This window comes from Treponema sp. TIM-1, from assembly GCF_046533115.1.
In the GTDB taxonomy this organism is placed as follows: Bacteria; Spirochaetota; Spirochaetia; order Treponematales; family Breznakiellaceae; genus JAIRMO01.
This window is the reverse complement of sequence record NZ_JAJQRC010000006.1, coordinates 1-57,671: the sequence shown is the minus strand read 5'-3', so window position 1 is coordinate 57,671 and position 57,671 is coordinate 1. Positions and strand designations below refer to the sequence as shown.

The window sequence follows — 57,671 nt, the reverse complement described above, 5'->3', positions numbered from 1 at the left end:
CGCCGGTGACATGACGTTGGAATACGAATATTACACCCTGGACGAGGACAACATCAAATTTGCCGAACAGGATTGTAAACAGAAGGGACTTACCTATGCAATGCCCCTGAAAGCGCGGATCAACCTGATCTTCCAGCAAACCGGGGAGATCCGGCAGAAGGATATTTATATGGGGGATATCCCCATTATGAGCGAACGGGGCACCTTTATTATAAACGGGGCCGAACGGGTGGTGGTCTCCCAGATCCACCGTTCGCCGGGGGTTATCTTCAGTCACGAAAAGGGGATTTATTCTTCCCGGATTATCCCCTACCGGGGATCCTGGCTGGAATTTGAAATCGACCAAAAACGGGAACTGATCTATGCCAAGATCGACCGGAAAAAACGTATCCTGGGGACCATATTCCTCCGGGCCCTGGGCTATGAAAGCCGGGAGGCCATTATTCAGGCCTTTTATGCGGTGGAAACCCTGGAGGTAAAGGACGATAGGGAGACCAGGGAGCAATTTTCCGGCAAGGTCCTTGCCGCGGCGGTGTGGGTTAATGAAAACGCCGATGACGCCGGTAAAAACGCCCCGGCCGGGGAGCGGAAAAAACTCTACCGGGTCGGCGAGAAACTGCACCCCCACAATGTGGACGAACTCCTGGCAAACGGGGTGAGCTCCGTGGAGGTTATCAACTTTGAAGCCCCGGAATCCCTCAATTCCCCCATGCTCCTCAACTGTTTCGAGCGGGAGGAGATCAAATTCCTCAAGGAGGATCCCAGCCGGGATGAGCCATCTAAGGAAGACGCCCTTTCCGCGGTTTATTCGGTCCTGATGCCCGGGGAATCCATCACCGTGGATGCCGCGGAAAAAGACCTGTTGGGGATGTTTTTCACCCCCCGGCGTTACGATCTGGGCAAGGTGGGCCGGTATAAACTCAACAAAAAATTCGACTTTAAACCCCCCCTGGATGAATTTACCCTGACCAAACAGGATATCATCGCCACCATGAAATTCCTTATCAAGGTGTATGTGGGGGATGAAAATATCGACGACATCGATCACCTGGGGAACCGGCGGGTCCGGTCCGTGGGGGAATTAATGGCCAATGCCCTTAAAACCGCCTTTAGCCGGATGGAACGGATCGCCAAGGAACGGATGAGCCTTAAAGAGACCGATACCATTAAGCCCCAGGACCTTATTTCCATTAAACCGGTGGTGGCGGCGATTAAGGAATTTTTCGGATCCAGCCAGCTTTCCCAGTTCATGGACCAGGTAAACCCCCTGGCGGAGCTGACCCACAAGCGCCGGCTCAACGCCCTGGGCCCCGGGGGACTTTCCCGGGACCGGGCGGGTTTTGAGGTCCGGGATGTGCATTACACCCATTACGGCCGGATGTGCCCCATTGAGACCCCGGAAGGTCCCAATATCGGCCTTATCGTGTCCCTGGCAAACTACACCAGGGTAAACGAATACGGCTTCCTGGAAACTCCCTACCGCAAGGTAGCCAAGGGGATGGCCACCAAGGAAATTGAGTACCTCTCCGCCATGGACGAGGACCGCTATTACATAGCCCAGGCATCGGCGAAGCTGAAGAACAACGGTTCCTTTGCGGACGACCAGATCTCCTGCCGCCGTCAGGGGGATTATACCACCCGCGCGCCTGAGGATATTCAGTACATGGATGTTTCCCCCAAGCAGATCATTTCGGTTTCCGCTTCCCTCATCCCCTTTCTGGAACACGACGACGCCAACCGGGCCCTGATGGGCTCCAATATGCAGCGCCAGGCGGTTCCCCTGGTGTTCCCCGAGGCCCCCCGGGTCGGGACCGGTATGGAGGGGAAATGCGCCTATGATTCGGGGGTGCTGGTCAAGGCCCGCCGGAACGGTACGGTGCTCCGGGTGACTTCCCAGGAGATCGTGCTCAAACCCGCCGAAGGGGGAAAGGCCAATGCCGCCACCAATGCCGAGGGGCTGGATGTGTATCCCCTGATCAAATATCAGCGGACCAACCAGGATACCTGTTACAACCAGCGGCCCCTGGTAAAGATCGGGGAAAAGGTCCTGGCCGGCCAGGTTATTGCCGACGGACCGGCCACCCGGAACGGGGAATTGGCCCTGGGCCGGAATATCCTGGTGGGCTTTATGCCCTGGAACGGGTACAACTATGAAGATTCCATCCTCATCTCCCAGCGGGTGGTGAAGGATGATATGTTCACCTCTATCCATATAAAAGAGTTCATCACCGAGGTCCGGGAGACCAAATTGGGGCCGGAAAAGATAACCCGGGATATTCCCAATACCTCTGAAAAGAGTCTGGATAACCTGGACGCCGAGGGGATCATCCGGGTGGGGGCCAAGGTCCGATCCGGGGACATCCTGGTCGGAAAGGTAACCCCCAAAAGTGAAACCGAAACCACCCCGGAATTTAAGCTCCTCAACTCCATTTTCGGGGAAAAGGCCAAGGAGGTTCGGGATTCCAGCCTCCGGGTGCCCCACGGCATTGACGGGACCATCATCGACATCCAGCGGCTTAAGCGGACCGAAGGGGACGACCTTAACCCCGGGGTAGACGAGGTGGTAAAGGTCCTGATCGCCACCAAACGGAAGCTGCGGGAAGGGGATAAGATGGCGGGCCGCCATGGCAACAAGGGGGTGGTGGCCCGGATCCTCCCGGAGGAGGATATGCCCTATATGACCGACGGTACCCCCCTGGATATTTGCCTGACCCCCTTGGGGGTTCCCTCCCGGATGAACATCGGCCAGCTTTTGGAAACGGAATTGGGCTGGGCGGCCAGTACCCTGGACCAGTGGTTCTCCGCCCCGGTGTTCCAGTCCCCCTCCACGGAACAGATCGAGGAAAAGCTCAAGGAAGCGGGACTCCCGGTGACCAGCAAAACCGTACTCCGGGACGGCCGGACCGGTGAAGCCTTTGTAAACCCCATCTTCTGCGGGATAATTTACTTCCTCAAACTCCACCACCTGGTGGACGATAAGATGCATGCCCGGTCCACCGGCCCCTACTCCCTGGTAACCCAGCAGCCCCTGGGGGGCAAGGCCCAGTTCGGCGGTCAGCGTTTGGGCGAAATGGAGGTCTGGGCCCTGGAGGCCTATGGGGCGGCCAATACCCTGCAGGAACTTTTGACCATCAAGTCTGATGATATGACGGGCCGGTCCAAAATATACGAAGCCATTGTAAAGGGGGAGCCTTCCACCACCGCGGGGATCCCCGAATCCTTCAACGTGCTGGTCCAGGAACTGCGGGGCTTGGCCCTGGACATGACCATCTATGATGCCAAGGGCAAACAAATTCCCCTAACCGAGCGGGACGAGGAATTGATAACCAAGAGCGGGAGTAACTTTTAGGGGGATATGACGATGCGGGACATACAGGATTTTGATTCCATCATGATACGGTTGGCCTCGCCGGAGATGATCCGGGCGTGGTCCTACGGCGAGGTTAAAAAGCCGGAAACCATCAATTACCGGACGCTGCGGCCGGAGAAGGACGGGCTCTTCTGTGAGCGGATCTTCGGCACCACCAAGGAGTGGGAATGTTACTGCGGTAAATTTAAGTCCATCCGGTACAAGGGGGTCATCTGTGACCGCTGCGGGGTGGAGGTAACCCACTTTAAGGTGCGCCGGGAGCGGATGGGCCATATTGAGCTGGCAGCCCCGGTATCCCACATCTGGTATTACCGTTCGGTGCCGAGCAGGATGGGACTGCTCCTGGATCTTCCCATGGCAAGCCTCCGTTCCATCCTCTACTATGAAAAATACGTGGTTATTGACGCCGGGGATACGGATTTAAAACGGATGCAGCTCCTGACCGAGGAAGAATATATGGAAGCCCAGGAACGGTACGGCGGGGCCTTCAGCGCCGGCATGGGGGCGGAGGCGATCCGGACCCTCCTGGAGAATATCAACCTGGACCAGATCGCCACGGAACTCCGGGCCAAGATGATCGAAAAGGGCGCTAAAAGTGATAAGCGGCTCCTTAAACGGATCGAAATCGTGGAGAATTTCCGCAATTCCGACAATAAGCCCGAATGGATGATCCTGGACGTCATCCCGGTGATACCTCCGGAATTACGGCCCATGGTACAGCTTGACGGCGGCCGCTTTGCCACCAGCGACCTCAACGACCTCTACCGCCGGGTGATCAACCGGAATAACCGGCTGAAACGGCTCCAGGGCCTGAACGCCCCGGATATCATCATCCGCAATGAAAAACGGATGCTCCAGGAAGCGGTGGACGCCCTTTTCGACAACTCCAAGAAAAAGCGGGTGGTCAAGGGCGCCAGCAACCGGCCCCTGAAGTCGATCAGCGATATGCTCAAGGGAAAACAGGGCCGGTTCCGGCAGAACCTGTTGGGGAAACGGGTGGATTATTCGGGCCGTTCGGTGATCACCGTGGGGCCGGACCTTAAGATGTGGCAGTGCGGGCTGCCCACCAAGATGGCCCTGGAACTTTTCAAACCCTTTATCATGAAAAAACTCGTGGATAAGGACGTGGTATACAATATCAAAAAGGCCAAGATGCTGGTGGAGGCGGAGACCCCCGAGGTTTTCGCCATTCTGGACGAGGTGGTAAAGGAACACCCGGTCCTCTTGAACCGGGCCCCCACCCTGCACCGTCTGGGGATCCAGGCTTTTGAGCCGGTTCTGGTGGAGGGAAAGGCCATTAAGCTGCACCCCCTGGTGTGCCACGCCTTTAACGCGGACTTTGACGGGGACCAAATGGCGGTCCATGTGCCCCTGACCCAGGCGGCCCAGATGGAATGCTGGACCCTGATGCTTTCCGCCCGGAACCTCCTCAACCCCGCCAACGGGAAAACCATCGTGTTCCCCTCCCAGGACATGGTTTTGGGGATCAACTTTTTAACCCGGATCAAGCCAAACGCCAAGGGCCATGGCCGCCGCTATACCGGCACCAACGAAATTCGTATGGCGGTGGAGTCCAAGGCCCTGGATTGGGAGGCGGTTATTCGGGTAAAGTCCACCAAGTTCCCGGTCTGGGAAAAGGTGGGGGTCGAAACCAAGTTGGCGCGGGACAAGATTATTGAAACCACCGCGGGACGGCTGATCTTCAACGAGGAGCTGCCCCCGGAGATTCCCTTTATCAACTATGAACTGAAGGACAAGGAACTGCGGGCCCTTATCGAAAATATTTTTTCCGAAAAGGGATCCTGGACCACCGTACAGATGTTGGATGCCATAAAGAACACGGGGTATAAATACGCCACGGTTTTCGGCGCCACCATCGGGGTGGACGACATTGTGGTGCCCAAGGAAAAAACCGAGATGATCGACAAGGCCAACAAGGAGGTCGATTCCATCCAGAAACAGTACCGCCAGGGCCATATCACCCAGGAAGAACGGTACAACCGGGTCGTAGAGGTTTGGTCCAAGACCAACGAGGATCTGACCAATATCATGATGAAGACCCTGGAGGCGGACCGGGACGGCTTTAATTCGGTGTATATGATGGCCAATTCCGGGGCCCGGGGAAGCCGCAACCAGATCCGCCAGCTGGCGGGGATGCGGGGCCTTATGGCCAAGCCCTCCGGGGATATTATTGAGCTGCCCATCCGGTCCAACTTTAAGGAAGGGCTTTCGGTGATCGAGTTTTTCATCTCCACCAACGGCGCCCGAAAGGGGCTGGCGGATACGGCCCTCAAGACCGCCGAGGCCGGCTATTTGACCCGGCGTCTGGTGGATATCGCCCAGGACGTGGTGGTGAACGAGGATGACTGCGGGACCATCAACGGTATCTCCTATTCCGCCATCAAGGAAGGGGAGGATATCGTTGAACCCTTAAGCGAGCGTATTGTGGGCCGCTATACCCTGGAACGGGTGAAACACCCCATTACCGGGGAGCTTATCATCGACGTAAACGAGGAAATTACCGAGGAAATCGCCGCCACCATTGAGGCTGCGGGGGTTGAGTCCGTGCGGATCCGGACGGTCCTTACCTGCGAGGCAAAACACGGGGTCTGCCGCCGCTGTTACGGCCGGAACCTCGCCACCAACCGCACCGTGGATATCGGCGAGGCGGTGGGGACCATCGCCGCCCAGTCCATCGGTCAGCCCGGTACCCAGCTTACCATGCGGACCTTCCATATCGGCGGGGCCGCCACCAAGATCAGCGAGGAGAACCGGACCTTCCTCAAGTATCCGGTGTATATCCGGGATATAGTGGGCGCCCATGTGCCGATGCCCGACGGCCGGCGGCTTTTTACCCGCAAGGGCTATGCCATAATCAACAAGGTGATGAAGGAATATAAGCTTGACGCCAAGGATGAACTCCTGGTGGAAGACGGCAAACGTATTATCCGGGGGGAACCGATTATCCGCCGGGGGACCAAGGAGATCCTCTCCTCTGAAATCGCCTATGCCATGGTTCAGAAGAAAAGCCTCTATCTTATCGGTCAGGATCAGAAGATCGATATACGAAACGGCTCGGATTTTGTGGTGAAAAAGGGCGATGTGGTGGGGGCGGAAAAGACCATTGCCACCTTTGACCCCTTCTCGGACCCCATCATTGCCGAAGCCTCGGGGATCATCAAGTATGATGAAATTATCCCGGGCACGACCTTGAAAGAAGAACTGGACGAAGAAACCGGTAACACGGAAAAACGGATTACCGAATATCAGCTGGAGAGCAAGCAGCCCCGGATCCTCATTTTGGATGACGAGGGGACAGAGCTGGCTTCGTATTTCCTCCCCGGCGGGGCCTATATCCAGGTTGACGAGGGGGAACGGATCAACGCGGGGCGGACCATCGCCAAAACCCTCAAGGAATCGGCCAAGGCCATGGATATTACCAGCGGTCTGCCCCGGGTCAGCGAGCTTTTTGAGGCCCGTAAACCCAAGAGCCCCGCGGTACTGGCCCAGGTTTCGGGGGTGGTCCGTTTTAACAAGGGCATTGTCAAGGCCAAACGGGTGGTGATCATCCAGGATGCCTTTGGTAAGGAGTACAAACATCTTATTCCCATGACCAAGCGGCTGCAGGTCCGGGACGGCGATACCGTCGAGGCCGGGGAAGCGCTCTGCGTGGGGTCCATCAATCCCCATGACATCCTGCACATCCTGGGGGAAAGCACCCTGCAGCGTTACCTGATGGACGAGATCCAGCAGGTATACCGCCTGCAGGGGGTATCCATCAACGACAAACACATCGGGGTTATCGTCCGCCAGATGATGCGGAAGGTGGAGATCGTGGCGGTGGGGGATACCAAATTCATCTTCGGCCAGATGGTGGACAAGTACCGCTTCCACGAGGAAAACAACCGGGTCATCGGCGAAGGGGGGCAGCCCGCGGTGGCCCGGCCCATGTTCCAGGGCATCACCAAGGCCAGCCTCAATATCGATTCTTTCCTGTCCGCGGCCAGCTTCCAGGAGACCACCCGGGTACTGACCAACGCCGCCATTGCCGGGTCCACGGACTACCTGCGGGGGCTTAAGGAGAACATTATCATCGGCCATCCCATCCCCGCGGGTACCGGCATGAAGCGTTACCGGGCGGTGAAGCTCTTTGACGAGGAGCAGCAGGACCTGGACCTTTATATGCAGGAGATCCTGGAGAAACGGAAACTCGAAGTGGTTGCCGAACCGGAGGAAGAGGATTTTTCCACGGAGGAAGTCGAAGAACAACCGTAGGCTATGCTAGATAGATCCTACCAGTTCCAGGCTGGGTTTTAGGGTTTTGTCGCCGGGGGTCCACTTGGCCGGACAGACCAGGTCTCCGTGTTCGGCCACGAATTGGCAGGCCTGGACCCGGCGCAGAAGTTCATGGGCGTTACGCCCCACATTCCCCGCAAGTACCTCGAAGGCAATGATTTTGCCCTGGGGATTGATGATAAAGCTGCCCCGTTCCGCGATCCCCTCCGTCAGGTTGAATACATCAAAAGCCCGGGCCATCTTGCCGGTGGGGTCCGCCAGCATGGGGAATTTGATTTTTTGGATGGCCTTGGAAACATCATGCCACGCCTTATGGATAAAATGGGTGTCACAGGAAACAGAATAAATTTCACAGTTCAGGGCCTTAAACTGGTCATACAGTTCGGCCAGATCCTCCAATTCCGTAGGGCATACAAAGGTAAAATCCGCGGGGTAAAAGAAAAATAGGGTCCAGGCGCCTAACACATCTTTTTTGGTGACTATTTTAAAGGTATTAATGTGGAAGGCATGTACGGAAAAATCAGCTATCTCTCTATGTAATAAAGACATACAATCTCCTGTTTTTTAAAGCAAATACAAAACTTCAGGGGTATTCTCAGCAGCAACCGTGTTTTGAAATCAGCTAACAATAAAATTCTAGTGCGTTACCAATGCCGTTGTCAAGAAAATATCGGGCGGAACCGGTAATAAAATAACCACGAACCACTTATGCAGGAAGAATAGGATAACCACGAACCACTTACACAGGAAGAATAGGATAACCACGAACCACACAAACCACACGAACTTCTGTTTAGAATTCCTAGAATTATTATATGAATTCTATATTTTCTTTGTGAAGTTTGTGTGGTTCGTGGTAAATTTCTCAGCTTAAATTAACCTACCCGAAACCCCCCGAACTTTTGCTTCGAATTCTAGAATTTATACCTGAATTCTCTCCTTTGTTCGTGAGGTTTGTGTGGTTCGTGGTAAATTTCTTATATCGTTTGCAAGATACTATCCCCCCAGGTACGCCTTTTTTACATCGGCGTTGTCTGCCAGTTCCTGGGAGGTACCGCTGGCAAAGATCTCGCCGGTTTTCAGCACGTAACCCCGGCCGGCGAATTCCAGGGCGACCTTGGCATTTTGTTCCACCACCAGGATGGTAATATGTTTGACAAAATTAAGCTGCCGGAGAGCGCGGAACATTTCGTACATCAGTTTCGGCGCCAGGCCCATGGAGGGTTCGTCCAGCATGATGAAGTTGCTGCCGGTCATCAGGGCCCGGCCCACCGCCAGCATCTGCTGTTCGCCGCCGCTGAGCAGTTCCCCCCGCTGCTTGCGCCGTTCATAGAGCCGGGGGAAGAGGCTGTAGACCAGGTCCAGGTTTTCCCCGATAATGTTCGCCCGGTTGATGTCCCGGCGGTGGGGAAAGGACGCGATTTGGAGGTTTTCCGCCACCGTCAGGTTGCCGAAAATATGCCGGCCTTCGGGGACCAGGACCATCATCTTTTTCTGAATCAGCGTATGGGGTTCGGTTTTGAGGATGCTCTCCCCGGCATAGAGGATGTCCCCCCCGGAGACCACCGGCGCTTCCGGCCGGGGCAGCCGGGCCAGGCTGAGGAGGGTTGAGGTTTTTCCCGCGCCGTTAGCCCCGATAAGGGTAACGATCTCCCCCGTATCAATGCTGAAGGAAATACCGTGGAGGGCTTCGATGTTTCCGTAGGAGACCTTGAGATCCTTTACTTCCAGCAGCATTATATTTCTCCGTCCCCAAGGTAGGCTTTAATAACCTCGGGATTAGATCTGATCTGTTCGGGGGTACCGGAGGCTATCTCCTTCCCAAAATCGATTACCGAAATATTATGACAGAGGGTCATGATAACTTCCATTTGATGTTCGATCATCCAGATGGTTAGTTTGAAGGTATCGTGGATCCAGTGGATGTAATCAATGAGGCTGGAGATATCCGCGGTGCTTAAGCCCGCGGCGGGTTCATCCAGCAAAAGCAGATCCGGCTGCAGGGAAAGGGCCCGGGCGATTTCCACCCGGCGCTGGATCCCGTAGGGCAGGTTTTTGGGGTACTCGTCGGCCAGATCCTCCAGGTTGAATATCTCCAGCAGGTCCCGGGCGGAACGGGTAATCTTCGCCTCCTGCTCCCGGTAACGCCGGGTGTTGAAAAAAGCGTCCGCCACATTGTACCCCAACTGGTAGTGCTGGGAGATACGGATATTGTCCAGGACCGTCAGCTCGTTCCAGAGCCGTATGTTCTGAAAGGTTCTGCCTATTTTCAGCGCCGCGATTTGGTGGGGTTTCATGGCGTTGATCCGGATCCCGGCCACGATAATGTCCCCCTCGGAGGGGATATAAAAGCCGCTCACCAGGTTAAAAACCGTGGTTTTTCCCGCCCCATTGGGGCCAATCAAGCCGGCGATCTCCCCTTTTTTAAGGGAGACGTTGATATCGGTCAGGGCCTGGAGCCCGCCGAAACGGTGGGTCAGGCTTTTAATTTCAAGATGCTGTTCCATGGTTAGGGCCTCCTTTACCGGTGTTTTTAGGTACGCCGTTACGGGACATTTTTTTTATTCCCGGAAGAAAATCGATCAATTCCCGGTTCCCCAGTAAGCCTTCGGGGCGGAATTGCATGAGCAAAATGAGCAGCAGGGGGATAAACACCCATTTGAGGATCTGCAGGGGCCTGAGTAATTCCAAAAGGAGGGTAAAAAACACCGCCGAAAGGACCGACCCCGAAAGGGAACCCATGCCCCCCAGGTACACCATGACCATACCCTCGGTGGATTTCATAATGTTGAAAGAGCTGGGGTTGATAAAGCCCAGCATGTGGGCAAAAAGCCCGCCGCCCACCCCCGCAAGCCCCGAGGAAAACATAAAGGCCAGGAGCTTCATCCGGTTGGTATTTACGCTCATAATTTCCGCGGAGATTTCGTCGTAGCGGATGGCGGAAATTCCCTTGCCCAAAACCGAGCCCATCAAGCGTTTGATGGCGATCACGCAGATAACCACAAACAACATGATCCAGATGAGCATCCAGGGCAGGGGGATAAGGTCCGACATGGCAAAAAGGGTGCTTTTCATCCCCATTAAGCCCCGGCTTGCCCCGACCACTTCCAGGTTATTGATGGCGGTCATAATGATGTAGTTTGCCGCGATGGTGATGATCGCCAGGTAGTCATCCCGGGTTTTGAAGGAGGGGATGGCCACCAGGAGCCCGGCCACCGCCGCCGCCGCCCCGCCGATGAGGATCACCAGGGGAAAGAGGAACACAGCGCTCTGGGGGGGCAAAACCGCGGCCCCGGTGAATTTGTTTTCGGTAAACAAAATCAGGGAAAGCACCGAGGATACATAGGCGCCCACGGCCATAAAGCCCGCATGGCCGCAGGAAAATTCCCCCATATAGCCGTTGACGATATTGAGGCTGCTGGCAAAGATGATATTGATCCCGATGGACATCAACACGCTCTGGATATATTGGTTGATTACGCCAAAGGCCGCGAGCAGGGTGATAAGAATCATCGTACCGGCGACAAGTCCAATGGTCAGGGCCTGGTATTTTCTTTTTATGCTTGCATCTAACGGCTGCGCCATAGGGCAGACCCTCCTATATTTTTGTACTCCGGGGCACCCCGAAAAAGCCCGTCGGTTTCAGCACCAAAATGATGAGCAGAATCACAAAGGAAATAAGGTCCTTAAAGCTGGAGGGGAAAAAGGCGGCGAAAAAGATCTCGATAAAGCCCAGGATAAAGCCGCCGATAAAAGCCCCCTTGATGTCGCCGATGCCGCCGACCACCGCGGCGATAAAGGCCTTCCAGCCGATGATGGTTCCCATATAGGGGTCCAATACCGGGTAGGACATGCCGAAGAGGATCCCCGCCACCGCCGCCAGGCTCGACCCCAGGGCAAAGGTAAAGGTGATAACCTGATTTACCGGGATGCCCATGAGGGGGATGGCGAATTTGTCGTATGAAATAGCCCGCATGGACATACCAAACAGGGTTTTTTGCACGATAAACTGAAGGATACCGAACACCGCAAAGGCCGCGATAATCACCATCAACTTGAGGTTGGTAACTACCACCGGCCCTATTTGCCACAACTGTTTGTCGATAATGTCCGGAAAACTCCGGGAACTGGCGCCCAGGACCGCCAGATTGCCGTTTTCAAGAATAAAACCTACCATGAGGGCGGTGATTACCACATAGAGACGGTTAACGCCCTTTCTCCGCAGGGGCCGGTAGGCGATCCGCTCGATGGTGATCCCCAGGAGGGCCGTACCGATCATGGTGAAGATCAGGGTAAGGCAAAAAACCGCCCCGCCGTTCCCGGCCAGTTTCCCCAGGAGGGCCGTGGCAACAAAAAAAGCGATATAACAGGCGGTCATAAAAATATCGCCGTGGGCAAAGTTAATAAGCCGTAAAACCCCGTAAACCAGGCAGTACCCCAGGGCTATCATCGAATAAAAACTGCCCCACTGGAGAGCGTTAAGAACATTCTGTAACAAGGTTGTCAGCACCAAACACCTCCGTGTAATAAAGTTAGGAGTTAGGAGAGAGAAGTTCACTCCTATCTCCTCACTCCTATCTTTTCTCTGTTACGGTTTCAAGCTCGTCACGTATACAAATTCTCCGGCGTTACTGACCTGCACCACCACCGCGTCTTTCTCCGGATCTCCTTCGGCGTTGAAGTTCATCTTTCCGGTGATTCCATCGTAGTTCTTCAGGGCCGCAATGGCATTTTTGATGGCATCCCGGTTCTGCTGAAGGTTATTCGTAAGCCCCGTGTTTTTAATGGCTTCCAGGACTATCATCACGGCGTCATGGGTAAGAGCCGCCACATCATCGGGAATATAGCCATAGGCGGTGCTATATTCGTCGATGAATTCCTTGGTTTTCCCCACGGCCCCCGCGGCGGCGTAGTGGGTGGTAAAATAATACCCCGCCACCGAGCCTTTGCTCAAGGCCCACAGGTCCGCGGAACCCCAGGAATCACTGCCCATGATGGGTTTATTCCAGCCCAGATCCTTGGCCTGGGGTACGACCAGTCCCACAAAGTTGTAATACACCGGCAGGTAGAGCATTTCCGCGCTGGAATTGACGATCCGGGTTAACTGGACGGAAAAATCCTGATCCCGCTGACCAAAACTCTCAAAGGCCACCACCGAGCCGGGACCGTTCAGTTTTTCCCAGTTATCCCGGTACAGTTCCGCCAGGGTCTTGGAATAATCGTCTTCCAGGTTATAGAGGATCGCGGTCCGGGTAACCTTAAACTGATCCTTGGCAAATTTGGCCGCCACCGGGGCCTGGAAGGGGTCCAGGAAGCAGGCCCGGAACACATAGGGCCGGTTTTTCGTGGTATCCGGGTTGGTGGACCAGGCAGACACCATGGGGGTGCGGTTGTCGTTGTTGATCTGGCCCGCGGGAATGGCCCGGCCCGAGCCCTGGGGGCCTATCACCGCCAGAACCTGGTCCTGTTCAATCAATTTGATGGCTGCCTGCACCGCGGATTCCGCTTTGAGCTCATTATCCACATAAATAAAGTCCAAAAGGTATTTTTTCCCTTTGACTTCAAGGCCGCCCTGGGCGTTGATTTTATTTTTGATGAGTTCCCCGGCATATTTGCTGCCTTCGCCAACCATGGGAGAATCACCGGTTAACGGAATGTTAAAACCGATTTTGATGGTGTTTTCCCCGCCGCCCCCGGCCGATACCATGGACAGGGTCAGCAGAAAAAAGATCCCTAGAAAAACAGTAACCTTTTTCATTCTGTTTCTCCTCCTCTTGTGAGGGGTCAAAGCCCCTTTCTTAAACTAAGTCCGGACTAGATCCGGTTTTGCAACAACTCAAGTTGCGTCTCTACTGTAGGGAAAAATAGAAAAACGATCAAGTATTTTTATGCAAAAAAAGCCCTTTTTTTACCGTTTTTTTGAAAAAAATGAATATTTATGCAGATCAGAGGTGCCGGACGGCGGGATGCAACCCATGGATTTGACAGGTATCATGCGGGATAGTATACTAAAGCCATGGAAACCCTGAGTGGCGCTTATCGGGATCTCATTAAAGAGATAATGGCTGTTTCAAAGCTGGCCCGGGTCGTGACAGAGCATAATGTCTATCAGGAGGGGGATAAAGACGCATTGCGTCTGGTGGACAGGCTGGTTGAAGATTTGATCCTGCCCGGGTCCGGTATTTCGGGAATGGATCATCTGAATGAGCTTTTCCGTAAGGCATCCGAAGGAAAGTCCTGCCTCCTGCTTTTGGAACATTACAGCAACATGGACCTGCCGAATTTTTCTTATCTCCTGCGAAAAGAGCCGGATCATGGTGCGGAAATCGCCCAGGCCCTGGTGGCCATTGCCGGGATGAAGCTGAATGAGGAAAATCCCGCGGTGGCGGCCTTTACCGGGGCCTATACCCGGCTGGTGATATATCCCAGCCGCTCCCTTTTGTCCCTGGACACGGAGAAAAACAAAGAGGAGATTGTCCGCAGTAACGGGATCAACCGGGCGGCGATGAAGACCCTCTTGAAGATAAAGGTTGAGGGGAAATTGATCCTGGTTTTCCCTTCCGGCACCCGGTACCGGCCCTGGGACCCAACCACTAAAAAGGGGGTCCGGGAAATAGATTCCTATATTAAATCCTTTGATTATATGTGTATGGTGGCAATCAACGGGAATTTACTGCTCATCCGGCAGGGGGATATGATGGACGATTACGTCAACCGGGATGTGGTACGGTACACCGCGGGACCGGTGGTTTCCTGCGCCGAATTCAGAAACCGGACTAGGGAACAGGCCCAGGCCGCGGGGATCGAGGACAAAAAACAGGCAACGGTGGACGCAATTATGGAAAACCTTGAAAAGATGCATCTGGAGGCGGAAAAACACCGGGAAACGCTGCTCGAAAAGCAGGGAATCGTCAAAAAAGACCCGGAAACGTGATGCGTACGTGACACGTAAGTTGGTCACGCCCCCGGGTAAAGAATGGAGAGCGACAGTTTTTTAAATCACCCAACTACCATTGAGGTGTTTGGTTGAAAAACAAGGTTTTTCAACACTATTTCAAGGTGGTTACCGAGAGAGGTAAGCAGTAACCACCCTAAAGTACTAAATTGTTTTGCCGGCAGCGGTTTCCGGTTCATTCCGCCAGCCGCTTGCCCAGTTCGTAACATAACGTGAGGGCTTCTTCGTTCGGTTCAAGCTGGGCTATGATCCCGTCTCCGTCAACCGAGGCCCCAAGTTTCTTCATCCGTTCCACCCAGTCCCGCATCCACTGCCCGTCGCCCCAGTCATAGGAGCCAAAAAGGCCGAGTTTTTTCCCCTGTACATCCGCGGCATGCAGGGAGGCGATAAAGGGTTCCATTTCCCCTTCCTCCAGGACCTCAGCGCCCATGGCGGGACTGCCGAAAGCCAGGGCATCCGCCCCCTTAACCAGGTCTGCCGAAGCGGCATCCACCGGTTTTATGACCACTTCTCCGCCATTTTCACCGGCGCCCTTGGCCACGGAATTTGCCATGGTTTCGGTATTCCCGGTTCCGCTCCAATAGATGATAACTATCTTTTTCATCGGGATCTCCTGTCAGTTAGCTTTAACTAACATAGCATAGGTGAAAAAAAATGTAAAGGGAGAATAACAAAATTTTTCAAAAAAATCATCTTTTTTTTCGCTTTTTTTTAAATTTCGGTAAAAATTCACGGTGATCCACCGGGGGCGCCCCTGAGGACCAGCTTGAGGGGGAGGTGGTCGCTGAGTCCCAGGCCGGTACGGGGGTTATAGGCGTTGGGATACCCCTGGGCATTGAGGAAGGGTTCCTGGGCCATCACCTGACAGGAATCAAAATCCCAGCCCAACTGGTCAAATAGGGCCTCGGACAAGAGCAGATGATCGATGGTTTCCCAGTCATCCTGGTAATGATAGGACCCTTGGGATAATTCAATGCCCCAGGGAGAATAAAACGCCCGGGAACCGGAGGGGAAATGTTCCGCCCGGGGCGGTTTTTCCCCGCTGATAATAAGAAAATCATCGTAAACCCGGGCCCCGGCGGGAATTTGGCTGGCGGATTCGGCTGCCGTGGGATCGTCCGGGAGCAGGGCGCTGAGGTAGGAGCCCCTTTGGCGGTAAAATTCATCATGATTTTCATTGAGATCCCCCAGGATTATCACCGGTACCCCGGGATTTTCTTGCTGTATCTCCTCCATCCTGCGGTTAATAATCCAGGCCGAAGCCCGGCGGAGGGATTCGGTGTTTTTATCCCCCCCGAGTTTTGATTTCCAATGGCAGATAAAAAGAACCAGGGGCTGGCCGTCGGGCAGCAGCCAGAGCTCCAAAATAGGCCGGGGGGTGGCTTCCGTCCCGTAAACCGCGGAATGGGTTTTGGTCTTGGTAAAGGGGAAGCGGCTGAGAACGCCGATCCCCAGGGAAGCCTCCGGGTTATTGGCGAAAAAAGTCCAGGAATATGTTTGTTTCCCCCCGGTTTCCGAAGCAAGGGTTTCCAGAATTTGGGGGTTTTCCACCTCCAGCAGCGCCAGGATATCCGCTGCCAGTTGGTCCACCCCCTGGGAGAGGAAGCTTAACCGGGCCCGGTATTTTTCTTCCGACCACCCCGACGAAGGGGTGTATTCCCCATATTCGTTCCCGGTCTCAATTCCGTCAAATAGGGCCTGTACATTCCAGGCGGCGACGCTTACGGTCCCCGGTACATCCGGGGCCGAAGCCACCGAACAACTGTTGAGCCCCAAAAATAGCAGTATGAACCCCAGGCGGTGTTTGCTTATCCGCTTTATCATTCCAAAGCCTCCTGTACTATATATGGCATTGGGATGCAGGCTGCTTTAGTTTTTTTTAAAAAAGTGACGAATTTTGGGGAATTTTTGCCCTGGACCTGAAAAAAACAAAGAAATTTAACCACGTACCTCAAAGTCCGCCCAGGCTGTTGCGCCGGTATCGTCCTCTACCGTTACCTGATGGCGGCCCCGGAATAGGGGCAGGGCGAAGACCCCTGCGGGGTTGAGGACGCCCTGAAGGATCTGGTCGATATATACCGGGGCTTCGGGGCCGAAGCCCGAGGTTTCAAGCCGCAGGGCCTGGGCCTCCGGGGGCAGGCTGGGGTCCAGGTAAAACACCGAACCGGAGACGGGGATCCTGATCCGGGGGCCGGATGTTCCCCCGGCCCGATTCCCGGCCCGGCCCGAGTGGAACCGTTCCTCAAGCCAGGCCTGGTATTCCGGGGGATAGACCAGGCCGGTCCGTTGGTGCCAGGTACAGGGAGGGGGGATCCGGTCCGGGAGCAGCCATTCCCGGAGGGTCCCCCCGCAATCGGGCCCCGCGGCCATACCGGACAAGGCGCAGATCGACACGGCGGCGGCCAATTCCGGCGGATCGCCCCCCACCGGCCCGTCCCGGGAGCCCGTTGTTTCCAGGGCCCGCAGGAGCTCCGCGGCGATCCGGGCGGGAATGGAACTCCCCGTGGAGCCTATGACGGTCTCCCCGGAAAAATTGCCCATCCAGACCCCCACGGTAAAGCGCCGGGACGCGCCCAGGGCCCAGATATGCTGAAACTGATTGGCGGTACCGGTTTTGAACATCGACGAGAAGGGCGTCGCCAGAACCGGAGCCGGTCCGAATCCGGTAAAACGGCTCGCCCGGTCCGCCAGCACGTCGGAGATCACCCAGGCCGCGTAGGGGGACATGACCTGCCGGCTTTCCCCGCCCCCCAGGGGGCCGGAATCTTCAAGCCCCTGGCCGGTTTCTTCTATATAGTTAAGAGGTACCAGGGAGCCGCCCCGGGGAAAGACCGAAAAGGCCCGAACCAGTTCCGCGAGGCTCACCTCCCCGTTCCCCAGGGCCAGACCGCTTCCGTGGACGCCCCGGGAAGCGGCAATGGAATCAAAGCCCAGGGAAACCAAAAAGTCCTCAAAGGCCCCGACCCCCAGGCGCTCAATCATATACACCGCGGGGATATTAAGGGAGGAGGCCAGGGCCACCCGGAGCCGGACCGGCCCGTTAAAACGGCGGTTAAAATTGGCGGGCACATAGGCCTCGCTGCCGCCGAAGATCGTGGGAAGATCCGGCAGTATGTCCTGGGGGCCAAATCCCGAATCCAGGGCCAGGGCGTAAAGGAAGGGTTTAAGGCAGGACCCGGGCTGGTTGATGACCCGGACCCCGTCGATCTTGCCGGAAGACTCCTCGGCAAACCAGGAAGCGGACCCCACATATACCCGGATTGCCCCGGTATCGTTTTCAATGGCCAAAATCGCCCCGTTGGTCACCCGGTGGTTCCGCAGTTGGCCCAGTGCGCCCTGGAGAAGCTCTTCACCGTAGGTTTGAAAATTCAGGTCCAGGGTACTCCGCACCCAGGGGAGGGGAGGGGAATTTCCGGCGGCCCTGAGGGAAGCGGCAATGGCCTCGGTAAAATGGGGGGCAAAAAAGGGGGCCTTCTCTAAAAGTACCCCCTCCTGGGCGGCCTCGCCGGCGGCTTCCCAAAGGGCGGCTTCCTTCAAGCCCAGGGCGCACCGGGCCGAAAAGGCCAGGGCCGCGCTTACCGCCGCCTCGGGGTTGACCGCGGGATCGTAGCGGCTGGGCCGCCGGGGAACCATGGCCAGGAGCGCCGCCCGGCTCTCATCCAGGGCCGCCACGGGCCTGCCGAACCGGGCCCGGCCCATGGCCGGGAGCCCCTCGATATTGCTTCCAAAGGGGATGTTATTCAGCCAGAGTTCCAGGATCTCTTTTTTCGATAACCTGGCCTCCAGCCTGAGGGCATCCCCGGCTTCCCGGAGTTTTCCCCCAAGGCCGCCGGCACGGGGCCGGACCAGCCGGGCCAACTGCATGGTAACGGTAGAGGCCCCGGAGACGATCCGCCCTTCCCGGAGGTTCCGGAGGGCGCTTCCCAGCACCGCCAGGGGGTCCACCCCGGGATGAACGTAAAACCGCCGGTCCTCAGCCCGGAGAAAAATCCTGACCACCCCGGCGGGGATCTCCTCCAGATCCGCCCACTCCCGCCTGACCCCGTCACGGGCGGGAAAAACCCGCAGAGTACGGCCCGTCCGGTCCTGAACAGCCAAACCATAGGACCGCCCCCGGAAAAGCTCCAACTCCGGGTAAGGCCAAAGGGCCAGGGCGGCCCGGATACCCAGGATACACCCCGCCCCCAAGATAAGCCTTCGCAGCCATTTCCGTTTTCCGCCGGCGGAATTCCCTCTTCCTTTCTTCTTCATACCCGCCCTAATAGTGGGGAGGTTTTTGGTTGGGTATATAGTCCATATCCTGGGAAAGCTGCCGCAGACGGTCCTTTACGGCTTCATGCTCCGCGGAGAGTTTATCCAGCAGGGCATTCCGTTCCGTCACCCCCTCCTGGAGACGGTTAAGAAAATCTTCCAGAAAAGCCAATTTTATTTCTATCTTTTCGATCCGTGGCTCCAAGCCCTGTTGATTCATTATATTTGAATATATACTATAGAGGTATATTGGAATAGGGGGCATCCATGAGCGTATCCTATGATTTTAGTATAGAAGAATTGGGGAAGCGGTCCATTAAATCGCCGATGACCATGTCGAAGATCCGGGGCGATTTTATTGCCAATTATGTGACCGATGATGAATTTGTCCGGTTAAGCGCGGCGGTAACCCTGGGAGTCCAGGCGCCGATTAAGCGGAGCCAGGTTTTCGAGTGTGCCGGGCCGCGGGAGTTCATCTATTTTATGCCCCAGCACGTACATGCGGGGATCGTAAGCTGCGGCGGGCTTTGTCCGGGGATCAACGACGTGATCCGGGCCATTGTCCGCTGCCTCTGGTACCGCTACGGGGTCCGCCGTATTTCGGGGATCCGCTATGGATACAAGGGTTTTCTGCCCGAGTACCAGTACGGTACCAAGGAACTCACCCCAGATATCGTGGATGATATCCATAAATTAGGGGGCACCTTCCTGGGGAGCGCCCGGGGAGGGGGCCGGGAAGTGGCGAAGATCGTGGACGCCATGGAAAAACTCAACCTGAATATGCTTTTTACCATAGGCGGCGACGGGACCCAGCGGGGCTCCCTGGATATCGCCGGAGAAATAGACCGGCGGAAACTCAAAATAGCCATGATCGGGATCCCCAAAACCGTGGATAATGATTTTTCTTTCATCCAAAAATCCTTTGGTTTCGATACCGCGGTGGCCAAGGCAGCGGAGGTGGTTACCGCCGCCCACATGGAGGCCCATTCCCAGATCAACGGCATAGGCCTGGTAAAACTCATGGGCCGGGAGTCGGGCTTTATCGCCGCCCATACCGCCCTGGCCAGCCACGAGGTGAATTTTGTCCTGGTCCCGGAAATTCCCTTTGAGCTGAACGGCCCCAACGGTTTCCTGCACCACCTGGAGGAGCGGCTCCGGACCCGCAAACACGCGGTGGTCATCGTGGCCGAAGGGGCCATGCAGGATCAGCTGATCCGGGAAGTAAAAAAGGACGCCGGGGGAAACATCAAGATGGAAGATGTGGGAACCTACTTGAAGGACAAGATCCAGGAGTATTTTGACGCCAAAGGCATAGAGATCAACCTGAAATACATCGATCCCAGTTATATGATCCGGTCCGCCCCGGCGGCACCCAGTGATTCGATTTATTGTGAACGCCTGGGAAACGCCGCGGCCCATGCGGCCATGGCGGGTAAAACCAAGGTCCTGATAGGGCTGGTGAACAACGAATTTGTCCATTTGCCCATGAAGGTGGTCGTTTCCCAGCGCAGCCATGTGGACCCCGAAGGCAACCTTTGGCGGGATACCCTGGACGCCACCCATCAGCCCATCCTTATGGTGAATAACCCCATGGGGGCCATCTTCGGCAAAGAAGACGATATTGGGTAATCCCCCGGGGTGTTTTCCGAAACCGGGGAAAGGCTCCCCCCCCATGACCGTTACTGCCCGGGGCCGGGCGGATTTGGAACTGGCCGATGAGGCCCTGGACGAACTTTTCTCCGATGCCCTGAACCGGGCCCTGGGGGAAGCGGGCGGTTCGGGGCCCGTCCTTATCCTGCCCCCGGACATAACCCGGTACCATTCCCGGGCCGGGTTCCTCACGGATATCGCCGTCCGGGAACTGTCCCGGCGCGGCCGTTTGGGGCTGGTGTTACCCGCCCTGGGGACCCACTTTGCCATGGGCCCTGCCGAGTTACGCCGCATGTTCCCCGGTACGCCCCCGGACCGGTTCCGGGTCCACGACTGGCGGCGGGATGTGGTGGAATTGGGCCGCCTGGAGGCGGAGTGGGTGGGGCATACCGGCGGGGTGTATTTTGACTGGCCGGTACAGGTCAACCGTATGCTCCGGGACGGCGGTTTTTCCCTGATCCTCTCCATAGGTCAGGTGGTGCCCCATGAAGTGGCGGGAATGGCCAATCACAGTAAAAATATCCTGGTGGGAACCGGCGGCAAAGAGGCCATTGACAAGAGCCATTTTGTGGGGGCCCGTTACGGCCTGGAACGGCTCCTGGGGCGGATCGACAACCCGGTCCGGGCCTTATTTGACGAGGGCCTCCGCCGTTTCGGCCATGCGCTTCCCCCCATCCTCTGGGCGCTTACCGTGGTGGGCAGCCGGGGCCCTGCGGAGGCCGCCCCCCTCGGGGCTCCCGTGGTCCGGGGCCTGTATATCGGCTTTGGCAGGGACTGTTTTGAAAAGGCCGCGGCCCTGGCCCGGGAGGTCAACCTGGATCTCCTGGATGAGCCCGTGGAAAAAGCCGTGGTTTACCTGGACGGCGGCCAATACCGTACCACCTGGCTGGGGAACAAGGCCATATACCGGACCCGGATGGCCATTGCCGACGGGGGGGAACTCCTGATCCTCGCCCCGGGCCTCCAGGGCTTTGGGGAAGATCCGGCCCTTGACGCCCTGATCCGCCGCTACGGATACCGTTCCGGGGCCGCAATCCGGGATCTGGCGGAAAAGGAACCGGACCTGGCGGAAAACCTCAGCGTGGCGGCCCACCTCATCCACGGCTCCCCCGAGGGCCGTTTCACCGTGCGGTACTGCCCCGGTCCGGGCCTCAGCCGCAACGAAATTGAGGCCGCCGGTTATGCCTGGGGTGACCTGGACCAGGCCCTGAAACGCTATGCCCCCAACGCCCTCAGGCCCGGAAAACAAACCCTCCCCGACGGCGAGACGATCTTTTTTATTCCCAACCCCTCCCTGGGTCTCTGGGCCGAAAAAAAACGCTTTTTTGCCGCCGGCTAAGCGGGTAAAATTGTCCCCCTGGGTAAATTTTACCCATATAATGACGGCTGACACTGAAATTAAAGAAAATTAACCGCGAACCACACGAACAAAAGCAGTATCCTATTGACCGGTTCTTAGAACACTATTTTTAATCCGTCTTTTTTATATTCTGTTAAGGTAGTATCAACACTTACTACGATATGCGGCATTGCCTAAAAATTGCAAAAACATCAAAAAATATATGGACAGTACGTAAATTATACCTTACATTATTACGTAGGAGATGGCTATGTATACAAAATTAACGTTAAGTATCGATCAAACGGTAATAGAAAACGCTAAAAAATACGCAAAAGATCAAAAAAGAAGCGTTTCTAAACTGGTTGAAGAATATTTGTCTTCAATATCTTCATCGGTGGATAAAAAAATTGAATACCTTACCCTGGGTCCAATAACAAAAGAATTGGTTGGTATAATCAAGGTAAATGGGCATACGGATTATCAAGATATTTTAACTGACGCACTGATGGAAAAATACCTATGAAGGAAAAACTCTTTTTTGATAATGATATTATTTTGGATATCTCCATTAAACGGGATGAATTATTGAAAAATGACGTGAATGAAGCGATAACATTAATAAATCTTGTAGAAGCCGATGAATACCAAGGATATACATCCACGGTCATTTTTACCAATACCTATTATATCCAGAAGAAATTAAAGGATCATACCACATCGATAAATTTTCTCAAAAAGCTCAGATTACTATTAACCGTATTACCTGTTGATGATAAAATTATACAAAAAGCATTGGAATCAGGCTTTAATGATTTTGAAGATGCGGTGCAATATTTTACCGCGGTAGAAAATAAAATGGATTATATCATTACGCGGAACATAGAAGACTATAAAAAATCAACCATAAAAGTATATACACCATCACAATATTTAAAAATAAAAGAAATACAAAAAATGGAAATAGGCAACGGCTCATAACAGCTTTGTTGCCGTGGACTTGCTTCGGGCCCCAACATCGCAAACAGCCGGGATGCTATACCAAAGATATTTACCCACGAACCAACACGAATCCTCACCAACAAGAAGACGTTTCAAACAAAACGTTCGGGTGGTTCGTGGTTATTTCCTCATTTTTTTTGCTTTTTGCGCCAACTTGGCACGGTTCTTGCTATATAGTATATACAACCCCAGACCGGATTATCCGGCGCAGCAGGACCTGGTGTCTTGAGGCGGTGAGTTGATTTTAATGCAAGAGCGGGCCCTGCGGCCGCTTTTGCGAGGAGCGTATATGAAACGGAGTATCCTTTTTAGTATTCTGGCCCTGGTGGCCGTGGGCCTTTTCGCCCAGAACGGAAGCGACCGGGCCCGAGGGCCCCGGACGCCGCCGGAACCCCCCCAAGCAGTTACGGTGAGCGGGAATTTGGCGCTCATCGACGCCAGAATTGGCCTTGAAAGCGGGGGCAATACCTATTATGTCATGGGTATCGACCGGCTTATCGGGTTTGTGGACGGACTCAGAGAAGGGGCCCCGGTAACCCTGGAGGGGTATGAGTTCCCCCTGCCCGCCGCCCCGGAATACCGCTTCCTTCGGGTCCTTAAACTGAGCTTTAACGGCAAGGACTACGATCTGTCCCCCGGGCTTAGGCAGTTTGCCGAAGGGGCCGCAGACCCCCAGCCGGACTTCAAATCCTGGGGCGGCCCCGGCAACCACCGGCACCATTTCCGAAACTGGAGATAGGATAAACCCGGGGCCCAGGCTCCGGGCTTTTTCGTGTCTACACCGATAAGAAGATTAACCACGAACGACACGAACCACACGAACTTTTGCTTCGACATCTTGGAATTACTACCTGAATTCTCTCATTTGTTCGTGAGGTTTGTGTGGTTCGTGGTTAAATTCCTCTTAATTCTTCACAATTCATAGATCTCATGAAGAAAAAGAGTCGCCGCCTGGGCGACGTTGAGGCTTTCGATGATACCGGTGCCGGGGATCCGTACCAGGGCGGAGCAGTGTTCCTTTACCGTTGGGGGGAGCCCGGTTTCTTCGTTGCCCACCACCAGGGCGATGCCGGGCCGGACATACTCCCCGGGCCTATGTTTTCCGGCGGGGCTGCCCCGCAAAAGGCCGGCCCGCTCCCGGATAATGACGCCCAGATCCCGAATCCGCAGGCGGGCCCGCATATCCGTGCCGATGGTGATCACCGACCGGGAAAGGCTTTTGATAAAAGCCCCGGTATCCCCCACCTTCCTAAAGGTCACCTGCTCCATCCCCCCTTCGGCGACCCGGTAGGCGCTGGTGGTAAGCCGGGCTTCCAGGTCCCCTTCGGAAAGGATGATCAGGGGGGCGTCGAAAAAAGCCGCGGAACGGACCATGGCCCCCAGGTTATGATCGTTCCCCACGGAATGCAGCACCAGGCCGGTTTTCCCTTCCCCGGCCCAGTGCTCAATGTCCATTTTTTCCACCGGTTCCACCACCGGTTCCTCGATCATCGCCACCACCCCCTGGTGCCGGGGGCTTTTGCAGATCCGCTCCAGTTCCTCGTCTTCGCACAGTTTATAGGGCCGTTTCCGCTCCGCCAAATTTTTACACACCCGGGTGAATTGTTTCAGCCGGTCCTCCCGGAGAAAAAGCCGGTTTATCTTTTCAGGATGGTATTCCCCCAGGGCCGCCACGGCATTAAACCCGCAGACCGCCAACTCATTGGTCAATTTGTTCCGCATTTTTCCCAGTATATGCCCTTTTTGCCGGTAAAAACAGTACCAGACAGCATAAAAGAGAATTCGACCACAAAGGCAACATAAAAGAGAATTTAACCACGAAGGCGCAGAAGGCGAAGAAGGGAATTAAGAGAGAAGAGGGTTAACCACGAACTACACGAACACCACGAACGAAGAGGGAAGAAAGGAGTTAGGAGAGAGGAGATTTTCCTAACTCCTCATCCCTCTCTCCTAACTCTTCATCCTTCCTTTTTCGCCTTCTGCGCCTTTGTGGTGAATTTCTTAATATTGTATCTTCGTGGTGAATGCTTATTATTCAGTACCGGATGGCGCCTTTGGGGTGAATTTGGCGCCCGGAGACGAAATTTGACGTTTTTTTGCATTTTTTTTAAAAATTTTTAAAAAAAACGAGATTTTTGGAACTAAACGTGATATAATAATGTGTAGGTAAATAATGAAAAAGGGACCGGCCCAGGCCGGCAAAAAATAAAAGGAGGAAGCCATGACATTCGATACCATGCTCTATTCATTCCAAACTTCTCCTTCCTCTTTATTTTTCATTTTCAATGCTCCATTAGCAATTTCTTACCCCCCTCAGCAGCAAGAACCGTGCCAAGTGGGGGCTAAAAGAGCAATTTTTTTCAAAAAAAATATATTTTCTCTCAGTTTTTTCCGGCAGGGGCTTTTTGTCCCCAAACCGGTCGTAGTCTCCGGTGTGGACCGGGGTCTGGCGGCGTTGCCGGTACGGGGAGGTATGCCGGGTAAACCCGGTTAGAAACAACAGGGCGGCCTAGCCGCCTTTTGCGGTGTCCTTAAAAAGAGGACCCCGGGGCAGTGAGTTTTCTTGGCGGAAGACGCTGCCTCCGGGGCTTGCTAATCGCATCGTAATGATACCCCATCCGGGGTGGATTTTCAATGCGTATAGTCCTCTTTTTATTAGGAAGCGCCCTTCGGGGCGCTTCCGCCATTCGGTTGATATGACCGGATGACTATAAATACAGGAGGGCTTTATGTTGAAAAAGAGCCTAATTTTTGGAAGTGTGGCGCTGTTTTTAGCGGCGCTAATCACTCTGACGGGGTGCCCAACCTCTGCCGACGACGGTAGTACCGAAATTGTGTACGGACACCGGATCTACGGTCAGAGCGTGAGTCCCTATCAAGCACAGGAAGCGATAGATAATGCTATTAAGGCGAGGGAACCTGTCGTTCTTGAGCATAATCTTATCATCCAGGGCGCCGGCGCGGGCCATCCCCCCGCCACATTAAACTTTAAAGACGCCGATGTCCGGGTCAATGGTAAGGTAACCTTCCCGAACGGCGTCATAAATGTGGCTGACGCCCGGGTGAGCTGGGCTCCCGGCGCGGAAATAGTAATGGACGGTAACTCCGCTTTCATTCTCCGGGACAGCCAAAAACCGGATGCCATTGATAAGGTTGACGATGGCGTCATGGTAGAGTTCGTGGACCGGGTGCAAGACATCATGTCTAAGGCTACCGCCGCCGCGGTCCGGGAGTTTAAGCTGGGGTCCACCCAGAATTACGATTATTCCACGGACAGTAACGGCGTTGACGCCAGGATAACCAATCCGAACCTTCAAACCCTCTATGTAGTGGAAAAGCTTACCGTTCCCTCCGGTGCGACGCCTCTCGGAGCAACTTTGGGTATTACGGCCCTGGGGACGGTGGATTTTACCGGAACCATCCCCACTCTTGTGCTGTTCAATGACGCGCTCAATGGCGATATCGTGTATGGGACCAGTTCCACCGTGACCAGTTCCCGGAGCGCTTCGGTCGTGCTGCCTGACCTTCCCGATAACGAGTTATTCATACCCAATGTGCATATAGAGGATGGATACGGAATCACCATTATCGGCGAAAACTTCGTCGACCGTTTCACCATAGAGGGTAAGCTTACCGGCCCGGGAACCCTGCAGGTTTCTAATCTTTCGAATATTACCATTACTGGCGGAGACGGCAACATCACCGTTGCCGGAGCCGGTAACCGGAAGCTTAAGATCTCCAGCACCGGTAGGGCGGTCTTTGCCGATAATGTGGAAATCCCTGTCGGCGATGTTTCTGCGATATATAGCACGGCGGTGTTTAGGGGAGATCTTACGATTGGGGCCAACTTAGACCTTTATGGGGATGTTATCCTGAAAAACGGTCAGGACATAGTGATTGATGGGGCTTTGGTAACCCTGGGGGCGGGTAAAACCATCACGCTCCAAATTACCCCCGACAGGAGTACCCAGATCATTCCGACCCCCCTCTTTACCGCAGTCGGCGGTGATGTGGTGTTAACCGGTGGAAATGCAACGTTCACCACTTCGGCCATACCTAAAAACGATCCGGAAAAAATTGAGGACGCCAAAATCATCGAACTGACCGGCAGCCTTGAGATCACCAACGGTACCTTACAGGTGCTCCCGGAGGCAACCTTCTCGAGTAATGCAACCCTGACGACGAAAGTTGACGGGGCCCATAACCAGTTCGGTTACCTGGCCGTGGCCGAGGGCGGTACCCTCGCCCTGGGCACCAACAGCCTTGATATAGGGGATCCGGTAATTACCGCGCCCTATACCTTCACGGCAAGCGGCGGGACCATCAACCTGGGGAACAATCGGATCACCGGGAGCGCCCCGGGGACAAAACTGGCGCCGGGACGGGGAAGTTCCGGGAGTATCACGGTGGCGGGTGCAACCGGTACCCTTATCCTGGAGGAGATAGAGCTTGATGTGGCCGCCTATAGCAGCATTGCGCTAAGCGCCGCCGGAGCTAAGGTGGCATTGGACAAGGGGGCAAAAATTAACCTGATTGTCGGTGAAAACGGACAACCCACCACGTGGGCGAAGATTGAAACCAACGCCGGCAGCGCCCAGTTGACCGGGGCATTTGCGGCCTTAACCCCGGATGCCGCAGCCGCCAAACAGCCTGCCTGGTCCGTGGCCCACCGGGGCGGCGACCTGGCGGAGGTCAATATTGTCGCTGGCCCTACCGGTATCACCTTTGGTAAGTCGTTTAAGGCGTCATTTATCCAATAATGCCGGAACCCGTACCAATGGCGCGGGAAACTATCATCCGGCATAGGTCCGGATACTTTAAGGAGTGTTTTATGTTGAAGAAATATATGATTTTCGGCAGTGCTGTCCTGTTATTGGCGGCACTGTTGACCCTAACTGGGTGCTCCCAGGCCACTGACAGCGACGGGGGATCAACCGTGACTTTCGGTGAAAATTACCTGTATGGCGCATCCGACGCGGATGACGTGAATATAGCCGTACGGGCGGCCCAGCTAGGAAACCGGAACGTGGTGCTGGGTGAGGCTCTCAGGCTAAACGGCGGCACCCCTATCACTCCGCCCCTCTCTCCGGTTGGCGATTTTAAGGATAGGCCCGTCCGGGTAGAGTATCCCGTAACGGTAGAGAATATGATTATCAACGCGGTTAATGCGACCCTTACCTTTCTGCCGAGTTCGAGCATAACCCTCGGGACCAATGCCATTTTTATCTACCGGGGGGACCCGAATGACAAATTTATCTTAGTGAGTGGCGGCCATAAGGTGCAATATGTGGAGAACCCCCTTTACGGCACCCAGGGAACCGACCAGCGCATTGCCGTGTCAAATTACACGATAGGTGCGGATTTTAGTGATGTTCATGAGGCGGTTACCTATCTTTACGTGCTGGACAAACTCACCATAAACGCGGGGTCTACCGCGGTACCCGGCACCGGCACCAACCCCACCGTTATCGCCCTGGGGGAGGTGGATCTGGCCGCGAGTAACACCCTGGTTTTTCAAAACCTCACCAACTTCCAATTCACCACCAGTGCGACCCTGACCAGCACGACTCCGGGGGTTATCCTTAACCTGCCGGCTTCAGCGAATCTGCCCACGATTGAAGCGCCGGTCCCCATCAATATCGCAGGGCCGTCCGGTGCTGACATTGCTTCGATTACCATAAAGGAGATCAAAGGCCCCGGTACGGTCACGATCAGTCCTGCTAATGGCCAAAACATTGACGCCCTCAAGATTGACGCTGTTTCCGAATCGGGCGATGTCGTGGTAAACACAACCCAACTTGGCACAACGACGATAGGAGGAACTGCCGCCGGTACGTCGATAAGCCTTACCGCTTCTGATGATACTACGGGTCTTACTGACCCTATTAAGATAACCGGAAACAATGCCGGAACCATAGCCATTACTGTCCCGGGCACCGATGGTATCACCCAGGCGGTCACGGTTGGGTCCAATACGGGGACCATAGAATTTGACACCAAGATCATTAACCTCGTCACCACCGCTCCTCCTGACTCGGACGACCCTTCAATTTCCATCACGAATAATACCGGCTCGGTAATCTTCAAGGACAACCTTACCTTAGAGGGAACCGGTGGCGGTCAGATACTCAGAGTCCCGAACAATGCTGCAGGTGGAACCATACGCTTCGAGGGCAGATTTACATCATCAAATGCGCTTGGGGATCCTCTGCCTGCCAATGCCTTCGCCAATATTGCCGGCGCCGGCACCGTAGAATTCATGGGTCCGGTTGAATTCAATCTCGACACCAACATAGACTGCCCGGTGGTGTTTAACGATAACGTAACCTTGGCCCACGATCAGACCCTTGGCTTGGGGGGCGACGTCACCCTGGCTTATAGCATTACGTCTCCCCCCAACCGCGGGATCACGTTAAAGTACGGAACCTATACAAGGTTTAGACTCAAGGGGGGCAAGAAGCTCCTGGTGGGAAATAGCGAAGTATTGGCCGCAGGGACAATCGGCGCCACCATAACCGCCCCCCAAAATAGCATAAACACCACCTTGATCGCGGGGGTCCTTGACCTTGAAAATGACGAGGACTTGGGTTACAAGACCCTGATCGTGGACGGTGGGCTCACCTCAATCGACGGGGAACTGCGGATACTGGGGACCGGGTTATTGCAGAGCAATATCCCAATTCCCGTCGCAGTCACGGGGGCCCTGGTCCTGGAGGAAGACTCCCTGTTGGTACTCCCCGGGACTGGATCCGTTACCCTTGGTGATACAACGATCACCGGCCGTACGATCTCTCTTACAGACGATGCGCGGTTCACCGCCGAAGGCGGCGAGGTAATCCTGCGGCAGAATAATATCACCGGCAGGGGCTCAACCCTCCTGGTCCCGGAGGATGTTGCCAGCCCGACGATCACCGTAGCTGCCGAAAAGAACCTATTCCTTAGGGGAGCCGACCTTGACCTGCAATACGCTGGTACTTTGACCCTAACCGGTCACGCCAGCACCCCAGGTTCGGTTATCCTGGAAGGCGGAACCTATCCCGGTAAAATTACCCTGAGCGAGGACGCGGGCAGCCGTTACCCCGGTAACCTTAACGGGCTATTGATTAAGGTCGGTATCAGCGGTGCTAATGACGCTACGATCATCGGAACCGGCGAGCTTTGGGGGGATGACGTTGAAATACCCTGCGTAATAGGGGAGCTTTCCGGCGGTTCGAACAGATTAACCATCAGGGGTAAAATAAGCGCTGGCACAAATATTGTGGCCGGGCTTTCCGTAGACGATTAAGCGGTCCGGAAAGTTTAACAAACTTTCCGGAATCCGTTGTAAGCGGCATACGGCGTATGCCGTTTACAAAACAGGAAGTAAAAGCGGTCCGGGAACAAACCGGTTTCCGGGCTGCCCTGCCTGTTGGTTCTAAAGCGATTGCGGGCGCAGCCTTCAGCGCTTTGGTAATGACTAAAATTGAAATAGGAAGGTTTTTATGATGAAGAAGAAAATATTCTACGGCATGATCGCCCTGTTAAGCGTATCATTGTTCTTTTTAGGATGCCCCACGGACACCAGCGACGATACCAGCAGCATCGGTACTCCCACCTGGCCGGAGACGGGCAACACTAATACGCCCCCCTCCACGGCCCAGGCCGCCGCGAACCTGGCAGCCGTATTGACGGCCTCCGCTCCTGCTGGGGTCACCGTTACCCCGAACGCCAACGGCTCCGTCACCATTACCGGTGGAATCCTGCCGATTTCCGATTCACTCAAAATTGATTCCGGCGTAAAAATCGTGGTGGAGACCGGCGCCACACTTGCGGTGACGGGAAGCATTACCAACGACGGAACTATCGAAGTTGCCGACGGTGGTAAATACACCCTGGCAGCCGGTGCAACCGTCACCAATAACGGCACGATTACCGTTAATGATACCGATGGGAGTACCCCCGTATTTACGGTGGCGGCAAACGGAACCATTAACAACGCCGGGACTATCGAAGTTACCGGCAAGGGTAAAACTTCCCTGGCCGCGGATGCAGCCGTCACCAATACCGGCACGATTGTTATTGGACCGGAAGCCAAATTTGCGGCGACCGATGGAGAGATTACCAACGCCGGGACCATTACAGTGAATGGTGAATACACCCTGGACAACGACACAGAGGGCACCAATGACGGCACGATTATCATTGGGCCTAACGCCACCGCTAAGATTGGTTCAGACGTCCGCTTTGAAGGAAGCGGGATAGTCATTGTGGAAAGCGGCGGTAAAGTATCCTTCAACGGTGGCACTGACTATTTTATCGGTGACGCCAGTGCGCTATTCCATGTACTTTCCGGCAAGTTTCACTTTAACAACACTTCTCTTATCGTAGATGGTTCCGTAACACTGAAAAGTCCATTTAACAATGTGGGCGCCCAAGTTTTGCTAATAAAGGCAAACAGTATGTTAACTCTCGAAGCAGCGCTGAGCGTGACGGGTAAGTTTGATGCTGGTGAGGACACCGAAAGCTTTGCAGTTGTTGGCGAACTGGGTTCTTCTCCTTCTGTTCCTGCCAAAATTGTTTTTAGTGGTGGTAGTATCGTTGTTACCAGCGCCACCAGTAACTTCTATAATAGTAGTGGTGCTCCTACCCCCCCTACCCACGATACCGGTAATCTTAGTGCTGGTCCTTATAATTGGGTAGCCGATGCCGATGGCTCGAATAATGCCGGTTGGTCGAGGTAACTCCTCGCCTGCATGAGCACCTAAAACCCGGCCTGCCCGGGTTTTAACGAGACCAACCCCCTCCCGTCCATCGGACGGGAGGGTCCTTCTCTACCCGGTAACCGGCCTTTAACCCTTTACCGGCTAAGGCCCCCCGCTCCAATATGACTGGAGGCCTCTTACCCCCTCCCACCCCCCGCAGTAACACCCCGTTTACAGCCTGTTACCACATACACCACCGCCTGGCAAGCGGTCGCAAAGCCCCCCCCCACCACAATCGGCTGAAAGGCCCTCTTCCCCCCCCGATACCCGGCAGTTTAGCCCCATGCCGGCGCAGCCCGGCGGGGAATTACGCCCCGCCCGCGTCTCTGGAATTCCCCGCGGTAACCGACCGGCACGGGCGGTGGACGCGGACTCTACAGGTCAGCGGGCAGGGCGTAATTCCCCGCCGGGCTTGCTGAGCCCAGCCTAAACTGCCGGAACAGAGCTGTGGTCGAATTCTCTTTAAGCCCCTTTACTTTGCCCCTGGTAATCGTAATACTAATCCCATGAAAACCGAACGAGCCTATTATGAGCATCCAGGCGCCGACCCCCTTCAGGCCGAGATACTGGAACTAAGACCCTGGCAGGATAAGACCGCCCTTATTTTGGACAAAACCATTTTTTACCCCGAGGGAGGAGGCCAGAGCGCCGACCGGGGCACGATCAATGGCGTTCCCCTCCTGGATGTGCAGGAGGAGGGGGAGGAGATCCTCCATATCGTTTCCCCCGGGGAGGGGGCTACGCTGCGGCCCGGACCCGGGGAACTGGTACTGGACACCATCCGCCGCCGGGATTTTACCGTCCATCATACCGCCCAGCACCTGCTCTCGGGAACCATCCTGCGCTTAACCGGGTTCCCCACGGTTTCCATGCACCTGGGGGACGAGGTCTGTACCATTGACGTGGACGCCCCCGCCTTCCCGGAGGAAACCATCATCGCCGTGGAAGAGGCGGTCCAGGACGCGGTGGAGGCGGACGCCCCGGTGGTGATCCACCTCTGTCCCCCGGAAAACCTGGGGGATTTCCCCCTCCGCAAGGTCCCCCCCCAGGGCGAGGAGATAATCCGGGTGGTGGAGATCCGGGGGAATGATTTTTCCCCCTGCTGCGGTACCCACCTGGCTTCTACCGGACCCATCGGCATACTGCGGATCCTGGGGGCGGAGAAGTACAAAGGTAAAACCCGGATCTCCTTTATCGCCGGCCGCCGGGTCCTGCGGGACAGCCGCCTGCTCAGGAAAAATGGGGACATAGCCTCCCGGGCCCTCAAGGTTCCGGTGGCCGAGACCGGGCCCGGGGTGTTGGCCCTGCTGGACCGGATGAAAGAGCTTGAGCGGAGGCTCAAGACCCTGGAAGAGGAAAACGCGGCGGTCAAGGCGGCGGCGCTGCTCAAAAACGCCGGACTGTTGGTAGGGGAGGGGGATTCCCCGGGCAGGGGCATCCTCTTGTCCGCGTCCTTCCCCGAGGCGGGAATGGACGAGGTCCTCGCCATAGGCCGGGCTGCCCAAAAGCTCACCGGGGCCCTCATCGTCCTGGCTTCGGAGGGGGAGTTCAAATTCGCCGCCTTTTGTTCCGACAAAAAGGCCCATCTTCCTTCTATTTTAAAGGACCCCATGGAGGCCCAGGGAGGACACGGCGGCGGCGGCCCGTCCTTTTTTCAGGGGGCCTTCCCCGGCCGCCAAGAGCTGGAACGTTTCCTCGCAGCCCTTCCCAAAACCTTTTAAAACTGGTATGATGAAGATCCCCGCAGTCAGGAACCATGCGAGTAGACCGCGCCCAACCCCGTCAGGTCCGGAAGGAAGCAGCGGCAAGCGATGGTGTATGGCGCCGTGGCCTCCCTGGCTGCGGGGTTTTTTTTATCCCCCGTTCCGGTTATACTAAGCCTATGGCATACGAAGTAACCGCGACCAGACGGCGTCCGAAAACGTTTGATGAACTGGCCGGCCAGGATTTTGTGGTGGCTACCCTGAAGAATTCCATCGAAACCGGCAGGATAGCCCATGCGTATCTTTTTTCCGGGCCCCGGGGCTGCGGAAAAACCAGCGCCGCCCGGATTCTGGCCCGTTCCCTGAATTGTGAAAAGGGCCCCACCGCAACCCCCTGCGGCGTATGCTCCAACTGTGTGGAGATCAGCCGGGGGGCCAGCATGGATATCATCGAAATCGACGGGGCTTCCAATACCGGGGTCAATGATGTCCGGCAGATAAAGGACGAGGTCCTCTTTCCCCCCAATTCGGGGCGGTATAAAGTGTATATTATTGATGAAGTCCACATGCTTTCCAACAGCGCCTTTAACGCCCTGCTTAAAACCATTGAGGAGCCCCCCCCGTATATTATTTTTATCTTTGCCACCACCGAACTCCACAAGGTACCGGCCACGATTAAGAGCCGGTGCCAGCAGTTCAATTTCCGGCTCATCCCCCTGGATACCATCCAGGGCATCCTCAAAAACACCTGCGGCGAGATGCAGATCGAGGCCGAAGATGAGGCCCTGTTCTGGATAGCCAAGGAATCCACCGGGAGCCTCCGGGACGCCTATACGATCTTTGATCAGGTCGCCTCCTTTTCCGACGGGTTTATCCGGGCCGCCCTGATCCAGGAGAAGCTGGGCCTGGTAGGCCTGGACACCCTGAACACCCTGGCGGAAGCCTGTGCGGCCGGGGATAACTCCCAGGCCTTCGCTATAATTGACGGACGTCTTGACGCGGGGGTGGCGGTGGAGCAGTTTGTGATCGATATGGCCGGTTATTACCGGAGCCTGCTGCTGTTAAAAAATGGGGTAACCCGGGAATCGGTGTTGGGGTATAATCCGGAGCGTTTTTCCGCTTCGGTACTCCAGGCCCTGGATTCGATCCACCTGGAACGGGCCCTTTCGATACTGCTGGACCTCTACCGGGATGTGCGGTATTCGGTTTCCCCCCGGTTTGAGCTTGAAACCGCGGTCGCAAAACTTTGCTGGCTTACCCAGTGGGTTTCTCCCCAGGAACTCCGGGCGGCCGTAGCCGGGGCGCGGGAAGTCCTGGGGGGGAACCGGGAAGATCCCGCGGGGAAAGGAGGGATAGCCCGCCCTTTAGCCGGGCCGGGGCGGATACCGGCCCCGGCTGAAACCACCCTGGACCGGCACGGGTCCGGGGATAACCCTGGGGCGGATCAACGGGGGGCCTTTTCCGAAGGCTTTAAGCAGTATATGGCCGCCCGGGAAAGCGCCGGTGCGGGAGCCTCCCCGGAAGAAGGGGACCCTTTTTTCGGGGACCCCCCCGGGACCGGAAAGCCTCCGTCCGGGGAGCCCCCAACTGAAGCCAAGGACCCTTCGACTGAAGCCAGGGAGCCTCCGGTCGAAGCAGGGGAGCCGCCCCCCCCGCCGGAGGCAGTGTTTGAAGGGGACGAAGCCGCCCGGTTAAAGGCGGCCCTCATCAGCGGCTTTAAATTGAACCGGGGGGTGCTCGCCTCGGGGCTGGAGAGATCCCTGCCCTGGGAATGGTCCGGGGATAAACTTATCATTCCGGTCCGGGATTCCCTGGGGGTGGAACTGCTGAAAAAAGACGCGGCCCTTATCCAGGAAGCCCTGGTCCGGATACGGGGCCGTCCGCTGCCCTTCGAGGTGGTGGTGGGGAATCATCCCGGGGAAGCCCTCCCCGAAGAATCCCCGGCCGTTTCCCCCCAGGTGGAACTAGTCTGCCGCGTGTTCCGGGGAACCGTGGTTAAAAAAGATGGGAGTTTGCCATGAATATAAATCCCTTTGATCTGTTAAAAAATGCCCAGAAGCTTCAGGAACAGATGGGTTCCTTGCAGGAACGGCTGGGAACCATTACGGCCACCGGGTCCGCAGGGGGCGGAATGGTGGAGGTGAATCTGAACGGCCGTTTGGAGCTTTTGGCCATACGGATCGCCCCGGAAGCGGTGGATCCCGAGGATGTGGAGATGCTCCAGGACCTGATTATCGCGGCCTTTACCGCTGCCATGGAGAAGATTAAAGAAGCGGTTAACGCGGAAATGGGCGCCCTGGCCGGAGGCATGGGGATGCCAGGTTTCCCCGGATTTCCGGGGCTTACATGAATCCCCCTCAGGCCCCCAAAGGCCCCAATGCCCTGGATAAGTTGTCGGCGCTGCTGGCCAAATTACCGGGGATCGGAAAAAAAACCGCCGGCCGGCTCACCTATCATATCCTGGACACGGACCCCAGCTACGCCCATACCCTGGCGGACCAGCTTTTGGCCCTACATTCCTCGATCAAACGGTGTTCCCGCTGTGGAAGTTTTACCGAAAGCGATCCCTGTCCCATCTGTCTTGATCCCGGCCGGGATGGTGCGGTCCTCTGTGTGGTGGAACGGGCCCAGGATGTGCGGGTTATTGACGAATCCCGGGAATTCCGGGGCCGCTTTCACGTTCTCGGGGGCCTCATTGCCCCTCTGGAGGGGGTTAGTCCCGAGGACCTTACCATCGGCCAACTGCTCAGCCGGGTCCGCCGGGAGGGGATCCGGGAGGTGATCCTCGCGATGAACCCCACGGTGGAGGGGGATACCACGGCCCTCTACCTGCAAAGACTCCTCAAAGACACCGGCGTCCAAATTACCCGCCTCGCCTCGGGCCTCCCCGTCGGGGGGGATTTGGAATACGCCGACCGGCTCACCCTGTCCCGGAGCTTTCGGGATAGGATTAAGCTGCCATAACCGTTTGGGTCGAGTTAAAACAAATTTTTGAAAGAAAGCTAAAAAAAGCTTAAAAAAGGCGATTTTTCCGCAAAAGGCCTTGCTTTTTTCTATCAGGTATGCCACAATTAAAGAGTAGCCAACATCTACATTAGGGCGTTTATTCGACCCTGTATAATCCGGGTGAACGGCCGGATTATTTGGCCCCCAGGATTCCCTCCCAGGATAAGGGGGCCTTTTTGTGCCCTGATATCCACGCACCGAAAAACACGGATGTTTTCCTACCATTGTCCCCAGGTCAGTAATTTTACCGTTAAAGTATTTGTCACAGGAATGATTCCCCAAAAGCCCCTTGGACGCACATAGATGGGCCTATAACGGTTTTACCCTGGCCGGATCAAAATTGCGTACATTACGGGGGAGGGCTTATCAGTCTTGAAGGGCGGGCAATGCCCCGCTTCGCCTATGCTGCCCTGATCATTTTGCTGATATCGGCAAGATGATAGGGCGCATTTTCCCGGCATGGTCCGGGACGGCCCCAGAGGGGCGGGTTACTGAGTAACCGGCTGGCGGGGCTTCAGCTTGCCCTGGTCGGAAAGGTCGACATATTCAGGGAGAGGAAGCCCCAGGCTGGCAAACATTGCATCTGTCCTTTTTCGATGAAACGCCGTTTTTTTCTCAAAAGACATCCTTGCCGGTTCCTCTTAACCTCCCGGAAACGGCTCTAGCGGCCTTGTACGAGGCGCTTCCCCCCATCTGGGAAATTTGCGTAGTTTGCATCTCCCTAGGAAACTGCAAACTTGCAAACTGTTCTTTGGCCTTCCACTGCCCATAAAAATGGCGGAAGCGCCCCGGACATTCCTGCCTTGCCAGGTATGGCTCGGAGTTTCAAATTGTTCTTGTAAAATTCGGTAATTAGCGGTATATTTAAATTGCCGCCCGGGGTCGTTTCGGACGTTGGCTCAAGGGGACCGGAAACGGTCAGCATGAGGCACCCGGTTCGTGCATTTTCCAAAAAGTCCGTATCTCCATTTTGGATGGTCCCCGTTCAATCGTCGCCAGATAAACCGTTCCGCTGATTTTCTTGGTAAATAAAATCTTTTTGTTGCCCCGATTATCCTCTCCGGTATGTTCCGCCGTGTCAAATTCATTGAGGACCAGGGGGATGAGGGCGAAGTCGTCCGGGGCTATATCCACCTGACCCCGGAGGGCCTCCCCTTGTCCATGCTGCTTTTTTATATGCCGCGCGCCGCTGTCGGTAATAAAAACCGCCTGAATGGCCTTCCCTGTCAGGTTCAGAAATTCCGCCTTGAGCCTGTCCGATACAGCAAATTCTATCTTTACGGTAGGACTATGGCCGTTCCAGACATTACGCGCCAGATCAACCAGCAGGGCCGCTTCTGGGTATGCCTGTTTTATGGCGTCAATGTCGGCCACGGGGCTATATCTCCTCCCCGCTGTCTTTTACATTGGGGATATACTCCACTATGTCTGAAAACTGGCAATTAAAAAACTGGCAGAGCTTTTGCAGATTTTCCATGCTTATCTGTTCATTCTTTGAAGGACTTAGCAATTTCCCCAGGGAGGATTCGAACCCCCACAAGCAGATCCAGAGTCTGCCGTGCTACCATTACACAACCGGGGAATAATTGCGCCCGTTTCAAGACTCAGGTGGGTTTTGAAACAGCCTTAGGGCTAAAATGCTATCATTTCTACCTAAAAATGTCAATAGAAATGTCAAGCCGGATCAAAACGCACCTACCCCTGTTCACTCCAAGGGATAGGCACGGCTATTCTGAATGATATTCGATGAGGGTGCGGACCGGAATATTCCCCAGATTTTTTTCATAATGGAGAAAGGGCAGCCCCACCACGCCGAATATTTCGGGAATTTCCGCCCCGGCGGCGATGAGGAGCTCCCGGGCGGCATTGAGGGTTCCTCCGGTGGCGATAAGATCATCCGTGAGGAGTAGCCGCTTGCCCGGGGGAATATCGTGGGGGTGGATTTCAATTTCCGCTTCCGCGTATTCAAGCTGATACTTCTTGGACAAGGTTTTCCCCGGCAATTTTCCCTTTTTCCGGATAAGAATAAGGGGAATTCCCATGCGGACCGCAAAGGGAGCGGCAAACAAAAAGCCCCGGGCTTCTATGGCCGCCACCGCATGGATCTGTTTATCCCGGTAAATTTCCGCCATCGTATCAATACAATACCCAAAGGCCTTCGGTTCGGTTAAAATACTGGTAATATCATAAAAAAGAACCCCTTTTTTAGGAAAATCGGGTATTTTTCTGATATAATCATTGAGATCCAGACCCTGTTTCATACCTTTGCTCACCCTATTTTATCGTTTTTTGTATCCACGCCGCAAGATCTTCCGATTTTACCCCCAAAAAGGGCTCGGCCCTAAGGTCCAGTTCCGAATCCCGAACTAGCGCGCCCAGGTACTGTACCGCCGCCGGGGATTGGGGGGAAAATAACCCGCAGGGCCTTCCCACCAGGTTAATATGGAGCAAAACCTGTTCAAGATAGGTAAAGGACGGAGGATGGGGACTTTCACAACCGAAAAAATAAACATCCGCCGGAAGAATGTCGGTAGCGGAAAGTTCCGGGGTTTTTTTTATCACCACCCGGCTTCCCCTTAGTTCCCTGGCGATTTTTTCCCCCAGCTTTCGGGTTGCTTCGGTACCATCGGTTACTATCAGTACATTCCGCTTTGCTTCCACAAAGGTAATTTTAGACTTCGGATAAAAACATGTCAATGTGTATGGTCCCTTTTGAAATCGGAGGCCCCATAACCCATTCCCCGGGGTTTCGAATGAATCTATTGTGTTTTGTTCCAATTTCAAGTATACTGATACCGGTTGTTTCAAAATTCCGGTCCTGTCGGACAAGTATTTTGAGGCCGTCTTTCGCTTGAGCGTCTTTTTATCATGAGGATAGGAGCAAAATCATGCAATATGAATGGAGCAGCAGTCTGGAAACCGGGTATGAACTGATAGATACCCAGCACAAACAGTTATTTGCCGCTATAAACGACCTGATTGAAACCTGCCGGTTGGGAAAGGGTATACAGGAATTGGAGAAAAGCCTGAATTTTCTTAATGACTATACCATTAAACATTTTTTTGACGAAGAGCAGGTCCAGCTAAAGTACAATTATCCCGATTATCCGAATCATAAAAAGCTTCATGAAAATTTTAAGATCACGGTCCGGGATTTAAAGGTTAAAATGATAATGAAGGGGGCGTCGGAGGAGCTTATCTCCGAGGTCCAGGCGAAGATCGGGGATTGGCTGGTGACCCATATCAAGGGCCAGGATCTCAAACTGGCGGCCCACCTGAAATCGCAGATCAACAAAGCGTAAACCGGCTCAAGTAATAAACTGTATGGGGTTTGATCGTTAATATGAATTCTCAAAAAAACAACATTGTTCGGGTTGGTATATTTTATGATGGTTATTATTTTTATAAGGTCAGCAACTACTATAAATACGAACATACCAGGAAGGCCCGGATAAGTATTTCAGGTCTTCATGATTTTATCCGTCATGAAATCGCGTCGATCCTGCATATAGAAGATATCCGTCATTGTCAAATAATCGATGCCCATTATTTTAAAGGCCGCAGTTCCGCAAAAGAAATGGGAGAAAAAGTACAAAGCGAACGGGTGTTCGAGGATATCCTGATGCGGGAGAATATCGTGAACCATTATCTTCCCCTGCGGTATGGCGTAAATGACACCTGGCAGGAAAAGGGCATTGATGTCTGGCTTGCCCTGGAAGCTTACGAATTGGCCATCTATAAACAGTTCGATGTCTTGGTCCTGGTCGCCGGAGACGGGGATTATGTCCCCCTGGTCAGAAAGCTCAATACCCTGGGTACCCAGGTCATGCTGATATGTTGGGACTATAGTTATTACAATGAGAACGGAACCATCACCGAAACCCGGACATCCCGCCAATTATTGGAAGAAGTCCTGTATCCCATTGTGATGAACGAACGGATAGACCGGCAGCCCTCGACGGATATTATTGATGAGTTATTTGTACGGGACAGACGGGAAAATTACGCCGAAGGCATGGGGAATATGCTGCCGCTTAAAGAGGAGGCGGAAGCCCCTCAAGATGACGGTCAAATATCCACCATAATCAGCCTTAAAGACGGGTTTGGATTTATTAAAGACGAAAAAATAAACAATGTGTTTTTTTATTACGATACTCTAACCAATAAGGATTTTGATGAGCTGGAAGTGGGGATGAAAGTAACATACCTCTGCGAAGAGGACGAGGAACGGAGCAAACGGGACGAAGCCCCCCGATACCGGGCCTACAAGGTGACGGTCTTGGACTAACAATATATATAACCACGAACTTTCATTCGTAATTAATCACCTAACCGGTACCCCCCACCCAATCCTCCAACTTCTCTCTCCTAACTCCTCCCTTGTCTCCCATATATCAGGCATATTGGTTTTACCAGATACTAACACCTTTCCAAAAAAGCGCTTAAAAGATCGCCGATTTTGGTTAAGGCGTCCGCCTCCGGGGAGGAAAACCGGTTCAGCCGGGGGCTGTCCACATCCAGGACGCCGTATACCCGGCCGCCCTTGAAAAGGGGGATCACGATCTCCGCGTTGGAATTGGCGTCACAGGCGATATGGCCCGGAAATTCATGGACATTGGGGACGATTACCGGCTTACCCTCCGCCGCGGCTTTGCCGCATACCCCCTTCCCTTCTGCTATCCGGGTACAGGCGGGAAGCCCCTGAAAAGGCCCCAGCACCAGCTCGGTCCCCTTGCGGAGGTAAAACCCCGCCCAGTTGATGTCCCCAAGGTACACCATGATAAGCGCGGAACTATTAGCCAGCGCCGCTATCAGGTCGGTTTCACCGGCAAGTACGTTTTTTACCGCCTCCACCATCAGGTCAAGGTCTGTTTGGCTGCCTTGCCCTTTTTGTATATCGACCATAAACACCCCCATGTTACTATACCGGTTTTTTTATCCTTGAACCAGCCGGCGCCGCATAGACAAAAAACACCCGGGGGTCTACAATGCTTGCGGAGGATACGTATGACATCTAATATTGTCCTTGATGCGATCTTTACCCGGCGTTCCACCCGGGCCTATACCAATAAAAAGGTGGATGCCGAAACCGTTGCGCTGCTGGCAAAGGCCGCCCTGGCCGCCCCAAGCGGATCCAACGCCCAACCGGTTAACGTGCTGATAGTACAAAATGTCCCCCTCATCCTGGAACTTGAACGGGCGGTGGTAAACTATTTTGTCAAGACCGGGGACGAAGCGGTGGTGGAGCGCATAAAAAGCCGGAAGAACAAAGTCTTCTACGATGCTTCCACGGTCTTCTTTTTGGCGGTAAAAAACAACGCCGCCGTGGATGTGGGCATCATGGCGGAAAACATCGCCATTGCCGCGACTTCCCTGGGCATTGCCAATGTCATCCTGGGCCTCCCCCGGGTGGTTTTTTACGATCCCGATACGGTCGCTTACTGGAAGGAGAAGCTCCGCTTCCCCGAAGGCTACGAATACGGCCTGGCCGTGGCTGTCGGTTATGCCGCCGAGGAGGGCAAACCCCATGAGATCGACTTAAGCAAGGTGAGTTATCTTTAGTACGCCATTTTTTCCGTGCTTTCGGCTTCCTTCTTCTCATACCCAGCGGTTACTGGTCCGGGCGTTCAGGTCGGTGTATTTTTTTGTTCAGCCATGGAAAAGCGTCATGGGCTTACCCCGGCGCCCGGAACACGGGCGGGGATAGTTACCCGCACGTAATCTTCGGTAACTTCGAATTGGGCATCTTTACCGGTTAATTCTTTGGTCAGGGGAATTATTTTACGGCGCACCCCCATACCCCGGGCATCAACATATCCGTAATCCCGGAGCACTTCCCGGATGACCGGATTGCGGACCGAACGCTGCCCCGCCAGCATGGCTTCCAGGGTCATGGAATTTTGCAGCGCCCCGGGACTCATGATTTCTATTCGGTCGTGGTAATTTACCGCTTCAACTTCCAGGGATTTTGTCCAATCCCGGTGGGCCATGCCGTTGAGGATCGCTTCGCGAATGGCGCCGGTGGGATACCGGTATTCCCGTTCCCGGCGTACCAGATCTTTCAGGGTATCGGATTCTTCCGATATAAAAGGACCCATCCTATCAATCGCTATTTCTATGAGGCCCCGATCCTCGATATACCGGCCGTCTCCCGGCTTTCCCTTTCCCAGCGCAACCAGGGGGGCATTGATAAAGGTATCATCCTGGGCCTGGTAGCTCATGTCGGTACCGGCAAAGGACATCCAGCGGAGCCCTGAAAACCGGACATATTTGCGGGGGTTCCGGGCAAACAAGAGGATCCCCGCAATGGTACAGAGGGCTTCCCCATGGTCGGCGATCTTCATAAAACCGAGCCCCGCCAGGCGTTTTTCCCAGGCCCGGCGGTTTTCCGGCTCCCCTTCATCGCCGATGATATTAACCAGGTAATCCTTCAGACGGGCCAGATCCAAACAATCAAGGTCCGTATCGTAGAGGGGGGGTAATTCGGTATGTACCATACCGCCGCTTTGAAAAAGCCGGGCCTGCTGTTCCCTGGTGGCAAGACGGGAAGTACTGCCCAGGCGTATATAGATCTCTTCACGGCCCTTATTCCGCAGCACATAGGGCTTCTCGGTTCCCTGGGGAAAAGAAATCACCGCTACTCTTCTCTTTTCGTCTATTTTGATCTCTTCATAAAACGGGATGATCAGGGGATGGACGTAACGATTAAAAACCGTGTCCATTATCCAGGTTTCCAGGTCTTCGCGGCTGATGCCGCTGATGGTTCCGTCATCTTCAACCCCTAAAAGCAGCCGGCCTCCTTGAAAATTGGCCAGGGCGACTATTTCTTTCGCGACCTGCTCAGGACGAAGATCATCCCGTTTGAATTCGACGCCGGAGTTCTCGCCGTTATCTATTATTTCCAGGAGTTCGGATTTTAACATGCACAACCTTTACTCGGAAGTCAGTAGAGCCGGTTTCAAAACCAGGCGAATTTTGCGGCGGCCCCTGCTAGTAACTATATGCGCTATCATCCCTTTTTGTAAAGGGAGCCGTTTTTTTTTCTTGCCAGGCCGCGTTTTCGGGTGTATGATGATTCGGGCGGCCGTGGGTATGTGCAGGCTGCTTTGGAGGGATTTTTATGGGGAAAATAAAGGAACCGAAAAACTTAAGTCCGCGGATACGGAACTTGCGGGATTTTTATTTTAAGGGGGCGGATCGGCCGTGGAACAATGAATTCCGGCCCTTTACCACCGGCACCCCCTGGGACCGTAACTATAACGAGATGACCTACTATGTGGTCCCCGAAACCTACACCTTTTTTAAGACCTTTGGACAGAGCTGCCGTCAGGCGGCGGTAACGATAGAGCCGCCCCCGGATTTTTTCGACCGGACCATCCCCGAGCGGAAGGCCTGGTTCATCAAAAAGGCCATGGTCGACTACGTGCCCCCGGAGATTCTTCCCGGGGACCTCCTCTGCGGGGCGGTGTTTAACCTGGCCGCCAGCCACTGCCTTTCCCAGGAGGAAAGCCGGAGGAAGGACGCCATCCTTGGGGGGAAGCGGGGGCTTACCGCCCGGACCATCGAATTCCATGACCGGGGCTACGGCAACTGCGGCCCCACCAGCGGACATATCATTCCGGCTTACGAAACCGCGGTAAAATACGGGTTCAAGGGTATCTACGAGGACATCAAAGCGAAGTACGAGGCTCTCTCCGAAGCGGAGCGAACCGGGCCGAAGGGGGGACAACTCCGGGGGATGATGGAGGCGGCCCTGATGCCCCGGGACCTGGCGGCCCGTTACCGGGAACTCTGCGGGGAATTTGCCGCCCGGGAGACCGACCCCCAACGCAAGGCGGAACTGGAGCGGATGGGGGCCAACCTGGAGCGGGTTCCCTGGGAGGGGGCGGAGGATTTCTGGCAGGCGGTCCAGTCCCTCTGGTTTACCCATATGCTCGTCATGGCCGATGAAAATTACCCCGGTCCCGGGATCTCCTTCGGCCGGGTGGATCAGTACCTCTACCCCTACTATCAAAAGTCGATAGAGCAGGGGGAAGACCGGGAATTCCTCAAGGATATCCTCAAATGTTTCTGGGTTCACTGCAACACCGCCTATGATGCGATGATCAAGGTGGGGATGAACCAGGGGATCACCGCGGGGTATGGACAACTCATCATGCTCTCCGGCATGGGGAAGGACGGAAAGGACATGACCAACGACCTTACCTATGCCCTCCTGGAGGTGATAGACGAGATGTCCCCCATCCTGGAACCCAAACCCAATGTCCGGCTCCACCGGAACAGCCCCGAGCCCCTGTTGGACAAGGTCTGCGGCATGATCGCCGAGAGCCAGGGAGCGCCCTTCCTCCTCAATTTTGATGAGCGGTCCATGGCGGGCCTCCTGCGGGAAGCCAAATTCGCGGGCCTTGAAAAGCTCATCCACCGGGACAACGTGTACGATTACAGCGCCGTGGGCTGCCTGGAAAACACCATGGTGGGCAATGACCGGTCCTCCACGGTGGACGTAAACCTCAACTTCCTCAAGGCGGTGGAGCTTACCCTGGGAAACGGTCGGGATATCACCGGCTACAAAGACCAGCTTTGGGGAAAGCCCTACAAAAACATTCAGATGGGCCCTCGGACCGGGGATCCCCGGACTTTCAAAACCTTCGACCAGTTTTACGATGCCTTTATCGAGCAGACCCGGTTCATCATCCAAAAGATCACCCGGCTCTACAACGAGGGGGACCGGGTCCGGGCGGAATTCCTGCCCACCCCCTATCTCTCGTGCCTGGTGAAGGGCTGCGCCGAAAGCGGCAGGGACGTTACCCAGGGCGGGGCGGAGATCAAGTTTGTTACCATTGAAGGGGTAACCTTTGCCACCACCATCGACAGCCTCCTCGCGGTAAAGTACCTGGTCTTTGATACCAAAACCTGTACCATGGATGAGCTCATCCGGGCCCTGGCGGACAACTGGGTGGGCCACGAGGTGCTGCGGGCCCGGGCGAAGAATAAGGCCCCCAAATACGGCCGGGACGATACCGAAGCGGACGAGCTGGCCCGGCGCTTTATGGAGTTCTGGTCCACCGAGGTCTCGAAATACAAAACCCCCAGCGGTCATGTGTACCGGGGCGGGATGCTCTCCTGGAACTACTGGGTCAGCGACGGGTATGTGCTTGCCGCCAGCCCCGACGGGCGGCAGCGGGGGCAGTTCCTTTCCAATGCGATCTGTCCCAGTAACGGCGCCGACCGCAACGGCCCCACCGCCAACAGCAATTCGGTGGGTACGGCCCTGGGGGGCAAGGACGGCGAGGGGAATTATATCAACTACCTCCCCAATGGGGCGAGCCATACCATCACCATGAGCCCCTCCCTGATGCGGGACGACGAGCACCGGACCAAGTTCAAGGCTTTCCTCCGGGGCTATGTTGAAAACGGGGGGACCGCCCTGCAGATCAACGTGCTGGACCCCCAGACCCTGCGGGACGCCCAGAAGAACCCCGAGGAGTACCGGCACCTTTTGGTGCGGGTTACGGGATATAACGCCTATTTTACCAGCATAGGCCGGGAACTGCAGAACGAGATCATCGAGCGGGAATCCCATGGCCGGTTTTAACCGGCCGTATGTTCCAGCGGCACAAGGCGCCGGCCGGTGAAGGCGATGATCCTGGACATCCAGCGGATGTCCACCGAGGACGGGCCGGGGCTGCGGACCACGGTGTTCTTCAAGGGCTGCAACCTGGCCTGCGCCTGGTGCCATAACCCAGAGAGCATCTCCCCCCGGCCGGACCTGAACTGGTTCGCCCAGAAATGTATCGGCTGCGGTATGTGCGAAAGCACCTGCCCCCGGGGGGTGATTAGCCGGGATCAGGGACGGGTGCGGTTTGACCGGGGAAAGTGCGTTGCCGGAACTTCCCCTGTGGGGGACTGCCGGCTATGCGTCGAGACCTGTCCCAACGCTGCCATTGAACTCAAGGGGGAAGCCCTGACCGCGGAAGGGCTCTGCGGGGAACTCCTCAAGGACCGGGCCTATTTCGGCCCGGAAGGGGGGGTAACCCTCTCCGGGGGGGAGGCGGCCATCCAGCCGGGGGCGGCGGCGGTGGCCCGGCTCCTCAAAGACGCGGGGGTTTCCGTGGCCCTGGACACGGCGGGGGCCTATGATTTCCGGGTCCTGGAGGGCTTGCTGCCCCTGGTCGATCTGGTCCTCTACGACCTCAAGATCTTTGATCCCCATGAGCACCGGCGTTTTACCGGGGCGGATAACCGGCTTATCCTGGAAAATTACCGGAAGCTCCGGGAGCGGGACTGCCGGGTATGGGTGCGGACCCCCATAATCGAGGGGGCCACCGACAGCGAAGCAAACATACGCGCCATCGGCGGGTTTATCCGGGAGGCGGGACTGCCGGAGAAGTGGGAGCTTTGCGCCTTTAACAACCTGTGCCGGGACAAGTATGAACGGCTGGATCGGGATTGGGCCTATAAAAGCGCGGGGCTCACCAGAAAGGAACACATTGAGGCGCTGACCCAAAGGGCACGGGAATTGGTGCCTTCCGCGGTGTACAGCGGAACAACGATATAGGCCGCCGGGTTTTCGTCGGCTGCAGGAGGTTATCATGGTACGATTCTCCGGGGAATTCGAGGAGATCTGCGCTAAAAAATTTGAACCGGACAGCAAGATAGGGATCCTCTCTTCGGTGTCCCCCGACGGGTACCCCCATCTGAGCCTGATCACCTCCATCGGTGTCAAAACCAAAAAGACCCTCATGTGGGGCCAGTTCTCCCGGGGACTCTCCAAGACCTACCTGGCGGACAATCCCAAAACAGGCTTCCTCGTGGTTTCCCCGGATCAGTACTGGTGGACCGGCAAGGCCCTCCATGCGGGCAGCGTGGTAAAGGGGGAAGATTTTGAATATTTCAACAACAAGCCCCTGTTCCGGTACAACTCCTACTGCGGTTTCGGCGCGGTGCATTACGGCGAAATTAAGGAGGTGAGCGCCGGGGAAAAGCTGCCCCTCCCCCGGATCCTCCTGGGTTCCGTTACATCCGCCCTGCTGAAAAAGGGCGCGGCAAAATATTGCCTGCAAGCCGCCTCAGGCGGAGACCGCCCGGCAAAGAAGATACCCCCCTACGGCCTTAAACTCTGTTCCAACCTGGCCTGCCTCAAATTTATCGCCTGGGTGGACACCGACGGTTTCCCCCGGATCATCCCCGCCTTGCAGGGCCTTCCCCTGGACGCGGACAACCTGGTCTTTTCCGCAAGCCCCTACGGCGAACTGCTCAAGACCATCCCCCCGCAGGCCAAGGCCGCCGTATTCCTGGCCAACCTGGCCCTGGAAAGCCTCCTCCTCCAGGGCCGCTGGCTGCCCCTCAACCGCCATGGCCGCTTTCGGGGGGGGATCTTCGCCGCGGATAAGGTCTACAACTCCATGCTGCCCCTGAACCGCTACATCTATCCCCCGGAGGAGCTGCCCCGGGTATACGGGTAGGAGGGGATTTTACCGGATCATAGACCGCCGTAGGCTTTTTTTACCAGCCCGTCTATCTCCCGGCGGTAGGGCATGGAGGGGGCAGTTCCCATTTTGGTGGTGGAAAGGGCTGCGGTACAGGTGGCGAATTTGACGGCATTGAGCAGCGATTTATCCTCCGCCAGGGCCACCACCAGGCCGCCGGTAAAGGCGTCTCCCGCGCCGGTAGTATCAATGGTGTTCACCTCCACCGGCGGGATGATCTCCTCGATCTTCCCGTCATTGAGGTAACACCCCTTTTTGCCGAGGGTGATAACCACGTTTTTTATTCCCTTATCAAAAAAGACCTTCGCCGCCTTTCCGGCGCTGCTTTTATCCGTCACCTCTATTTGGGTTAAAAAGAAAGCTTCCAATTCGTTAGGGGTGATGATGGTGGCTCGGCTTAAAAACTCATCGGACAGTTCCCGGGCCGGGGCGGTATTCATTACGATAATTTTTTTATGGTCATGGGCAATCTGCACCGCCTTTTCAATGGCGTCGATATTAACCTCCAACTGGGTCAAAAATATGTCGCTGGATTTTATTTCAGGCGCTAAAAGGGCGATGTCCCCATCGGTAATATGACCACAGGCGCCGGGGGCAACCACGATGGAATTTTCCGAAGTGTTTTTATCAACATTAATAAGCGCGATGCCGGTAAAAAAATCTTGATCCGTGACAATATACCTTTCGTCAAACCCCTCCTGTTTGAAACTTTGCAAGGCGACCTGGGACAGGATGTCCCGGCCGACCTTGGTCATAAACACCAGATTTCCCCCCGCCCGTTTAATCGCCACCGCCTGATTGCCCCCTTTCCCGCCAGGGCCCATTTTAAAATAATCGGTAATAAGGGTCTCTCCCGGCAGGGGCAGACGATCCACCCGGCAGGTCAGATCCATCACAAAACTGCCGAGGCAGGTAATTTTTTTAGCCATAAAACACTCCTCACCATGAACCGGCTTAAAACTCACCTCAATCTTTTCGGGTAAAATCACTCTGATCAAACAGGTCGATCTTTTTAGACCCCCGAATTTGCTTCAGCCGCTTATGGTAAAATGCCGGTATCACCGTGGTCTCATCGGCGAACCAGCGGAAGGGATCCGTACCGGCGACCAATATGATATTTCCCCAGGGCGAAAATTCGCCGGTATGGACAAAACATTTCATAGTCGGGGCGTATTTCCGAATCAGATCCGTATGTTTTACCTCTTCGCGATCGCAATCGTCAAAGATACTTAAAACCTTTTTATGCAGCGACGGGTTATTGGTCCGCAGATCTTTGGCAAAGATGATCTTTTCGGTGATCATTTCTTTATCGATAAGCTGCAGGATAAACTCAATGGTAGGCACATTTTTGGTGATTGCCAAATCAATACAGGGGACATCCCGGGGAACCGGGAAACCGGCATCGGTGACCATAATCATATGGCCGTGACGCAGTTCGGCGATTAATTTGGACAACTCGGCATGTAAGATTCCGCTTCTCTTCATATCATCCTCCTTGGCTCATTCTCCGCAGTCTTTTATAATGGCGATACCGTTACTGGTTCCTATCCGAGTCGCCCCGGCGTTGATCATTTTGACCGCGTCTTCGTAGGTCCTCACACCCCCGGATGCTTTAAGCCCCATGGCCGGAGGAATATGTTTCCGCATCAGGGCAACATCGCTTTCAGTGGCGCCGCCGCTTGAAAAACCCGTGGAGGTTTTGACATAATCGGCGCCCCCGGCTACCGCAAGTTGACAGGCCCTTTGTTTCTCGTCCTCGTCCAGCAGGCAGGTTTCGATGATCACCTTTAAAACATGGCCGTCACCGGCGCTTTTTACGGCGGCGATATCCTTTTGAACCGCCTCGAATTTACCGCTTTTAAGGAACCCCACATTGATCACCATGTCTATTTCATCGGCCCCATCCCGGACCGCCAAACGGGTCTCGGCCTGTTTGGCCTCGGTGGACATGGCCCCCAGGGGAAACCCAACCACGGAACATACCTTAACGGCACTCCCCGCAAGGAACTGTTTTACCGCCGCGACCCAGGTTGAATTGACGCATACCGACCAGAAATGGTGTTCCTTTGCTTCCAGACAGAGCTTTTTTATATCCCCTTCGACGGCATCTGGTCTAAGCAGGGTATGATCGATCATTGCCGCAAGTTGTTCTTTTTTCATAACATCCTCCTTTCCGGTACCGGCAAGAAACAAGGTTTGAACAAAAATACAAAACGCCGCGGGGAAAACCACACGGCGTCTTGTTTATCCAGTTTTATGTACCCGGGGATACCTCGCCGTCAGGGGAGAGGCATCCCCCGGCTTTTATGACCCGCGCAAGAATAAAATGCAGAGCATTTTATTCTAATTGCTTACGCAATAAAGAAACAATCTGACCATTCGGTCATGTTGTTTCTGCGCGGGTCCTTACTGATAAATCACCGCCTGTACTTCCTTGCTGTCGAGGTTGCGTTGATCGGCCCAGACATAACCGGAATCGATGATCTTCGGTACGGTTTCGCCTTTAACGGCGCGGTAGGCCATTTCGACCGCCTTATAACCGATAAGAACCGGGTTTTGCTGGATCGCGCCGTAGAGCACCCCGGAACGGACGGCGTCAAGCTGTACCTTGCCGGAATCAAAGCCGATACCCACAATCTTGCCCTTCATGTTAAGTTCAGTAATCGCGTTGGCAAGGCCGATGGCGGAACCTTCATTGGTGGCATAGTAACCCTTGAGGTCCGGATTGGCATTGATGACCGCTTTAACAATTTCCGTTGACCGCAGGGGATCGCCGCCGCCATATTGCACTTCCAGAAGCTGGATTCCGGGGTATTTTTCCTTGATCCGGTCTATAAAACCGTCCCGACGGAAGATACCGGTGGTATTGGTCTGGTCGTGGCAAATAATGGCGACTTTACCCTGACCGCCAAGGGCCTCTCCCATCTTGTCCGCTGCCGCGGCGGCGGCGGCCCTACTGTCGGTGGCGACAAAGGATACGGGATCATCGGAAGCAACAGTGGCATCAAAGGTAACCACCGGAATACCCCGCCGTTTTGCTTCGGCCACCAGGGGAGCATCCGCCTGGGCGTCAAGGGCGCCAAAACAGATGGCCGCGGGGTTTTTCCCCATCGCGGTTTGGAACATCTCCATCTGTTTGTCGATCATGGATTCGCTTTCGGGTCCCTCAAAGGTGATGGTAACCCCGAATTCCGCTGCCGCCTGATCGGCCCCTTGCTTTACATACTGCCAGAACTGATGCTGGAAGCCCTTGGAAACCATGGCGATATACATCTTCCCATCGCCGCCGCTCTGTGCGCCGCCCCTGGCAAATACGGTGCCGGAAAGGACCACCATAAGACAAAGGGCCACAAACATTAATTTTTTCATTGCCGTTCCTCCTGAACATTTATTTTTCTCAATAGCCAGCCGGCCATTGGATTACCCGTTTATGCTCCGGCTATTTTACCCTGCGCCGGACAATATCAAGATACACCGCCCCGATAACGATGAGGCCGGTTACCACCATCTGCCATTCCTGGGGCACCGAAAGGATCCGCAGACCGTTGGTCAGCACCGTAATAATAAAGGCCCCTATGATCGTTCCCAGGATGCTCCCCTCACCCCCCGAAAGGGAGGCGCCGCCGATTACCGCCGCGGCAATGGCATCCATCTCATACCCCACCCCCAAAGAGGGCTGGGCCGACGCGACCCGGCTCGCCATCACCACGCCACCAAGACCAAAAAAAGCGCCGCTCATGGAATAGATCGCTATCTTCCACCCATCGGTATTGATCCCCGAAAGCCGGGCGGACTCCTCATTGGAACCGATAGCAAAGGCATAACGGCCGATAACGGTTTTTGAAAGGATAAAGACGGCAATCAAGGCACTGGCAAAAAAGATAAGCACCCCCACGGGGATCCCCAAAACCATGGTGGTGGCTATCCGGGTGAATTCCGGCTTTTCGGCAAAGTATATGGGCCGGGCGCCGGAAACGATCAGGTTAAGCCCCTTGGTAACATTCATCATTCCCAGGGTCGCGATAAAAGGGGGAAGGTGGAGCTTGGTGATGCTTACCCCATTAACGAAGCCACAGAGTACCCCCGCCAAAATGCCCGCCAGAATACCTATGGCAATGGGCATACTGAGGTTGGAAATAACAAAGGCGGTGATCACCGATCCAAAGGTCATCACCGTACCCACCGACAGGTCTATGCCGCCGGTGATAATGATGAAGGTAATCCCCACCGCCAGGATGCCGTTGACCGCCGTCATCAACAGGATGGTAACGATATTACCGGGGGTCAAAAAACTGGCCGATGCGGCGGTGAAAATAATAATAAGTAAAATAAGACTCGAAAAAGCAAGCGCCGTCTGCGCCGCCTTGGAGTTAATCCGTTTTTTTGGTTGATCTGCCATTTTCCCTATCCTTTTGGCTCAACAAAACAGCCTCGTTGCGTAATGTCGCGTAATACATTATCTTTTCCTGGGTAATTCCTTCGGCGTTTTGTACCGCGGTTACCCGGCCTTCACACATCACCACGATCCGGTGGCTCATTCTGAGAATTTCCGGCAGCTCCGAGGACACCATGATAATGGATTTCCCCGCATCCGCCAGTTCGTTAAGGAGCTTATAAATTTCACTTTTAGCCCCCACGTCGATGCCCCGGGTGGGTTCGTCAAAAATCAGGATGTCACTGTCCCGAACCAGCCATTTCCCCACCACCACCTTCTGCTGATTACCGCCGGAAAGATTTTTTGCCAGTTGTTCGATACTGGGGGTCTTGGTATTAAGGCGATCCACATACTCCTGGGTTATTCTTTTGGATTTCGCTTCGTCAAGGATCCCCAGGACCTTTAAGAACTTAGAAAGGGAGGCCATAACCGTATTTACCTTGACGGACATCCCCAGGGCAAGGCCAAACCGCTTCCGATCCTCCGATAGATACCCGATCCCGTGGCGTACCGCATCCCGGGGCTTTTTTATCGTAACCTTTTTCCCTTTAACATAAATCTCCCCCGAATCCATGGGGTCCGCCCCAAAGATGAGCCGCATGGTTTCGGTTCTGCCCGCCCCCAAAAGGCCCGCAAACCCCAGGATCTCTCCCTGGTGGAGTTCAAAGGACACATCCCGCACCACCCGGCCCCGGTTAAGGTTTTTTACTTCCAGAACCACCTCGTTTTTAGAGGTGTCCCCATGGGGATGGTGGCTTTCATAAATCTCACGGCCCACCATTTGCGCGATTATTTGCTCAATGGCAATATCCTTCATGGGGGTGGTGGCGATATACCGGCCGTCCCGCATCACCGTAACCCTATCGCAGATCTGGTGCAGCTCATCCATCCGGTGGGAAATATACACCACCCCCTTGCCCTGACTCTTCAGGTTTTTGATAACCTTAAAGAGCTCCTCAATCTCCGACTCACTTAATGCCGAAGTCGGCTCATCCATGATGAGTACATCCAAATTGAAGGAGAGGGCTTTGGCAATCTCGATCATCTGCTGCTGAGCCACCGTAAGCCCCGCTACCTGGGTCCGGGGATCAAGGTTAAGATTGATCAGCTTAAAAAGCTCTTCGGATTTGCGGTTGATCTCCCTATCATCCACCAGGAAAGTAAGGCCCTTTTTCTGCTCCCGGCCGATAAAAATATTCTGCGCCGCCGTCAGGTGTTTCATCAGGTTGAGTTCCTGATGGATAATACTAATTCCCAGGGCCTGGGCTTGTTTGGTGTTATGAACCTCCACGGTTTCGCCCCGGATCTTAACCGTCCCTCCGTCCTTCGTATAAATACCGGCCAGGATCTTCATCAAAGTTGATTTTCCCGCCCCATTTTCCCCTACCAGACCGTGGATTTCCCCGGACAAGAGGTCAAAACGGCAATCACTCAGGGCATGAACCCCGGGGAAGTTCTTTTCGATCCCCTCCATCTGTACAAGAATATCGCCCATCCGCCCGTATGCCTCCTGATATGTAATTATGTCCTTACATATCGTTCTAATTTAAACTACTTAAACCTAATCTTAATATAGGTAAATCAAAAAAGCAAGGCATTTTTTTCTACTTCTCCACAATGTACAAATATTCCTTTACATGGATATCCCGTTTTTGCAAATTGCGGCTTCCCCGGAAGGTATTGTAGGGGGTTTCCAGAATCTCCACCCTGCCGATCCGGTGGAGGATAGCTTCCATCTCCTCCCGGCTTATGAAGCCGTCGGAATTAAAGGAGATGAGGAGGAACTTGGCCCGGATATGCTCCGCCAGGTCGGCCAGGGCCCGGGGGGCCGCCTGTTTCCGGTTATACACGGACCGGTTCCATTCCGGGGGGATCCCCGACACCGGGCTTATCCGGGAAGGACGCCGGTAATTGAGGATCAGGTTGAGCATAAAATAGTTTGAGCCGTAGGGGTGCTGGTTGTACGGGGGGTCCAGGTAGGCGGCATCCACCTCCGTTGTTTCCCGGACCAGCCGGTTTGCGTCTTCCCGGTAAATGCGGACCGGACAGACAAAGTTACTGAACACCGGAAAGGGCAGCTTTATATCCCCTGTGATGCGGTGGAGGGCCGTTTCCCCGGAACCGCCGAAACGGCCCTGTCCGGTCCGGCGGTCCTTGTAAAAGCCCTTAAAGACCCCCGCGGTATTGGCATGAACCGAAGCCTCCGACAAAAGGGGGGCCAGGAAAAAAGGGCGCAGGGGTTCCTCCAGTTCCTCAATATACTGCCGGGCCGTATCCAGGTACCGGGCATTCCGGGAAGTATAAAACACCCGCTCTCCCGTCCGGATCGCCGAATCTTCCCGGGGCGCGTAGAGTTCCGCGATAAACCCCTCCCGCAGGGGCTCCTCCCGCAGCCGGGCGAGGAGCCTGGCGTGGGTCTGCCGGAGGCTTTCCATATCCAGTTCCGGGACATTTGCCAGGTAACAGCGGTTGATCGTCTCCGAATAGGCCTCCAGGTCATTGACCAGGAGCAGCTCCCCGTGGGCCTTAAAAAACCGGGCCGCTGCCCCGGAACCGCTAAAAACATCAAAGAGGGAGAGCCGTTTCTTGTTGAGCCGGGCCTTGACCCGCTCCAGGGCGGTCCCGATAAAGGGGAGGAGACTCCGCTTGTTCCCGATATAGGTGATGAGCTGCCGGGTAAGGTAATTTTTGTTTTCCCGCAAGGGGGCATCCCCGGCCGCCGGATCCCCGGCGCACCGATTTATCTGTTCCGTCACGGCTCCCTCTATTTTCTATAAAAACTATAGCATCAGACCGTAAGAAAATGAAGCGGCGGCGGGAGAGAAGGTCCCCGCCGTAGCGGGCCGGGGTAAAGTATGCTACAGTGGCTTATGTCGCTTAACTGGAAGGAAATCAACCTTATCCTGGCGGAATTGGATTTGCCCGGCTTTCAAATCCAGCGGATCGTGCAGAGTACCTATGACGTAATAGCCCTGGAGCTTCACGGCAAGGGGAAAAGCAAGGTCCTGCTGATTGCCCTGACTCCGGGGGCGTGCCGGATCCATGAGACCTTTCGGGCCGTACCCAAAAGTGAACGGCCCCTGCGGTTTGCGGAATTCCTTAAATCCCGGATCGTCAACGGCTGGATCGAAGAGGCAGTCCAACTGGGGGATAACCGTATCGTCCGGATCCTGGTCCGGCAGGGGAAAAACCAGTACCGCATCTACCTGCGGCTCTGGTCCAACGCGGCCAATTTTGTGGTTACCTCCGGGGAGGAGGTGCTGGACGCCATGCGGCGGCTCCCCAAACGGGGGGAAGTAACCGGCGGCTGTTATGCGCCGGAGGAAAGCCTGGGGGAAACCGCCGGGGAAAAGCCGGAACGGGCCTATGAGATCCGGGAGATCCCCGGGGACCGCTCCTTTAATGAGAAAATTGACGCCTGGTACGCGGAACATGGGGGGGCCCTGTCCCTGGAAGCCCTGCGGGAACAGGTCCGCCGGAATTTTGAAAACAGCCTGGGGCGGCTCACCGCATCCCTGGAAAAACTCCGGGCCAAAGAGGCGGATTATCAGGCGGCGGACCAACTGAAAAACTACGGCGACCTTATCCTGGCAAACCTGGGGAGCATCCGTCCCGGAGACACCTGGCTGGAGACGGAAAACTTTTATGCCCCGGGAACCATCCGCTTACGGCTCGATCCCAGGAAAAGCCCCGCCGCCCAGGCGGAAACCTACTACGATCAATACCGGAAGGCGAAAAGCGGGCTCGCCGAAATACGGCTGGAGATACAGGAGGGTGAAAAGGAACAGGAGAAACTGGAAAAAACCCTGGCCCGGCTCCTGGCCGAAACCAATCCCCTGCAGCTGCAAAAACTCATCAGAACCAAGGGGCAAAAACCCGTGCCCAAGGGAGACCGCCAGCGGCCGGGCCTCTCCTTCCGTAACAAAGATTGGCTTATCATGGTAGGCCGGAGTGCGGCGGAGAACGACGCCCTCCTGAGAAAACACGTCAAGGGAAACGATCTTTGGCTCCATGTCCGGGATTACCCCGGCTCTTATGTGTTTATCAAACAGCGGTCGGGCAAATCCGTGCCCCTGGACATACTGCTGGATGCGGGAAATCTGGCGGTTTTTTATTCAAAGGGCCGTAACAATGGCGAAGCGGACCTGTTCTACACCCCGGTCAAATACCTCCGCCGGGTCAAAAACGGTCCCAAGGGCTTGGTTATCCCCACCCAGGAAAAAAATTTGCACATAAAAGTCGAGGAAAAACGCCTGCGGAGTTTGGAGCAATGCCGGCTAGAAAAATAATTTTCGCCCTTGCGTGCAGATCGGGAACAACCTATACTTTAATAATGGGGCAAAATTTGGTTTTCGCACGGGTAAAAAGCCGCTCCCCGGTCGTGGCGGGGCTGTTTTATCCCGAGGATAAGGAGGCGGTCGAAAGCCGGCTTTGTTCTTTTGGGTTAAAAAAGGGAACCGGGACCCATGCCCAGGCTATCGTCGTCCCCCACGGCGCCTGGGATTTATCGGGAAAGGTGGCGGCCGCGGGCTTTTCCGCGGTTTCGGGAGGGGAGAACCACCAAAGCGCGGATATCACCCGGGTGGTACTCATGGGGCCCATTCATGCGATGGACGAGGAGGGGGTTTTCTTTTCCGATTCTGTGTTTTTTAAAACCCCCCTGGGCAGGATTCCGGTGGATTTGAAACTGAGTGAGGAACTGGCCTCCTGCAGTACCTATTTTGAGATAAATGACATTCCCCACCTGAAGGAACATTCGGTGGAGGTGTTGCTGCCCTTTGTTAAGTTTTGTTTCCCCCAGGCCTCCATTGTCCCGATCCTCATTGGCGGCAGCAAGCCCTCCCTGCTCTCCGCCCTGGCCCGGGCTTTATGGATCGTCCTGGGACCTATCATGGACCATACGCTCCTCATCGTTTCTACGGGGCTCTCAAAAAATCAGGATGAAAAAACCGCCCTGGCCCAGGCAGAGGAATTTACCCGGTTGCTGCGGGAAAAAGACCAGAAAACGCTTGCCGCGGAACTTGTTGACCGGAATATCAGCGCCTGCGGGGGGGCGCTGGCGGCAACGGCCCTGCAAAGCGGCCTTTTGGACGACACCCAGGTTTCGGTGATGCCGGCCCAGCCGGTAGTGGCCCGGGGAGACGAGGGACAGATCGTTTATTACGGCGCCATCTCGTTTTGGGCGGCAAATCACGGGTACCTTGCAGCCCACCGGGTTTTCTGACTAACTCATGTTATGCAGGAAGAATAGGGTTAACCACGAACGACACGAACTTTTGCTTCGATAGTCCGGAATTTATACCTGAATTCTCTTTTTCCCTAATATGCGGTATAGTAGCCGTTAGGACCCGCGCGAGAATAAAATGCCATGCATTTTATTCTAATTGCTTATGCAATAAGGAAATAACATGACCAATCGGTCATGTTATTTCTG

The 57,671-nt window shown here is 55.1% G+C and carries 49 protein-coding genes, 1 tRNA gene and 1 other RNA gene (1 of these 51 running past the window's edge); 25 read left to right on the top strand and 26 right to left on the bottom strand.

Annotated features, from left to right (window positions below):
• Positions 1–3,349, top strand: partial view of a DNA-directed RNA polymerase subunit beta gene (rpoB, locus tag LQZ21_RS04610; RefSeq protein ID WP_411042999.1) — the 3' portion only. Its footprint begins 200 nt before the window's first position; 3,349 of the gene's 3,549 nt are visible here — the last part of the coding sequence; its start codon lies beyond the left edge, outside the window; it ends in the stop codon at positions 3,347–3,349.
• A 12-nt stretch (positions 3,350–3,361) separates the two neighbouring features.
• On the top strand, positions 3,362–7,645 hold the full coding sequence (gene rpoC, locus LQZ21_RS04605) for a DNA-directed RNA polymerase subunit beta' (RefSeq protein ID WP_411043053.1): 4,284 nt from the start codon (positions 3,362–3,364) through the stop codon (positions 7,643–7,645).
• Between the two features lie 6 nt (positions 7,646–7,651).
• On the opposite strand, the gene LQZ21_RS04600 is transcribed toward rpoC, so the two are convergent.
• The 6 genes from LQZ21_RS04600 to LQZ21_RS04575 form a co-directional block, all read right to left on the bottom strand.
• The gene (locus LQZ21_RS04600; protein ID WP_411042998.1) at positions 7,652–8,215 is read right to left on the bottom strand and encodes a redoxin domain-containing protein; all 564 of its coding nucleotides are present in this window, start codon (positions 8,213–8,215) and stop codon (positions 7,652–7,654) included.
• A gap of 447 nt (positions 8,216–8,662) precedes the next feature.
• Positions 8,663–9,403, bottom strand: coding sequence for an ABC transporter ATP-binding protein (locus LQZ21_RS04595; protein ID WP_411042997.1), 741 nt, complete (start codon positions 9,401–9,403; stop codon positions 8,663–8,665).
• Positions 9,403–10,173, bottom strand: a complete 771-nt coding sequence (locus LQZ21_RS04590) for an ABC transporter ATP-binding protein (RefSeq protein WP_411042996.1) — start codon at positions 10,171–10,173, stop codon at positions 9,403–9,405. The genes LQZ21_RS04595 and LQZ21_RS04590 overlap by 1 nt, the downstream gene beginning before the upstream one ends.
• The gene (locus LQZ21_RS04585; RefSeq protein WP_411042995.1) at positions 10,157–11,251 is read right to left on the bottom strand and encodes a branched-chain amino acid ABC transporter permease; all 1,095 of its coding nucleotides are present in this window, start codon (positions 11,249–11,251) and stop codon (positions 10,157–10,159) included. Before LQZ21_RS04585 ends, LQZ21_RS04590 begins: the two co-directional genes overlap by 17 nt.
• 13 nt (positions 11,252–11,264) lie before the next feature.
• Positions 11,265–12,176 carry a branched-chain amino acid ABC transporter permease gene (locus tag LQZ21_RS04580; protein ID WP_411042994.1) on the bottom strand — a complete coding sequence of 304 codons (912 nt, stop codon included), beginning with the start codon at positions 12,174–12,176 and terminating at the stop codon, positions 11,265–11,267.
• 78 nt (positions 12,177–12,254) lie between these two features.
• Positions 12,255–13,424, bottom strand: coding sequence for an ABC transporter substrate-binding protein (locus LQZ21_RS04575; RefSeq protein WP_411042993.1), 1,170 nt, complete (start codon positions 13,422–13,424; stop codon positions 12,255–12,257).
• 258 nt (positions 13,425–13,682) lie between these two features.
• Here LQZ21_RS04575 and LQZ21_RS04570 point away from each other — a divergent pair, with 258 nt between their 5' ends.
• Complete coding sequence (locus LQZ21_RS04570; protein WP_411042992.1) at positions 13,683–14,600, top strand: lysophospholipid acyltransferase family protein; 918 nt, start codon at positions 13,683–13,685, stop codon at positions 14,598–14,600.
• A gap of 196 nt (positions 14,601–14,796) precedes the next feature.
• Here LQZ21_RS04570 and LQZ21_RS04565 read toward each other — a convergent pair whose 3' ends face one another.
• The 4 genes from LQZ21_RS04565 to LQZ21_RS04550 all read right to left on the bottom strand — a co-directional run bounded on the left by LQZ21_RS04565 (position 14,797) and on the right by LQZ21_RS04550 (position 19,092).
• Complete coding sequence (locus LQZ21_RS04565; protein WP_411042991.1) at positions 14,797–15,225, bottom strand: flavodoxin; 429 nt, start codon at positions 15,223–15,225, stop codon at positions 14,797–14,799.
• A 125-nt stretch (positions 15,226–15,350) separates the two neighbouring features.
• Positions 15,351–16,445 (bottom strand): endonuclease/exonuclease/phosphatase family protein, encoded by a 1,095-nt coding sequence (locus LQZ21_RS04560; protein WP_411042990.1) that lies wholly within the window; start codon positions 16,443–16,445, stop codon positions 15,351–15,353.
• A 114-nt stretch (positions 16,446–16,559) separates the two neighbouring features.
• The gene (locus tag LQZ21_RS04555) at positions 16,560–18,872 is read right to left on the bottom strand and encodes a transglycosylase domain-containing protein (protein WP_411042989.1); all 2,313 of its coding nucleotides are present in this window, start codon (positions 18,870–18,872) and stop codon (positions 16,560–16,562) included.
• A 7-nt stretch (positions 18,873–18,879) separates the two neighbouring features.
• Positions 18,880–19,092: a SlyX family protein gene (locus LQZ21_RS04550; protein ID WP_411042987.1), complete on the bottom strand. Its 213-nt coding sequence runs from the start codon at positions 19,090–19,092 to the stop codon at positions 18,880–18,882.
• A 47-nt stretch (positions 19,093–19,139) separates the two neighbouring features.
• On the opposite strand from LQZ21_RS04550, the gene LQZ21_RS04545 reads away from it, so the two are divergent.
• The 5 genes from LQZ21_RS04545 (at position 19,140) to LQZ21_RS04525 (ending at position 23,602) form a co-directional block, all read left to right on the top strand.
• The gene (locus LQZ21_RS04545) at positions 19,140–20,501 is read left to right on the top strand and encodes an ATP-dependent 6-phosphofructokinase (RefSeq protein ID WP_411042986.1); all 1,362 of its coding nucleotides are present in this window, start codon (positions 19,140–19,142) and stop codon (positions 20,499–20,501) included.
• 43 nt (positions 20,502–20,544) lie between these two features.
• Entirely contained in the window at positions 20,545–21,861 is a 1,317-nt protein-coding gene (locus LQZ21_RS04540; RefSeq protein WP_411042985.1) for a nickel-dependent putative hexonate epimerase, read from the top strand.
• A gap of 271 nt (positions 21,862–22,132) precedes the next feature.
• On the top strand, positions 22,133–22,387 hold the full coding sequence (locus LQZ21_RS04535) for a DUF6364 family protein (protein ID WP_411042984.1): 255 nt from the start codon (positions 22,133–22,135) through the stop codon (positions 22,385–22,387).
• Positions 22,384–22,842, top strand: a complete 459-nt coding sequence (locus LQZ21_RS04530; RefSeq protein WP_411042983.1) for a type II toxin-antitoxin system VapC family toxin — start codon at positions 22,384–22,386, stop codon at positions 22,840–22,842. Before LQZ21_RS04535 ends, LQZ21_RS04530 begins: the two co-directional genes overlap by 4 nt.
• 310 nt (positions 22,843–23,152) lie before the next feature.
• Complete coding sequence (locus LQZ21_RS04525) at positions 23,153–23,602, top strand: hypothetical protein (RefSeq protein ID WP_411042982.1); 450 nt, start codon at positions 23,153–23,155, stop codon at positions 23,600–23,602.
• A 173-nt stretch (positions 23,603–23,775) separates the two neighbouring features.
• On the opposite strand, the gene LQZ21_RS04520 is transcribed toward LQZ21_RS04525, so the two are convergent.
• Positions 23,776–24,585: a TrmH family RNA methyltransferase gene (locus tag LQZ21_RS04520; protein WP_411042981.1), complete on the bottom strand. Its 810-nt coding sequence runs from the start codon at positions 24,583–24,585 to the stop codon at positions 23,776–23,778.
• Between the two features lie 499 nt (positions 24,586–25,084).
• Here LQZ21_RS04520 and LQZ21_RS04515 point away from each other — a divergent pair, with 499 nt between their 5' ends.
• From LQZ21_RS04515 to recR, 9 genes are all read left to right on the top strand, one after another.
• Positions 25,085–25,357 carry a hypothetical protein gene (locus LQZ21_RS04515; protein ID WP_411042980.1) on the top strand — a complete coding sequence of 91 codons (273 nt, stop codon included), beginning with the start codon at positions 25,085–25,087 and terminating at the stop codon, positions 25,355–25,357.
• Positions 25,358–25,592: 235 nt separating this feature from the next.
• A complete protein-coding gene (locus LQZ21_RS04510; protein WP_411042979.1) occupies positions 25,593–27,623 on the top strand; it encodes an autotransporter outer membrane beta-barrel domain-containing protein in 2,031 nt (676 codons plus the stop codon).
• 71 nt (positions 27,624–27,694) lie between these two features.
• Complete coding sequence (locus LQZ21_RS04505; protein WP_411042978.1) at positions 27,695–30,148, top strand: hypothetical protein; 2,454 nt, start codon at positions 27,695–27,697, stop codon at positions 30,146–30,148.
• 196 nt (positions 30,149–30,344) lie between these two features.
• Complete coding sequence (locus tag LQZ21_RS04500; protein ID WP_411042977.1) at positions 30,345–31,583, top strand: translocation/assembly module TamB domain-containing protein; 1,239 nt, start codon at positions 30,345–30,347, stop codon at positions 31,581–31,583.
• Between the two features lie 527 nt (positions 31,584–32,110).
• Complete coding sequence (locus LQZ21_RS04495; RefSeq protein WP_411042976.1) at positions 32,111–33,325, top strand: alanyl-tRNA editing protein; 1,215 nt, start codon at positions 32,111–32,113, stop codon at positions 33,323–33,325.
• 24 nt (positions 33,326–33,349) lie between these two features.
• Positions 33,350–33,448, top strand: an RNA gene (ffs, locus tag LQZ21_RS04490) — signal recognition particle sRNA small type.
• A gap of 38 nt (positions 33,449–33,486) precedes the next feature.
• The gene (gene dnaX / locus LQZ21_RS04485) at positions 33,487–35,328 is read left to right on the top strand and encodes a DNA polymerase III subunit gamma/tau (protein ID WP_411042975.1); all 1,842 of its coding nucleotides are present in this window, start codon (positions 33,487–33,489) and stop codon (positions 35,326–35,328) included.
• On the top strand, positions 35,325–35,657 hold the full coding sequence (locus tag LQZ21_RS04480; RefSeq protein ID WP_411042974.1) for a YbaB/EbfC family nucleoid-associated protein: 333 nt from the start codon (positions 35,325–35,327) through the stop codon (positions 35,655–35,657). Before dnaX ends, LQZ21_RS04480 begins: the two co-directional genes overlap by 4 nt.
• The gene (recR, locus tag LQZ21_RS04475; RefSeq protein WP_411042973.1) at positions 35,654–36,271 is read left to right on the top strand and encodes a recombination mediator RecR; all 618 of its coding nucleotides are present in this window, start codon (positions 35,654–35,656) and stop codon (positions 36,269–36,271) included. The genes LQZ21_RS04480 and recR overlap by 4 nt, the downstream gene beginning before the upstream one ends.
• A gap of 530 nt (positions 36,272–36,801) precedes the next feature.
• On the opposite strand, the gene LQZ21_RS04470 is transcribed toward recR, so the two are convergent.
• From LQZ21_RS04470 to LQZ21_RS04445, 6 genes are all read right to left on the bottom strand, one after another.
• Positions 36,802–36,939 (bottom strand): hypothetical protein, encoded by a 138-nt coding sequence (locus tag LQZ21_RS04470; RefSeq protein WP_411042972.1) that lies wholly within the window; start codon positions 36,937–36,939, stop codon positions 36,802–36,804.
• 292 nt (positions 36,940–37,231) lie between these two features.
• A complete protein-coding gene (locus LQZ21_RS04465; protein ID WP_411042971.1) occupies positions 37,232–37,687 on the bottom strand; it encodes a PBECR3 domain-containing polyvalent protein in 456 nt (151 codons plus the stop codon).
• A 4-nt stretch (positions 37,688–37,691) separates the two neighbouring features.
• Entirely contained in the window at positions 37,692–37,823 is a 132-nt protein-coding gene (locus tag LQZ21_RS04460; RefSeq protein ID WP_411042970.1) for a helix-turn-helix domain-containing protein, read from the bottom strand.
• 1 nt (position 37,824) lies between these two features.
• Positions 37,825–37,895, bottom strand: a tRNA-Gln gene (locus LQZ21_RS04455).
• A gap of 145 nt (positions 37,896–38,040) precedes the next feature.
• Positions 38,041–38,574: an adenine phosphoribosyltransferase gene (locus LQZ21_RS04450; RefSeq protein WP_411042969.1), complete on the bottom strand. Its 534-nt coding sequence runs from the start codon at positions 38,572–38,574 to the stop codon at positions 38,041–38,043.
• A 13-nt stretch (positions 38,575–38,587) separates the two neighbouring features.
• Positions 38,588–38,974 carry a hypothetical protein gene (locus tag LQZ21_RS04445; protein WP_411042968.1) on the bottom strand — a complete coding sequence of 129 codons (387 nt, stop codon included), beginning with the start codon at positions 38,972–38,974 and terminating at the stop codon, positions 38,588–38,590.
• A gap of 227 nt (positions 38,975–39,201) precedes the next feature.
• Between LQZ21_RS04445 and LQZ21_RS04440 the strand changes: the two genes are divergently transcribed.
• Both LQZ21_RS04440 and LQZ21_RS04435 read left to right on the top strand, forming a co-directional pair.
• Positions 39,202–39,615 (top strand): bacteriohemerythrin, encoded by a 414-nt coding sequence (locus LQZ21_RS04440; RefSeq protein WP_411042967.1) that lies wholly within the window; start codon positions 39,202–39,204, stop codon positions 39,613–39,615.
• 41 nt (positions 39,616–39,656) lie between these two features.
• Positions 39,657–40,601: an NYN domain-containing protein gene (locus tag LQZ21_RS04435; RefSeq protein WP_411042966.1), complete on the top strand. Its 945-nt coding sequence runs from the start codon at positions 39,657–39,659 to the stop codon at positions 40,599–40,601.
• A 131-nt stretch (positions 40,602–40,732) separates the two neighbouring features.
• On the opposite strand, the gene LQZ21_RS04430 is transcribed toward LQZ21_RS04435, so the two are convergent.
• Complete coding sequence (locus tag LQZ21_RS04430; protein ID WP_411042965.1) at positions 40,733–41,218, bottom strand: GAF domain-containing protein; 486 nt, start codon at positions 41,216–41,218, stop codon at positions 40,733–40,735.
• 102 nt (positions 41,219–41,320) lie between these two features.
• Here LQZ21_RS04430 and LQZ21_RS04425 point away from each other — a divergent pair, with 102 nt between their 5' ends.
• The gene (locus LQZ21_RS04425; RefSeq protein WP_411042964.1) at positions 41,321–41,875 is read left to right on the top strand and encodes a nitroreductase family protein; all 555 of its coding nucleotides are present in this window, start codon (positions 41,321–41,323) and stop codon (positions 41,873–41,875) included.
• 104 nt (positions 41,876–41,979) lie between these two features.
• Here the strand turns inward: LQZ21_RS04425 and LQZ21_RS04420 are convergent, their stop codons facing one another.
• Complete coding sequence (locus tag LQZ21_RS04420; RefSeq protein ID WP_411042963.1) at positions 41,980–43,236, bottom strand: RNA-binding domain-containing protein; 1,257 nt, start codon at positions 43,234–43,236, stop codon at positions 41,980–41,982.
• Between the two features lie 197 nt (positions 43,237–43,433).
• Here LQZ21_RS04420 and LQZ21_RS04415 point away from each other — a divergent pair, with 197 nt between their 5' ends.
• Genes LQZ21_RS04415 through LQZ21_RS04405 form a run of 3 tightly spaced genes read left to right on the top strand, consistent with a single transcriptional unit; the run spans position 43,434 to position 47,778 of the window.
• Positions 43,434–45,908, top strand: coding sequence for a pyruvate formate lyase family protein (locus tag LQZ21_RS04415; protein WP_411042962.1), 2,475 nt, complete (start codon positions 43,434–43,436; stop codon positions 45,906–45,908).
• Between the two features lie 45 nt (positions 45,909–45,953).
• Entirely contained in the window at positions 45,954–46,871 is a 918-nt protein-coding gene (locus LQZ21_RS04410) for a glycyl-radical enzyme activating protein (protein ID WP_411043052.1), read from the top strand.
• A gap of 34 nt (positions 46,872–46,905) precedes the next feature.
• Entirely contained in the window at positions 46,906–47,778 is an 873-nt protein-coding gene (locus tag LQZ21_RS04405) for a pyridoxamine 5'-phosphate oxidase family protein (protein WP_411042961.1), read from the top strand.
• Positions 47,779–47,795: 17 nt separating this feature from the next.
• Here LQZ21_RS04405 and rbsK read toward each other — a convergent pair whose 3' ends face one another.
• From rbsK to LQZ21_RS04370, 7 genes are all read right to left on the bottom strand, one after another.
• Positions 47,796–48,731: a ribokinase gene (rbsK, locus tag LQZ21_RS04400; RefSeq protein ID WP_411042960.1), complete on the bottom strand. Its 936-nt coding sequence runs from the start codon at positions 48,729–48,731 to the stop codon at positions 47,796–47,798.
• Between the two features lie 37 nt (positions 48,732–48,768).
• On the bottom strand, positions 48,769–49,287 hold the full coding sequence (gene rbsD, locus LQZ21_RS04395; RefSeq protein WP_411042959.1) for a D-ribose pyranase: 519 nt from the start codon (positions 49,285–49,287) through the stop codon (positions 48,769–48,771).
• 15 nt (positions 49,288–49,302) lie between these two features.
• The gene (deoC, locus tag LQZ21_RS04390) at positions 49,303–49,962 is read right to left on the bottom strand and encodes a deoxyribose-phosphate aldolase (protein WP_411042958.1); all 660 of its coding nucleotides are present in this window, start codon (positions 49,960–49,962) and stop codon (positions 49,303–49,305) included.
• 246 nt (positions 49,963–50,208) lie between these two features.
• A complete protein-coding gene (locus tag LQZ21_RS04385; RefSeq protein ID WP_411042957.1) occupies positions 50,209–51,171 on the bottom strand; it encodes an ABC transporter substrate-binding protein in 963 nt (320 codons plus the stop codon).
• Between the two features lie 70 nt (positions 51,172–51,241).
• A complete protein-coding gene (locus tag LQZ21_RS04380) occupies positions 51,242–52,201 on the bottom strand; it encodes an ABC transporter permease (RefSeq protein ID WP_411042956.1) in 960 nt (319 codons plus the stop codon).
• On the bottom strand, positions 52,173–53,732 hold the full coding sequence (locus LQZ21_RS04375; protein WP_411042955.1) for a sugar ABC transporter ATP-binding protein: 1,560 nt from the start codon (positions 53,730–53,732) through the stop codon (positions 52,173–52,175). Before LQZ21_RS04375 ends, LQZ21_RS04380 begins: the two co-directional genes overlap by 29 nt.
• 109 nt (positions 53,733–53,841) lie before the next feature.
• On the bottom strand, positions 53,842–54,993 hold the full coding sequence (locus tag LQZ21_RS04370) for a DNA adenine methylase (RefSeq protein WP_411042954.1): 1,152 nt from the start codon (positions 54,991–54,993) through the stop codon (positions 53,842–53,844).
• 99 nt (positions 54,994–55,092) lie between these two features.
• On the opposite strand from LQZ21_RS04370, the gene LQZ21_RS04365 reads away from it, so the two are divergent.
• Both LQZ21_RS04365 and amrB read left to right on the top strand, forming a co-directional pair.
• Positions 55,093–56,526, top strand: a complete 1,434-nt coding sequence (locus tag LQZ21_RS04365; RefSeq protein WP_411042953.1) for an NFACT RNA binding domain-containing protein — start codon at positions 55,093–55,095, stop codon at positions 56,524–56,526.
• A 44-nt stretch (positions 56,527–56,570) separates the two neighbouring features.
• Positions 56,571–57,461, top strand: a complete 891-nt coding sequence (gene amrB / locus LQZ21_RS04360; RefSeq protein ID WP_411042952.1) for an AmmeMemoRadiSam system protein B — start codon at positions 56,571–56,573, stop codon at positions 57,459–57,461.
• The last annotated feature ends 210 nt before the right edge of the window (positions 57,462–57,671 follow it).

Bases quoted from the DNA above. Each gene is read 5' to 3' on its own strand.
- LQZ21_RS04405 (WP_411042961.1), top strand. From the start codon at position 46,906: ATGGTACGATTCTCCGGGGAATTCGAGGAGATCTGCGCTAAAAAATTT.
- recR (WP_411042973.1), top strand. From the start codon at position 35,654: ATGAATCCCCCTCAGGCCCCCAAAGGCCCCAATGCCCTGGATAAGTTG.
- LQZ21_RS04425 (WP_411042964.1), top strand. From the start codon at position 41,321: ATGACATCTAATATTGTCCTTGATGCGATCTTTACCCGGCGTTCCACC.
- LQZ21_RS04595 (WP_411042997.1), bottom strand. From the start codon at position 9,403: ATGCTGCTGGAAGTAAAGGATCTCAAGGTCTCCTACGGAAACATCGAA.
- rpoC (WP_411043053.1), top strand. From the start codon at position 3,362: ATGCGGGACATACAGGATTTTGATTCCATCATGATACGGTTGGCCTCG.
- LQZ21_RS04525 (WP_411042982.1), top strand. From the start codon at position 23,153: ATGAAACGGAGTATCCTTTTTAGTATTCTGGCCCTGGTGGCCGTGGGC.
- deoC (WP_411042958.1), bottom strand. From the start codon at position 49,962: ATGAAAAAAGAACAACTTGCGGCAATGATCGATCATACCCTGCTTAGA.
- LQZ21_RS04385 (WP_411042957.1), bottom strand. From the start codon at position 51,171: ATGAAAAAATTAATGTTTGTGGCCCTTTGTCTTATGGTGGTCCTTTCC.
- LQZ21_RS04480 (WP_411042974.1), top strand. From the start codon at position 35,325: ATGAATATAAATCCCTTTGATCTGTTAAAAAATGCCCAGAAGCTTCAG.
- LQZ21_RS04590 (WP_411042996.1), bottom strand. From the start codon at position 10,173: ATGGAACAGCATCTTGAAATTAAAAGCCTGACCCACCGTTTCGGCGGG.
- LQZ21_RS04515 (WP_411042980.1), top strand. From the start codon at position 25,085: ATGACATTCGATACCATGCTCTATTCATTCCAAACTTCTCCTTCCTCT.
- LQZ21_RS04555 (WP_411042989.1), bottom strand. From the start codon at position 18,872: ATGAAGAAGAAAGGAAGAGGGAATTCCGCCGGCGGAAAACGGAAATGG.
- LQZ21_RS04520 (WP_411042981.1), bottom strand. From the start codon at position 24,585: ATGCGGAACAAATTGACCAATGAGTTGGCGGTCTGCGGGTTTAATGCC.
- LQZ21_RS04505 (WP_411042978.1), top strand. From the start codon at position 27,695: ATGTTGAAGAAATATATGATTTTCGGCAGTGCTGTCCTGTTATTGGCG.
- LQZ21_RS04380 (WP_411042956.1), bottom strand. From the start codon at position 52,201: ATGGCAGATCAACCAAAAAAACGGATTAACTCCAAGGCGGCGCAGACG.
- LQZ21_RS04420 (WP_411042963.1), bottom strand. From the start codon at position 43,236: ATGTTAAAATCCGAACTCCTGGAAATAATAGATAACGGCGAGAACTCC.
- LQZ21_RS04450 (WP_411042969.1), bottom strand. From the start codon at position 38,574: ATGAAACAGGGTCTGGATCTCAATGATTATATCAGAAAAATACCCGAT.
- rbsK (WP_411042960.1), bottom strand. From the start codon at position 48,731: ATGGCTAAAAAAATTACCTGCCTCGGCAGTTTTGTGATGGATCTGACC.
- dnaX (WP_411042975.1), top strand. From the start codon at position 33,487: ATGGCATACGAAGTAACCGCGACCAGACGGCGTCCGAAAACGTTTGAT.
- LQZ21_RS04430 (WP_411042965.1), bottom strand. From the start codon at position 41,218: ATGGTCGATATACAAAAAGGGCAAGGCAGCCAAACAGACCTTGACCTG.
- LQZ21_RS04500 (WP_411042977.1), top strand. From the start codon at position 30,345: ATGATGAAGAAGAAAATATTCTACGGCATGATCGCCCTGTTAAGCGTA.
- LQZ21_RS04410 (WP_411043052.1), top strand. From the start codon at position 45,954: ATGATCCTGGACATCCAGCGGATGTCCACCGAGGACGGGCCGGGGCTG.
- amrB (WP_411042952.1), top strand. From the start codon at position 56,571: ATGGGGCAAAATTTGGTTTTCGCACGGGTAAAAAGCCGCTCCCCGGTC.
- LQZ21_RS04560 (WP_411042990.1), bottom strand. From the start codon at position 16,445: ATGATAAAGCGGATAAGCAAACACCGCCTGGGGTTCATACTGCTATTT.
- LQZ21_RS04510 (WP_411042979.1), top strand. From the start codon at position 25,593: ATGTTGAAAAAGAGCCTAATTTTTGGAAGTGTGGCGCTGTTTTTAGCG.
- LQZ21_RS04435 (WP_411042966.1), top strand. From the start codon at position 39,657: ATGAATTCTCAAAAAAACAACATTGTTCGGGTTGGTATATTTTATGAT.
- LQZ21_RS04375 (WP_411042955.1), bottom strand. From the start codon at position 53,732: ATGGGCGATATTCTTGTACAGATGGAGGGGATCGAAAAGAACTTCCCC.
- LQZ21_RS04415 (WP_411042962.1), top strand. From the start codon at position 43,434: ATGGGGAAAATAAAGGAACCGAAAAACTTAAGTCCGCGGATACGGAAC.
- LQZ21_RS04440 (WP_411042967.1), top strand. From the start codon at position 39,202: ATGCAATATGAATGGAGCAGCAGTCTGGAAACCGGGTATGAACTGATA.
- LQZ21_RS04540 (WP_411042985.1), top strand. From the start codon at position 20,545: ATGACCGTTACTGCCCGGGGCCGGGCGGATTTGGAACTGGCCGATGAG.
- LQZ21_RS04570 (WP_411042992.1), top strand. From the start codon at position 13,683: ATGGAAACCCTGAGTGGCGCTTATCGGGATCTCATTAAAGAGATAATG.
- LQZ21_RS04575 (WP_411042993.1), bottom strand. From the start codon at position 13,424: ATGAAAAAGGTTACTGTTTTTCTAGGGATCTTTTTTCTGCTGACCCTG.
- LQZ21_RS04550 (WP_411042987.1), bottom strand. From the start codon at position 19,092: ATGAATCAACAGGGCTTGGAGCCACGGATCGAAAAGATAGAAATAAAA.
- LQZ21_RS04495 (WP_411042976.1), top strand. From the start codon at position 32,111: ATGAAAACCGAACGAGCCTATTATGAGCATCCAGGCGCCGACCCCCTT.
- rbsD (WP_411042959.1), bottom strand. From the start codon at position 49,287: ATGAAGAGAAGCGGAATCTTACATGCCGAGTTGTCCAAATTAATCGCC.
- LQZ21_RS04585 (WP_411042995.1), bottom strand. From the start codon at position 11,251: ATGGCGCAGCCGTTAGATGCAAGCATAAAAAGAAAATACCAGGCCCTG.
- LQZ21_RS04565 (WP_411042991.1), bottom strand. From the start codon at position 15,225: ATGAAAAAGATAGTTATCATCTATTGGAGCGGAACCGGGAATACCGAA.
- LQZ21_RS04365 (WP_411042953.1), top strand. From the start codon at position 55,093: ATGCTACAGTGGCTTATGTCGCTTAACTGGAAGGAAATCAACCTTATC.
- LQZ21_RS04545 (WP_411042986.1), top strand. From the start codon at position 19,140: ATGAGCGTATCCTATGATTTTAGTATAGAAGAATTGGGGAAGCGGTCC.
- LQZ21_RS04470 (WP_411042972.1), bottom strand. From the start codon at position 36,939: ATGTCTTTTGAGAAAAAAACGGCGTTTCATCGAAAAAGGACAGATGCA.
- LQZ21_RS04600 (WP_411042998.1), bottom strand. From the start codon at position 8,215: ATGTCTTTATTACATAGAGAGATAGCTGATTTTTCCGTACATGCCTTC.
- LQZ21_RS04535 (WP_411042984.1), top strand. From the start codon at position 22,133: ATGTATACAAAATTAACGTTAAGTATCGATCAAACGGTAATAGAAAAC.
- LQZ21_RS04530 (WP_411042983.1), top strand. From the start codon at position 22,384: ATGAAGGAAAAACTCTTTTTTGATAATGATATTATTTTGGATATCTCC.